The sequence below is a fragment of the Candidatus Pelagibacter sp. PS_31 genome, assembly GCF_059417865.1.
The window spans coordinates 693,515-748,738 of sequence record NZ_CM182069.1 but is presented as its reverse complement, the minus strand read 5'-3'; the positions used below and the strand labels follow the sequence as shown (position 1 = coordinate 748,738).

General features: G+C 30.0%; 67 protein-coding genes (2 of these 67 only partly in view). 39 read left to right on the top strand and 28 right to left on the bottom strand.

Features of this window, described 5'->3' with window-relative positions; genetic code table 11:
* Positions 1-137, bottom strand: the beginning of a protein-coding gene (locus tag AC5SLN_RS04010; protein WP_494592841.1) for an ADP-ribosylglycohydrolase family protein. Its footprint begins 817 nt before the window's first position; only the first 137 of its 954 coding nucleotides appear in the window; it begins with the start codon at positions 135-137; its stop codon lies beyond the left edge, outside the window.
* Positions 138-188: 51 nt separating this feature from the next.
* Between AC5SLN_RS04010 and AC5SLN_RS04005 the strand changes: the two genes are divergently transcribed.
* Both AC5SLN_RS04005 and AC5SLN_RS04000 read left to right on the top strand, forming a co-directional pair.
* Positions 189-902: a class I SAM-dependent methyltransferase gene (locus AC5SLN_RS04005; RefSeq protein ID WP_271626214.1), complete on the top strand. Its 714-nt coding sequence runs from the start codon at positions 189-191 to the stop codon at positions 900-902.
* A complete protein-coding gene (locus AC5SLN_RS04000) occupies positions 878-1,582 on the top strand; it encodes a formylglycine-generating enzyme family protein (RefSeq protein ID WP_494592839.1) in 705 nt (234 codons plus the stop codon). The genes AC5SLN_RS04005 and AC5SLN_RS04000 overlap by 25 nt, the downstream gene beginning before the upstream one ends.
* Before the next feature lie 3 nt (positions 1,583-1,585).
* On the opposite strand, the gene AC5SLN_RS03995 is transcribed toward AC5SLN_RS04000, so the two are convergent.
* On the bottom strand, positions 1,586-2,113 hold the full coding sequence (locus AC5SLN_RS03995) for a cytochrome b (protein WP_494592837.1): 528 nt from the start codon (positions 2,111-2,113) through the stop codon (positions 1,586-1,588).
* Positions 2,114-2,131: 18 nt separating this feature from the next.
* Between AC5SLN_RS03995 and AC5SLN_RS03990 the strand changes: the two genes are divergently transcribed.
* On the top strand, positions 2,132-2,575 hold the full coding sequence (locus tag AC5SLN_RS03990) for a c-type cytochrome (protein WP_494577580.1): 444 nt from the start codon (positions 2,132-2,134) through the stop codon (positions 2,573-2,575).
* 50 nt (positions 2,576-2,625) lie between these two features.
* The gene (locus AC5SLN_RS03985) at positions 2,626-5,055 is read left to right on the top strand and encodes an FAD-dependent oxidoreductase (protein ID WP_494577578.1); all 2,430 of its coding nucleotides are present in this window, start codon (positions 2,626-2,628) and stop codon (positions 5,053-5,055) included.
* Here AC5SLN_RS03985 and AC5SLN_RS03980 read toward each other — a convergent pair.
* Positions 5,052-5,276: a DUF2798 domain-containing protein gene (locus AC5SLN_RS03980; protein WP_271499606.1), complete on the bottom strand. Its 225-nt coding sequence runs from the start codon at positions 5,274-5,276 to the stop codon at positions 5,052-5,054. The genes AC5SLN_RS03985 and AC5SLN_RS03980 overlap by 4 nt on opposite strands.
* Positions 5,277-5,339: 63 nt before the next feature.
* Here AC5SLN_RS03980 and AC5SLN_RS03975 point away from each other — a divergent pair, with 63 nt between their 5' ends.
* From AC5SLN_RS03975 to AC5SLN_RS03960, 4 genes are all read left to right on the top strand, one after another.
* Entirely contained in the window at positions 5,340-5,855 is a 516-nt protein-coding gene (locus AC5SLN_RS03975; protein ID WP_494592835.1) for a hypothetical protein, read from the top strand.
* Positions 5,856-5,963: 108 nt separating this feature from the next.
* Positions 5,964-7,412: a sodium:solute symporter family transporter gene (locus AC5SLN_RS03970; RefSeq protein WP_494577575.1), complete on the top strand. Its 1,449-nt coding sequence runs from the start codon at positions 5,964-5,966 to the stop codon at positions 7,410-7,412.
* Positions 7,413-7,461: 49 nt separating this feature from the next.
* Positions 7,462-8,397, top strand: a complete 936-nt coding sequence (locus AC5SLN_RS03965) for an ABC transporter ATP-binding protein (RefSeq protein ID WP_494592834.1) — start codon at positions 7,462-7,464, stop codon at positions 8,395-8,397.
* The gene (locus AC5SLN_RS03960; protein WP_020169293.1) at positions 8,387-9,154 is read left to right on the top strand and encodes an ABC transporter permease; all 768 of its coding nucleotides are present in this window, start codon (positions 8,387-8,389) and stop codon (positions 9,152-9,154) included. The genes AC5SLN_RS03965 and AC5SLN_RS03960 overlap by 11 nt, the downstream gene beginning before the upstream one ends.
* Positions 9,155-9,182: 28 nt before the next feature.
* Here AC5SLN_RS03960 and AC5SLN_RS03955 read toward each other — a convergent pair whose 3' ends face one another.
* Entirely contained in the window at positions 9,183-9,587 is a 405-nt protein-coding gene (locus AC5SLN_RS03955) for a carbonic anhydrase (protein ID WP_494592833.1), read from the bottom strand.
* 119 nt (positions 9,588-9,706) lie between these two features.
* Between AC5SLN_RS03955 and rseP the strand changes: the two genes are divergently transcribed.
* The 3 genes from rseP (at position 9,707) to AC5SLN_RS03940 (ending at position 12,704) form a co-directional block, all read left to right on the top strand.
* The gene (rseP, locus tag AC5SLN_RS03950; RefSeq protein WP_011281967.1) at positions 9,707-10,840 is read left to right on the top strand and encodes an RIP metalloprotease RseP; all 1,134 of its coding nucleotides are present in this window, start codon (positions 9,707-9,709) and stop codon (positions 10,838-10,840) included.
* Positions 10,841-10,980: 140 nt separating this feature from the next.
* The gene (locus AC5SLN_RS03945; protein WP_006997102.1) at positions 10,981-11,256 is read left to right on the top strand and encodes an HU family DNA-binding protein; all 276 of its coding nucleotides are present in this window, start codon (positions 10,981-10,983) and stop codon (positions 11,254-11,256) included.
* A 146-nt stretch (positions 11,257-11,402) separates the two neighbouring features.
* Positions 11,403-12,704, top strand: a complete 1,302-nt coding sequence (locus AC5SLN_RS03940; protein ID WP_494577571.1) for an ammonium transporter family protein — start codon at positions 11,403-11,405, stop codon at positions 12,702-12,704.
* Positions 12,705-12,757: 53 nt separating this feature from the next.
* Here AC5SLN_RS03940 and bcp read toward each other — a convergent pair whose 3' ends face one another.
* Positions 12,758-13,225, bottom strand: a complete 468-nt coding sequence (gene bcp, locus AC5SLN_RS03935; RefSeq protein ID WP_494592831.1) for a thioredoxin-dependent thiol peroxidase — start codon at positions 13,223-13,225, stop codon at positions 12,758-12,760.
* A complete protein-coding gene (locus AC5SLN_RS03930) occupies positions 13,218-14,219 on the bottom strand; it encodes a glycosyltransferase family 2 protein (protein ID WP_494577568.1) in 1,002 nt (333 codons plus the stop codon). Before AC5SLN_RS03930 ends, bcp begins: the two co-directional genes overlap by 8 nt.
* Before the next feature lie 32 nt (positions 14,220-14,251).
* Here AC5SLN_RS03930 and AC5SLN_RS03925 point away from each other — a divergent pair, with 32 nt between their 5' ends.
* A complete protein-coding gene (locus AC5SLN_RS03925) occupies positions 14,252-14,635 on the top strand; it encodes a rhodanese-like domain-containing protein (RefSeq protein WP_271499457.1) in 384 nt (127 codons plus the stop codon).
* Between the two features lies 1 nt (position 14,636).
* Here the strand turns inward: AC5SLN_RS03925 and AC5SLN_RS03920 are convergent, their stop codons facing one another.
* Positions 14,637-15,215: a 2-hydroxychromene-2-carboxylate isomerase gene (locus AC5SLN_RS03920; RefSeq protein WP_494577566.1), complete on the bottom strand. Its 579-nt coding sequence runs from the start codon at positions 15,213-15,215 to the stop codon at positions 14,637-14,639.
* Positions 15,208-15,681, bottom strand: a complete 474-nt coding sequence (locus AC5SLN_RS03915) for an ABA4-like family protein (protein WP_271499464.1) — start codon at positions 15,679-15,681, stop codon at positions 15,208-15,210. Before AC5SLN_RS03915 ends, AC5SLN_RS03920 begins: the two co-directional genes overlap by 8 nt.
* 37 nt (positions 15,682-15,718) lie before the next feature.
* Between AC5SLN_RS03915 and AC5SLN_RS03910 the strand changes: the two genes are divergently transcribed.
* Positions 15,719-16,273, top strand: a complete 555-nt coding sequence (locus AC5SLN_RS03910; protein ID WP_494592829.1) for a regulatory protein RecX — start codon at positions 15,719-15,721, stop codon at positions 16,271-16,273.
* On the opposite strand, the gene AC5SLN_RS03905 is transcribed toward AC5SLN_RS03910, so the two are convergent.
* Genes AC5SLN_RS03905 through AC5SLN_RS03895 form a run of 3 tightly spaced genes read right to left on the bottom strand, consistent with a single transcriptional unit; the run spans position 16,265 to position 17,348 of the window.
* The gene (locus AC5SLN_RS03905; RefSeq protein ID WP_494577562.1) at positions 16,265-16,411 is read right to left on the bottom strand and encodes a hypothetical protein; all 147 of its coding nucleotides are present in this window, start codon (positions 16,409-16,411) and stop codon (positions 16,265-16,267) included. The genes AC5SLN_RS03910 and AC5SLN_RS03905 overlap by 9 nt on opposite strands.
* Positions 16,411-17,181, bottom strand: a complete 771-nt coding sequence (locus AC5SLN_RS03900; RefSeq protein ID WP_494592828.1) for a 3'(2'),5'-bisphosphate nucleotidase CysQ family protein — start codon at positions 17,179-17,181, stop codon at positions 16,411-16,413. Before AC5SLN_RS03900 ends, AC5SLN_RS03905 begins: the two co-directional genes overlap by 1 nt.
* Entirely contained in the window at positions 17,178-17,348 is a 171-nt protein-coding gene (locus tag AC5SLN_RS03895) for a DUF3553 domain-containing protein (protein WP_271499474.1), read from the bottom strand. The genes AC5SLN_RS03900 and AC5SLN_RS03895 overlap by 4 nt, the downstream gene beginning before the upstream one ends.
* Positions 17,349-17,390: 42 nt before the next feature.
* Here AC5SLN_RS03895 and mnmA point away from each other — a divergent pair, with 42 nt between their 5' ends.
* On the top strand, positions 17,391-18,506 hold the full coding sequence (mnmA, locus tag AC5SLN_RS03890) for a tRNA 2-thiouridine(34) synthase MnmA (protein WP_494577558.1): 1,116 nt from the start codon (positions 17,391-17,393) through the stop codon (positions 18,504-18,506).
* Here the strand turns inward: mnmA and AC5SLN_RS03885 are convergent.
* Positions 18,503-19,201, bottom strand: a complete 699-nt coding sequence (locus AC5SLN_RS03885; protein WP_494592827.1) for a hypothetical protein — start codon at positions 19,199-19,201, stop codon at positions 18,503-18,505. The genes mnmA and AC5SLN_RS03885 overlap by 4 nt on opposite strands.
* 166 nt (positions 19,202-19,367) lie before the next feature.
* On the opposite strand from AC5SLN_RS03885, the gene AC5SLN_RS03880 reads away from it, so the two are divergent.
* The 12 genes from AC5SLN_RS03880 to AC5SLN_RS03825 all read left to right on the top strand — a co-directional run bounded on the left by AC5SLN_RS03880 (position 19,368) and on the right by AC5SLN_RS03825 (position 29,548).
* Positions 19,368-20,543: a trans-sulfuration enzyme family protein gene (locus AC5SLN_RS03880; RefSeq protein ID WP_494577555.1), complete on the top strand. Its 1,176-nt coding sequence runs from the start codon at positions 19,368-19,370 to the stop codon at positions 20,541-20,543.
* The gene (locus AC5SLN_RS03875) at positions 20,540-21,760 is read left to right on the top strand and encodes an MFS transporter (protein WP_494592826.1); all 1,221 of its coding nucleotides are present in this window, start codon (positions 20,540-20,542) and stop codon (positions 21,758-21,760) included. The genes AC5SLN_RS03880 and AC5SLN_RS03875 overlap by 4 nt, the downstream gene beginning before the upstream one ends.
* Positions 21,761-21,763: 3 nt before the next feature.
* Positions 21,764-22,927, top strand: coding sequence for a chorismate-binding protein (locus tag AC5SLN_RS03870; protein ID WP_494592824.1), 1,164 nt, complete (start codon positions 21,764-21,766; stop codon positions 22,925-22,927).
* Positions 22,924-23,481, top strand: coding sequence for an aminodeoxychorismate/anthranilate synthase component II (locus tag AC5SLN_RS03865; RefSeq protein WP_494592822.1), 558 nt, complete (start codon positions 22,924-22,926; stop codon positions 23,479-23,481). The genes AC5SLN_RS03870 and AC5SLN_RS03865 overlap by 4 nt, the downstream gene beginning before the upstream one ends.
* Positions 23,444-24,214: an aminotransferase class IV gene (locus AC5SLN_RS03860; protein WP_494592820.1), complete on the top strand. Its 771-nt coding sequence runs from the start codon at positions 23,444-23,446 to the stop codon at positions 24,212-24,214. Before AC5SLN_RS03865 ends, AC5SLN_RS03860 begins: the two co-directional genes overlap by 38 nt.
* Positions 24,183-24,617 carry an HIT family protein gene (locus tag AC5SLN_RS03855; protein WP_494592818.1) on the top strand — a complete coding sequence of 145 codons (435 nt, stop codon included), beginning with the start codon at positions 24,183-24,185 and terminating at the stop codon, positions 24,615-24,617. The genes AC5SLN_RS03860 and AC5SLN_RS03855 overlap by 32 nt, the downstream gene beginning before the upstream one ends.
* 104 nt (positions 24,618-24,721) lie before the next feature.
* A complete protein-coding gene (locus tag AC5SLN_RS03850) occupies positions 24,722-25,516 on the top strand; it encodes an adenylyl-sulfate reductase (RefSeq protein WP_494592816.1) in 795 nt (264 codons plus the stop codon).
* Between the two features lie 20 nt (positions 25,517-25,536).
* The gene (gene aprB / locus AC5SLN_RS03845; RefSeq protein ID WP_011281984.1) at positions 25,537-26,007 is read left to right on the top strand and encodes an adenylyl-sulfate reductase subunit beta; all 471 of its coding nucleotides are present in this window, start codon (positions 25,537-25,539) and stop codon (positions 26,005-26,007) included.
* Complete coding sequence (aprA, locus tag AC5SLN_RS03840) at positions 26,007-27,866, top strand: adenylyl-sulfate reductase subunit alpha (RefSeq protein WP_006997080.1); 1,860 nt, start codon at positions 26,007-26,009, stop codon at positions 27,864-27,866. The genes aprB and aprA overlap by 1 nt, the downstream gene beginning before the upstream one ends.
* An 18-nt stretch (positions 27,867-27,884) precedes the next feature.
* Positions 27,885-28,235 (top strand): hypothetical protein, encoded by a 351-nt coding sequence (locus tag AC5SLN_RS03835; protein ID WP_494592814.1) that lies wholly within the window; start codon positions 27,885-27,887, stop codon positions 28,233-28,235.
* 67 nt (positions 28,236-28,302) lie between these two features.
* Positions 28,303-28,437, top strand: a complete 135-nt coding sequence (locus tag AC5SLN_RS03830) for a hypothetical protein (protein ID WP_271499496.1) — start codon at positions 28,303-28,305, stop codon at positions 28,435-28,437.
* Between the two features lie 28 nt (positions 28,438-28,465).
* Positions 28,466-29,548 (top strand): sulfite exporter TauE/SafE family protein, encoded by a 1,083-nt coding sequence (locus AC5SLN_RS03825; protein WP_271481284.1) that lies wholly within the window; start codon positions 28,466-28,468, stop codon positions 29,546-29,548.
* Here the strand turns inward: AC5SLN_RS03825 and AC5SLN_RS03820 are convergent.
* From AC5SLN_RS03820 to AC5SLN_RS03810, 3 genes are read right to left on the bottom strand one after another with little or no spacing between them, the layout of a single operon-like run.
* Complete coding sequence (locus AC5SLN_RS03820) at positions 29,545-30,618, bottom strand: YeiH family protein (RefSeq protein WP_494592811.1); 1,074 nt, start codon at positions 30,616-30,618, stop codon at positions 29,545-29,547. The two genes, AC5SLN_RS03825 and AC5SLN_RS03820, sit on opposite strands and share 4 nt — an antisense overlap.
* Positions 30,619-30,636: 18 nt before the next feature.
* Positions 30,637-31,803 carry a UxaA family hydrolase gene (locus AC5SLN_RS03815; RefSeq protein ID WP_006997075.1) on the bottom strand — a complete coding sequence of 389 codons (1,167 nt, stop codon included), beginning with the start codon at positions 31,801-31,803 and terminating at the stop codon, positions 30,637-30,639.
* 5 nt (positions 31,804-31,808) lie between these two features.
* Positions 31,809-32,093, bottom strand: a complete 285-nt coding sequence (locus AC5SLN_RS03810) for a UxaA family hydrolase (protein ID WP_006997074.1) — start codon at positions 32,091-32,093, stop codon at positions 31,809-31,811.
* A gap of 112 nt (positions 32,094-32,205) precedes the next feature.
* Here AC5SLN_RS03810 and xsc point away from each other — a divergent pair, with 112 nt between their 5' ends.
* Positions 32,206-33,990 (top strand): sulfoacetaldehyde acetyltransferase, encoded by a 1,785-nt coding sequence (gene xsc, locus AC5SLN_RS03805; RefSeq protein WP_494592810.1) that lies wholly within the window; start codon positions 32,206-32,208, stop codon positions 33,988-33,990.
* A 39-nt stretch (positions 33,991-34,029) separates the two neighbouring features.
* Positions 34,030-35,334: an NAD(P)/FAD-dependent oxidoreductase gene (locus tag AC5SLN_RS03800; protein ID WP_494592808.1), complete on the top strand. Its 1,305-nt coding sequence runs from the start codon at positions 34,030-34,032 to the stop codon at positions 35,332-35,334.
* On the opposite strand, the gene AC5SLN_RS03795 is transcribed toward AC5SLN_RS03800, so the two are convergent.
* Complete coding sequence (locus AC5SLN_RS03795) at positions 35,335-37,920, bottom strand: ABC transporter permease (RefSeq protein WP_494592805.1); 2,586 nt, start codon at positions 37,918-37,920, stop codon at positions 35,335-35,337.
* Complete coding sequence (locus AC5SLN_RS03790) at positions 37,856-38,521, bottom strand: ABC transporter ATP-binding protein (RefSeq protein ID WP_494592803.1); 666 nt, start codon at positions 38,519-38,521, stop codon at positions 37,856-37,858. Before AC5SLN_RS03790 ends, AC5SLN_RS03795 begins: the two co-directional genes overlap by 65 nt.
* Here AC5SLN_RS03790 and AC5SLN_RS03785 point away from each other — a divergent pair.
* Both AC5SLN_RS03785 and AC5SLN_RS03780 read left to right on the top strand, forming a co-directional pair.
* On the top strand, positions 38,520-39,134 hold the full coding sequence (locus AC5SLN_RS03785; RefSeq protein WP_494592801.1) for an arylesterase: 615 nt from the start codon (positions 38,520-38,522) through the stop codon (positions 39,132-39,134). The genes AC5SLN_RS03790 and AC5SLN_RS03785 overlap by 2 nt on opposite strands.
* 14 nt (positions 39,135-39,148) lie before the next feature.
* The gene (locus AC5SLN_RS03780; RefSeq protein WP_494592799.1) at positions 39,149-40,441 is read left to right on the top strand and encodes an SAF domain-containing protein; all 1,293 of its coding nucleotides are present in this window, start codon (positions 39,149-39,151) and stop codon (positions 40,439-40,441) included.
* Here AC5SLN_RS03780 and AC5SLN_RS03775 read toward each other — a convergent pair.
* The 6 genes from AC5SLN_RS03775 to AC5SLN_RS03750 all read right to left on the bottom strand — a co-directional run bounded on the left by AC5SLN_RS03775 (position 40,438) and on the right by AC5SLN_RS03750 (position 46,214).
* Positions 40,438-41,589, bottom strand: coding sequence for a M24 family metallopeptidase (locus tag AC5SLN_RS03775; protein ID WP_494592797.1), 1,152 nt, complete (start codon positions 41,587-41,589; stop codon positions 40,438-40,440). The two genes, AC5SLN_RS03780 and AC5SLN_RS03775, sit on opposite strands and share 4 nt — an antisense overlap.
* 119 nt (positions 41,590-41,708) lie before the next feature.
* Positions 41,709-42,485 carry a fumarylacetoacetate hydrolase gene (locus AC5SLN_RS03770; protein WP_494592795.1) on the bottom strand — a complete coding sequence of 259 codons (777 nt, stop codon included), beginning with the start codon at positions 42,483-42,485 and terminating at the stop codon, positions 41,709-41,711.
* Positions 42,485-43,285 carry a M23 family metallopeptidase gene (locus tag AC5SLN_RS03765; RefSeq protein WP_494592794.1) on the bottom strand — a complete coding sequence of 267 codons (801 nt, stop codon included), beginning with the start codon at positions 43,283-43,285 and terminating at the stop codon, positions 42,485-42,487. Before AC5SLN_RS03765 ends, AC5SLN_RS03770 begins: the two co-directional genes overlap by 1 nt.
* The gene (locus AC5SLN_RS03760) at positions 43,270-44,028 is read right to left on the bottom strand and encodes an SDR family NAD(P)-dependent oxidoreductase (protein ID WP_018414038.1); all 759 of its coding nucleotides are present in this window, start codon (positions 44,026-44,028) and stop codon (positions 43,270-43,272) included. Before AC5SLN_RS03760 ends, AC5SLN_RS03765 begins: the two co-directional genes overlap by 16 nt.
* On the bottom strand, positions 44,029-44,619 hold the full coding sequence (locus AC5SLN_RS03755; protein WP_494592793.1) for a TerC family protein: 591 nt from the start codon (positions 44,617-44,619) through the stop codon (positions 44,029-44,031).
* Positions 44,619-46,214, bottom strand: coding sequence for a GMC family oxidoreductase (locus tag AC5SLN_RS03750; RefSeq protein ID WP_494592791.1), 1,596 nt, complete (start codon positions 46,212-46,214; stop codon positions 44,619-44,621). Before AC5SLN_RS03750 ends, AC5SLN_RS03755 begins: the two co-directional genes overlap by 1 nt.
* Positions 46,215-46,365: 151 nt before the next feature.
* Between AC5SLN_RS03750 and AC5SLN_RS03745 the strand changes: the two genes are divergently transcribed.
* From AC5SLN_RS03745 to AC5SLN_RS03720, 6 genes are all read left to right on the top strand, one after another.
* Positions 46,366-47,460, top strand: coding sequence for a TRAP transporter substrate-binding protein (locus AC5SLN_RS03745; protein WP_018414041.1), 1,095 nt, complete (start codon positions 46,366-46,368; stop codon positions 47,458-47,460).
* Between the two features lie 69 nt (positions 47,461-47,529).
* Positions 47,530-48,177 carry a TRAP transporter small permease subunit gene (locus tag AC5SLN_RS03740; RefSeq protein ID WP_034391601.1) on the top strand — a complete coding sequence of 216 codons (648 nt, stop codon included), beginning with the start codon at positions 47,530-47,532 and terminating at the stop codon, positions 48,175-48,177.
* The gene (locus AC5SLN_RS03735) at positions 48,177-49,511 is read left to right on the top strand and encodes a TRAP transporter large permease (RefSeq protein ID WP_018414043.1); all 1,335 of its coding nucleotides are present in this window, start codon (positions 48,177-48,179) and stop codon (positions 49,509-49,511) included. The genes AC5SLN_RS03740 and AC5SLN_RS03735 overlap by 1 nt, the downstream gene beginning before the upstream one ends.
* 25 nt (positions 49,512-49,536) lie before the next feature.
* Positions 49,537-50,994, top strand: coding sequence for a cytosine permease (locus AC5SLN_RS03730; RefSeq protein WP_494592789.1), 1,458 nt, complete (start codon positions 49,537-49,539; stop codon positions 50,992-50,994).
* Between the two features lie 4 nt (positions 50,995-50,998).
* Entirely contained in the window at positions 50,999-51,745 is a 747-nt protein-coding gene (locus AC5SLN_RS03725) for an SDR family NAD(P)-dependent oxidoreductase (RefSeq protein ID WP_020169333.1), read from the top strand.
* A gap of 201 nt (positions 51,746-51,946) precedes the next feature.
* Entirely contained in the window at positions 51,947-52,588 is a 642-nt protein-coding gene (locus AC5SLN_RS03720; protein WP_006997048.1) for a DUF3047 domain-containing protein, read from the top strand.
* Positions 52,589-52,590: 2 nt separating this feature from the next.
* On the opposite strand, the gene AC5SLN_RS03715 is transcribed toward AC5SLN_RS03720, so the two are convergent.
* Positions 52,591-52,728, bottom strand: coding sequence for a hypothetical protein (locus AC5SLN_RS03715; protein ID WP_494592788.1), 138 nt, complete (start codon positions 52,726-52,728; stop codon positions 52,591-52,593).
* A gap of 57 nt (positions 52,729-52,785) precedes the next feature.
* Between AC5SLN_RS03715 and AC5SLN_RS03710 the strand changes: the two genes are divergently transcribed.
* A complete protein-coding gene (locus AC5SLN_RS03710; protein WP_018414049.1) occupies positions 52,786-53,211 on the top strand; it encodes a YbgC/FadM family acyl-CoA thioesterase in 426 nt (141 codons plus the stop codon).
* Here AC5SLN_RS03710 and AC5SLN_RS03705 read toward each other — a convergent pair.
* The gene (locus AC5SLN_RS03705; RefSeq protein ID WP_494592787.1) at positions 53,204-53,878 is read right to left on the bottom strand and encodes a uracil-DNA glycosylase; all 675 of its coding nucleotides are present in this window, start codon (positions 53,876-53,878) and stop codon (positions 53,204-53,206) included. The genes AC5SLN_RS03710 and AC5SLN_RS03705 overlap by 8 nt on opposite strands.
* 2 nt (positions 53,879-53,880) lie before the next feature.
* On the opposite strand from AC5SLN_RS03705, the gene AC5SLN_RS03700 reads away from it, so the two are divergent.
* Together AC5SLN_RS03700 and AC5SLN_RS03695 are read left to right on the top strand one after the other, a co-directional pair.
* Positions 53,881-54,432, top strand: coding sequence for a histidine phosphatase family protein (locus AC5SLN_RS03700; RefSeq protein ID WP_494592785.1), 552 nt, complete (start codon positions 53,881-53,883; stop codon positions 54,430-54,432).
* Positions 54,433-54,450: 18 nt separating this feature from the next.
* Positions 54,451-54,588, top strand: a complete 138-nt coding sequence (locus AC5SLN_RS03695; RefSeq protein ID WP_020169337.1) for a hypothetical protein — start codon at positions 54,451-54,453, stop codon at positions 54,586-54,588.
* Here the strand turns inward: AC5SLN_RS03695 and AC5SLN_RS03690 are convergent.
* The 3 genes in view from AC5SLN_RS03690 to AC5SLN_RS03680 are tightly spaced (each overlapping or abutting the next) and all read right to left on the bottom strand, a layout consistent with a single transcriptional unit that may run on beyond the window.
* Positions 54,585-55,019, bottom strand: coding sequence for a hypothetical protein (locus AC5SLN_RS03690; protein WP_494592783.1), 435 nt, complete (start codon positions 55,017-55,019; stop codon positions 54,585-54,587). The two genes, AC5SLN_RS03695 and AC5SLN_RS03690, sit on opposite strands and share 4 nt — an antisense overlap.
* On the bottom strand, positions 55,006-55,176 hold the full coding sequence (locus AC5SLN_RS03685; RefSeq protein WP_006997042.1) for a hypothetical protein: 171 nt from the start codon (positions 55,174-55,176) through the stop codon (positions 55,006-55,008). Before AC5SLN_RS03685 ends, AC5SLN_RS03690 begins: the two co-directional genes overlap by 14 nt.
* Positions 55,169-55,224, bottom strand: the final stretch of a protein-coding gene (locus AC5SLN_RS03680) for a DUF1289 domain-containing protein (protein ID WP_020169339.1). Its footprint extends 196 nt past the window's final position; the window shows 56 of its 252 coding nt (coding positions 197-252); the start codon falls outside the window, past its right edge; the stop codon is at positions 55,169-55,171. The genes AC5SLN_RS03685 and AC5SLN_RS03680 overlap by 8 nt, the downstream gene beginning before the upstream one ends.

Genomic DNA, 55,224 nt, shown 5'->3' with positions numbered 1-55,224 from the left:
TTTTGTTTAAAGAATGCAATATTTTTTTTTCTTTTAATATAAGATTTTAGTTTTTTTTCATCATAGACCCAATGCAAAGGTCGGGCTGCTGCATCTGCAACAGTTGCGCCAAGAAATATATGCAACTTTTTAAACATGAGTTACTAATACTTTATTTAAATATAAGTTAAAATGTTTTAAATTAGGTAATGTTAAGTATAAAAAATTGGGATAACAAAACTTGGATTTCATCAGCTAAATATATCCAATCATTCAATAATTTTTTATTAAAACAAAAAAAACTAACTAAACACTCAAAAATTCTAGATATTGGTTGTGGCCGAGGTAAGATAATGGGTTCGTTATCCTCTAAACTCAAATTAATTAATAAGCCTGTTGGACTTGATATTGAAAATCACAAAGATTTTGACAAAAGAATCATTTTTAAAAAAACAAATGCAATCAAATATCTCAAAAATAATAAAAAAAAATTTGATTTAATACTGATCAAGCAAACTATTCATTTGTTTAATTTAAAGGATATTAAGAAGATTTTAGCCTACTCATATTCTAGTTTGAACATTGGAGGAATTATTTTAATCTTAACCTTAGATACAAAAGATAATGAAATACCCACATTTTCTTTGATGAAACAAAAACTTACTCAATCATTTAAAAGAGACAATCTTATTTGGAAAAAACTACTTCAACTTAATATTAAAAAAACTATCATCAAATTTAATTTTAAAGTTAATATCAAAAAAAATATTTACTTAAAGATGATAAGACAACGCTATATATCAACTTTATTAAAGTTTAGTTCACTTCAAATTTTAAATGGTATTAATGAAATTAACCTAAAATATAAAAAAAATATTTTATTCAACGATAAGCTTAAATGCATAATATTTACAAAAGTATAAAGTATTTCTCGATATTTGTATTAATCTTGCCAATTAAAGTATTTAGTTTTGAAAATGAGAAAATTAACTTTGGAAAATTTTCACTAAATAAATATGAAGTAACAATTATGGAGTTTAATAATTATACAATTAAAAACGAAGTCATTACAGAAGCTGAAAAAAATGGTGGAGGTTACGAATGGGGTGCTGGTTGGGTTAAACGTGATAATTGGAATTTTAAAACACCTTATGGAAAAAAACCTGATAGTGAATTAGAGCCCGCTGTTCATCTAAGTAGATTTGAAGTTGAAAATTATTGTAAATTTATGAATGGCCGATTACCTACATTTGAGGAATGGTCCTATGCTGCCTACACTCAAATATTTGAGTCTGATAAATTTATTAAAGAAAAAACTTATAGATACCCTAGTGGAGATATAGCTAAAGAAATGAACTCCCAAGGTTTATTAAATTATGACAAGCATGTAGATGTCACAATATTGCCAGAAGGCGTAAATGGATTAGTTGCTATGGGTGGTAATGTTTGGGAGTGGGTGGATGATCAAGAAAAAAATAATTCTTTAACAGCGGGGGCCTCCTGGTGGTATGGAGGTTCAAAGACCAGTATTAATGGAGTTCAATATAAACCCTCGAACTTTTATGCAATCTATGTTGGTTTTAGATGTGCATTTGATAATTAAAAATTACAAAATTCTCTTTAAAATATTCTCTTTTAATAAAAATTTATGAAACAGTACCGCTAGAATATGAAGACTTATTAAACCACTTAGAATGTAGTTTGCTAATATGTGAATTGAATAAAACTGTTCTGAGAGTTCAAAATTATAAATTAGATTAACTTTTTTGAAAAAAATAACTAAACTTTCACCATTAAATAATTTCTTAAAAATACCCGATATAGTTATTGTTAATAAAGCTAAATATAAAAAAAAGTGGTTTAACTTTGCTAGAAGTTTTTGACCAGGAAAAGCATTGTCATTAAAATTTGGTGTAGGAGATAATAGTTTAAAAGTTAGCCTTATTAGAGTTGTGTAAAATAGGATTAATCCAAATAATATATGATAATTTTCTATATCAACCCTAGTTTGATCAAAGTCTAAATCTACCAAGTAAAAGCCTAGCGGTATTTGAATTAGTAATCCTGCGGCAGTTAGCCAATGGATTAATTTGGCAAGTAATCCATATTTTGATATGTTATTAAATATAGACATGTTTAAATTAAACATATTATGACATTAATTAAAAACACTTTATTTTTTATCTTTATATTATTTTATACTTTCAGTGCTTTTTCTGAGCAAACAGTAGAAGAGATCATTAAAGAAAGACAATCTATTTTTAGTAAAAATTACAAAACGGCAAAAAGAATTAATAGTCTTGCATCTAATGGAAGTTTAGATGAAGCAAAAATATTAATGATTGAAATGAGTGATAATTATAAAAGATTATTAGATCTCTTTCCTGAAAATTCAAAAACTGGATTTGAAACAGAAGCTTTGCCTTCTATTTGGGAGAATAAAGATGAATTTAATTTATTAATGACAAAAGCTTCAAGTAATATGATTGAGTTAACATCTGCTATTGATGGAGCAGATGATGTTAAAGCAACTCTTGGAAAATATATGTGGAGTAGCTGTAAATCTTGTCACTCAAAATTTAGAGCTGAGCACTAAATAAAATTTAAATAGTAAATCCATTTCTTGAATGATATCTTTTATTGATCATGGATAAAATTCAGTCTCATGCAAAATTAGCCATTATAGGTGGTGGTATAATGGGTGTTAGTCTTTTATATCATTTAACTAATGAAGGTTGGACAGACATTGTTTTAATTGAGAAGAGTGAACTTACTTCAGGATCAACTTGGCATGCAGCTGGGCAATGTCCTCATATGTTAAGCAGTTTAAGCCTTGCAAAAATCCATTTACATTCAACAAATTTATATAAATCTTTAGAAAAAGAAACTGGTCAAGCAACAGGTTTTCATGAAACGGGTAGTTTAAGGCTTGCTTACAAGAAAGAAGACCTTGAATGGTTCCATCACACAAAAGGTATATTAGACGTAGTAGGCTCTCCTTGTGAAATTATTACCACAAATGAAATTAAAAAATATCATCCATTTATTAAATTAGATGGAATCGTTGGTGCATTTTACACACCAGAAGATGGATATACAGACCCCACAAGCACAACGAACGCAATGGCAAAAGGTGCAAGAGATGCTGGTGCTAAAATTTATCGTAACAATAGAGTAACAAACATTAAACAATTACCATCAAAGGAATGGAAGTTAATTACTGAAAAAGGTGAAATTACTTGTGAGCACGTTGTAAATGCTGCGGGAAGTTTTTGTCCTGAAGTGGGTGAAATGGCTGGACTAAAAAACATTCCAAGTATTAATATGGTTCACCAATATTTAGTAACTGAGTCTCATCCAGCAATTGAAAAATTAGAAAAAGAACTTCCTGTTGTAAGAGATCCAGATTCCTCATCTTATTTAAGACAAGAAGGAAAAGGATTATTAATTGGTCCTTACGAACAAGATGTAGAAGCTTGGGCCTTAGATGGAATGGATTGGAAATTTGACATGGAATTACTTGAGCCTGATCTAGATAGAATTGAAAAACATCTCGAAAAGGGGATGGATAGAATTCCTGAATTTAAAGATGTGGGTATTAAAAAGATAATTTGTGGACCAATCACACACACACCAGATGACAATTTTTTAGCAGGACCTGCACCAGGTCTTAAAAATTTTTGGATGTTTTGTGCAGCTAGTATTGGAATAGCTCATGGTGGAGGAGCTGGAAAATATATGGCACAACAAATTGTTCATGGAGACTCTGAAATTAATATGCTTGAATTTGAACCTCGTAGATACATGAGTTGGGTTAATAAAAATTATTCAATTGAGAAATCAAAAGAGCAATACAGAAGAATGTATGTAACACCTATGCCTCACGAGACAGTTGCAGCTGGAAGACCAATGAAAACATCAGGTATTTATAAAAAATTAAAAGATCAAGGAGCTGAATATTACGATTTATATGGCTGGGAAAAACCTGCTTGGTTTAATAAAGAAAATATAACAGAAGAGTTAAGCTATAGTAGAAACAACATACATTCTATAATTCAAAAAGAATGTGAGCATGTTTCAGAACATGTTGGAATTATAGATTTAAGCACTTTTTCTAAATATGAAATAACAGGGGAGGATAGCTCCACTTTTCTAGATAGACTTTGCTCAAATATTATTCCAAAAAAAAATGGCAGTATAGCCTTAACACATATAAATAATAAAATTGGTAGAATTCAAAGTGAGCTAACTATCACTAAAGTAAAAGAAAATCATTACTATGGCTTATCTGCAGCATTATCTGAAATAAGAGATTTAGATTGGTTTAATCAAAATAAATTAAAAAATGAAAAAGTTGATATTAAAAATATTACCAATGAATATGGTGTTCTTGGATTAATTGGTCCAAAATCAAGAGAAGTACTAGCAAAAACCACAAAGGAAAGTATTGAAAATGAAAATTTCCCTTGGTTAAAAGCAAAAGAAATTGAAATTAATAATATAAAAGTTTTAGCTTTAAGAGTGAATTACATGGGAGAATTAGGTTGGGAACTTCACGTTTCAATGAATAAATTAGAAGAACTTTATGATTTGTTAATGGACGCAGGTCAAAATTTAAAAATAATAAATTTTGGATCTCATGCTATGAATTCAATGAGAATGGAAAAAGGATATCGTGGTTGGGGAACTGAATTAACTCCTGAAATTAGTATAGTTGAAGCAGGTTTAGATCGGTTTTTTAACTTAGATAAAAAAAGTGAATTTATTGGATCAAAAGTAATTGATAAAAAATTAAAAGAAGGAATTAAAATAAAACTAGTTTATTTAGAGGTAGAGACAAATACAGCAGATGTTTTGGGTAATGAGCCAGTGTACCATAACAATGAAAGAGTTGGCTTAACTACTTCTGGTGCTTATGGATTTAGGGTGAACAAAAGTTTAGCCTTTGCATATGTGAATTCTAATTTAGTAAAAGTTGGAACTGAATTTCTAATAGATATTCAGGGACAAAAAATAAAATCAAAAATTATTGAAGAGCCAGCATTCGATCCTAAAAATTTAAGATTGAAAAGTTAAGATTTAGTTAGTTTATCGGTAAGCTTTCTCGAGATTGGTGAAAAAAAATTTCCAGCTAAGAAAGCAAGTGGAAAAGCAAATAGCCAAGCAGTACCCCAACGATGAAGAAAATCTCCTTCAAGACCAGTGTTAACAATGGTAATTACACAAGACATAAATACTGACATTCCCAAACTAATAAAAAATACAAAAATAATTGAATAATATTTTTTTGAAATCATTAATGCTTGTCTATATTATTTGATGAATTATACAATTAAGCTTATTAAGTAAAAATTTATAAAATGCTATCTGATAAAATTAAAGAGTATCTAAATGAGTATATTAGTCAGGAAGTTTACGTTCAAGTAGCAGTTGCTAAGGGGAAGAATAAAATTTCAACCAATGCTGCAATCAACAAATACTTTGAAAGTAATCACTTTCAAGGTTTAGCTGAAGGCAAACCTTACAATACCTTTTTAGATGATCTTAAGGATAAGTGTTTAGGAAAATTAGTTAACTCTCCAATGAAAGATAGTAAAACAAACGATGAGATTATTATTGAACTCCAGAATAAACTTAATACTTTAGATATTGGTGAATTAAATGATACCTACTGGGAAGTTGAAACTGGTGAATATTTAAGAGGAGCAGATATTAAAGAAATTGAACTCGAGAGAGATACTTTAATTAAATTTTTAACTTCAAAAGATGAAGCACATGAAACAGTAAGTACTCTTTGCAAAAATTATGAAAAATTGTGTAAGGAAAAGTACCCTGAAGCACCATTACCTTTAGAAATATTAGATACTAAACACTAAGTTTCTCTTTAATATTCTAAATTATAGTCTATAAAAATTGTCAGGGGTGTCGTAACTGACTGAGAATAAACCCTAATAACCTGTCCGGTAATTCAGAAAGGGAGAACAATGGATAAAGCATACTTTATAAGTCAATCAACATCATTAACACTCGTCATAACTATAAGCTTAATCTTTACAATAGTTGGATTAATTTACTCTAAAAAATATCAAGGAATTAACAATTATCTAACTGCGAATAGAAACATTGGTTTCTTTTCACTAACAACAAGCCTAATTGCATCTGCGCTTGGGGCTTGGATTTTATTTGGTCCAGCATCTGCTGCAACATGGGGTGGAATTGGAGCTGTGATTGGTTATGCATTAGGCACCGCTTTTCCAATGATCTTTTTAATTTCACTTGGAAAAAAAATAAGGACAGAATTTCCGAAAGGTTCAACGTTAATTGAATTTTTAAGAAAAAGATTTGGTAAGAGTTTATTTAAACTTATTTTGCTTATGACAGTATTTTATATGTTCGTCTTTTTATGCGCTGAAGTTACTGCAGTTGCAATATTGATAAATTATATTTCAGGAACTGAACTTTGGGTCACCTCTTTAATTATTCTGATCGCAACGCTTGCTTACACTTTATACGGTGGATTAAGAGCTTCAATTTTTACAGATAATATTCAAATGATAGTAATTGTAACTTTATTATTAATTTCAGTATTTTATCTAACATCATTTACAGGAGATCAGTTTTCTTTCTCATTTATTAAAGAAAAAAGTCCTCACTTATTAAGTGCGAGTTATATTCCAAACTATACTGCAGGATTAACGTTCTTTATCGCGGTTGCTGCAACTAATCTTTTTCATCAAGGAAATTGGCAAAGAGTTTATGCAGCAAAAAATAACGAAGTTTTAAAGAAAAGTTTGATTGTTGCATTTATTGTAATTATTCCAATTGTTTTTTTTATGGGCTTTAGTGGTTTAGTTGCAGTATCAGCTAATCCAAAAGTTATTCCCGATCTTGGTTTCTTTTCTTTATTATTAAGTGAACAGACAGAATTTTTATCATTAATAATTGTGATCCTTGGTTTATCATTGACAATTAGTACTGTTGATACATTAGTCAATGCAATATCAAGCTTAATAGTGGTTGATGGTAAAGCAACTTTTAATTTAAATAAGAAAACTAATTACTTAACTCTTTCAAAATATTTTATAGTAGTACTTTCAATTATAGCTTTTGCAATTGCTTCAAAAGGGTTCAGTGTTTTATACTTATTCTTATTAGCTGATTTATTTTGTTGTGCGTTTGTACTTACTGTTTTTTATAGTTTCTATAATAAAAAGTTGAATGAAAAAACGGCATATATTTCAATTATTATTGGATTAATTGGAGGGTTTCTTTTATTTCCAGCTCCTGATTTTTCAAAGAGTTTGTTAGTTGGTATAATTTTACCAGCAGATACTTTTCCAGCTTTTGTCTCTCAATCATTGTTGTTTTTATCTTTTATAATTGCAACTTTTTTGCCCGTAATATTTTGGAAAATAAAAGGATCTAAAAAATAGACCTAATAATTTGTAAAAGGTGTATAAGTAACTATATACACCTTAACAAATGTCTGAGATTCAAATATCCATTAACAACTTATCAAAAGTTTATGATAATGGCTTTAAAGCCCTTAATAATGTTAGCCTTAAAGTAAAACAAGGTGAAATTCTTGCAATGCTTGGACCAAATGGTGCGGGCAAAACTAGTTTAATCAGTATTATTTGTGGAATTGTTACACCTACTTCAGGAACTGTCACAATTGATAATTATGATATTATAAAAGATTATAGAGAGACAAGATCAAGAATAGGGCTTGTTCCTCAAGAATTAAATTTAGAATCTTTTGAAACTGTTTTTGATACCGTATCTTATTCAAGAGGACTGTATGGAAAAGCAACTAAACCAGAACACATTGAAAAAATTTTAAAAGATTTAAGTTTGTGGGATAAAAAAGATCAAAGATTAAGACAATTATCAGGCGGAATGAAAAGAAGAGTTTTAATTGCAAAAGCTTTATCTCATGAACCTAAAATATTATTTCTTGATGAACCAACAGCCGGAGTTGATGTTGAGCTTAGAAGAGATATGTGGATGGTTGTTGATGACCTTAGAAAAAAAGGGGTCACAATTATTTTAACTACTCATTACATTGAGGAAGCTGAGGCCATAGCGGACCGTGTAGCTGTAATTAATCAAGGTGAAATTATTGTAGTTGAGGATAAAAAAGAATTAATTAAGAAAATGGGACACAAAAAACTAACCATTGAATTGCAGAAAAAAATTACAGAAATTCCAGAAGATTTATCTAAGTATAATCTTGAAATAAGTGAAGAGCAGATGTCATTAATTTATACTTATAATGTTCAGGCTGAAAAAACGGGTATTACTGATTTATTGCAAGATATAAAAGATACTGGCTTAAAGTTAAAAGATTTAAAAACAGAACAAAGTACATTAGAGAAAATATTTGTTGATTTAGTAAAGGAGAATAATGAAATTTAACTATTACGGCTTTAAAGCTATTTATGTTCATGAGATGAATAGATTTATAAGAACTATAGGTCAATCTCTTCTCTCACCTGTAATATCTACATCATTATACTTTGTTGTTTTTGGTTCAGTTATTGGAAATTATATTCAAAAAATTGATGGGGTTAGTTATGGGTCTTACATTGTACCAGGTTTATTAATGTTAACACTCCTTACTCAATCAATAAGTAACACTTCGTTTGGAATCTTTTTTCCAAAATTTAATGGAACTATTAATGAAATTTTAGCAGCACCCATTTCAACACTTGAAACCGTTCTAGCTTTTGTGGGGGCAGGAGCCACTAAAACTTTAGTCGTTGGTGCTGTAATTTATGCAACCGCCTCTTTTTTTGCTGATGTGAGTGTTATGCATCCAATGTTAATGATATTTTTATTAGTATTAGTTTCTTTTACTTTTGCTTTATTTGGATTTTTAATTGGCGTAGTTAGTAAAAACTTTGAGCAGATGTCGATTATTCCATCATTAGTCATTACTCCAATGGTATTTTTAGGAGGAAGCTTGTACTCTCTTGATATGCTGCCACCATTTTGGCAAACAATTTCATATTTTAATCCAGTAGTTTATCTAATTGATGGCTTAAGATTTTCTTTCTACGGCGTCTCTGATTTTGATATTTGGATTAGTATTAGTTCGATGGTTTTCTTTTTAATGGTTTGTATTACCCTTGTGTCTATCTTGCTTAAAAAAGGCTACAATATTAAAAGTTAACTCGCTTTCATTTTAAGATTAATAACTACTAAAGTTTTATAATCGTTTGATTTAATTTCATGATATGAAATTCTAATCGAAGCTTAGGAAATTTTTTATTTAATAGTTTTTTTAGTTTTTGATAAGAAGTTTTGTGAATTTCATCCTCATCTAAATCTTTTTTACCTTCGGCAATTTTAATCGCCCCACAGTCTTCATGATTTATAACAATGAGTTTGCTTATTTTGTGAAGCTCAATTGAAGCTGATAAATTATCAATAAAAGTTTGATGCCATTTTTTAAATTTATAATGAGTAACACCGATGGCTCCACCTGCAATAGTAAATGAGCTATATTTTCCAGTTAAGTTCTTTTTTTTTGTAAATTTATAGACTAGGGATTGGAACCTTGGATCCATACAAGAAAGAACCATTGCTTTATATTTTTTTTGCATAAAAATTAATTGATAAAATTAAAATACAAAAATTTTTTTTATTTGTCATTAGTTTGTTTATTTTATGAAATGAATTGACTATTGAGAATGACCTTAAAGTCAGTTAGAATATGATTATTATGCTATCTTATATATTGCCTTTCATTGCTTTAATTGTTGTGGTGGTATTTATCCATGAATATGGACATTATTATTTTGCTAAACGATACGGTGTAGGAGTTACTGATTTTTCAATTGGTTTTGGCAAAGAAATGTTTGGTTGGAATGATAAATCAGGAACTCGTTGGAAGGTTTGTGTCATACCTCTTGGGGGATATGTTAAGTTTTTTGGTGATAGAAATGTTTATAGCCAAGCTGATAATGACAAAATTATAAAAGAATATAGTAAAGAAGATCAGGATAAACTGTTTGTACTAAAGCCTTTATATCAACGAGCTTTAATTGTATTTGGTGGTCCTTTAGCTAACTTTTTATTAGCAATTCTGATATTTTTTTCAGTTTATACCTTTTTTGGAAAAGATTTTACACCAGCTGTAATTAACGAAGTTCAAAAGGATAGTCCTGCAATGGTAGCTGGTCTTAAAGACAATGATATTGTGGTCTCTATTGATGGCAACGAGGTTACAAGCATTATGGATGTTTCAAAATATATTATGATGTCTACTGATGAATTTATCAATTTTACAGTAAATAGATTTGATCAAGATTTAACCTTTAGAGTAAAACCGAATATTGTTGAAGGCGAAGATAATCTTGGAAACAAAATCAGCAAACGTATGGTTGGTATTAAACTTGGTGCTTATAACAATGAGGTAAATCACGTTAAACTCGGTCCTACCAAAGCGCTGTTTTATGCAGTTAATGAAGTTTATTATGTAAGCACTTCTTCTCTTAAATATATTGGAAGCATGCTCACTGGAAATGGTGACACTTCACAGTTAGGTGGTCCAATTCGAATAGCAAAAATTAGCGGACAAGTTGCAGAATTTGGAATTTTACCTTTTATAAGCCTTATGGCGTATATTTCTATTAGTTTAGGTTTAATAAACTTGTTCCCAATTCCAATGTTAGATGGTGGGCACTTAATGTTTTACGGAATTGAAAAGGTATTAGGGCGTCCATTATCACAAAAAACTCAAGAAGGTTTTTTTCGAATCGGAATGTTTTTATTGCTATCATTGATGTTTTTTACAACGTTTAATGACCTAAAAGACGTTGGTTTATTTAAGTTTTTTAATAATTATATTTCTTAAATAATCCTTTGAAATCAACGTTTATTTAATAAATCACTATATATTGGGGTTTTATTTTTAAGAGACACTAACAAAAAGCTTGATTTATGAGGTTTAATGTCAATTATGTGGAAATAACCAATAAAACCGGAGCTAAATAAATGAACAAAAAACAATTAATAGCACAACTTTCAGGTTCTTTAAACCTAAGTAAAGCTGATGCTGAGCGTACTTTTGATACTATTACAAACACTATTCTAGATGCTTTAAAAGGTGACGATACAGTGAAAATTGCTGGATTTGGAACTTACAAAGTAGCAAAAAGAAAAGCTAGAGTTGGAAGAAATCCTAGAACTGGAGAGCAAATCCAAATCGGAGCTTCTCAAAAAGTTAAGTTCTTACCAGCTAAAGCACTTAAAGAAATATTTAATAAGTAATTAAATAGTAAATTCATTAACAGCCTTTTACAGAAATGTAATAAGGCTGTTACCATATGCAATCACTGCATAGCTAAATTTCCTAATCAACATTAGTTTTTAAGTTCATCCAAAATATAAGTGAAAACTTAAACATGGAGGTTTTAATGATAAAAATAATAAAAAAAATATCAGTACCACTTATTAGTTTATTTTTTTTAATAAACATGAGTAGTGCTGGAATAGCAGAAACAACTATTTCTGCTGAAGTAGGGTTTGTATTTAATACACTCCTATTTTTAATTTGTGGTTTTTTAGTAATGTTCATGGCGGCAGGTTTTGCAATGCTTGAGTCGGGAATGGTTACTTCTAAAAGTGTTTCTGTAATTTGTGCAAAAAATATTGGTTTGTATGCAATTTCAGGAATTATGTTTTGGTTAGTTGGTTACAATTTAGCATACGGTATACCAGAAGGTGGATATATAGGCACTTTTACACCTTGGTCAGACTCTAGTTCACTTGAGGCAGGTTACTCTGCTGGATCAGACTGGTTTTTCCAAATGGTATTTTGTGCAACAACAGTTTCAATTTGTTCAGGAGCAATGGCTGAAAGAATTAAGTTATGGCCATTCTTTTTATTTGCAGCAATTTTATCTGGTGTTATTTATCCTATAGTAATGGGATGGCAATGGGGTGGAGGCTGGTTAGCAACTATCGGATTTTCTGATTTTGCTGGATCAACCCTAGTTCACTCAACTGGGGGTGCTGCTGCACTTGCTGGTATTATAATACTTGGTCCAAGATTTGGAAGATTTGATAGCAAAGGTAATCCAAAAGCAATTCAACCATTTGCAGCATCATCAATACCACTAGTAACTATTGGTGTGTTTGTATTATGGTTAGGTTGGTTTGGATTTAATGGTGGTTCTCAACTAGCATTAGGTTCATTTGCTGATGCAGTGGCTATTTCAACAATCTTTATTAATACTAATTTAGCAGCTTGTGGAGGTGTGTTAGCTGCAGCCGTAGTTACAAGATTATTGTTTGGTAAAACTGATGTAATACAAATGTTAAATGGTGCAATTGGTGGGTTAGTTGCAATAACAGCTGAACCATTAGCACCATCTCCATTAGCAGCAATATTAATTGGTGCTGTAGGTGGTGTGATAGTTGTATTTGGAACTAAACTACTATTTTCATTTAAACTTGATGATGTAGTAGGTGCAATTCCAGCTCACATGTTTGCGGGTATTTTTGGAACTTTAATAGTGCCAATGACAAACGCAGACGCAACATTCGGAGCACAGTTAATTGGTGTTTTATCAATTAATATTTTTGTTTTTGTAGTGGCTTACATAATCTGGTCGATTATGAATAGTCTCTTTGGAATTAGATTGAGTAAAGAAGCTCAAGCCAAAGGTACAGATGTTACTGAAACAGGAGTAATTGCTTACGCAATCAGAGACTAATAAAAAACTATCTCTCTTATAGTTAGAAAATAGGCCCCTTAATTGGGGCCTTTTTAATTTATAGAGTTTTTTAGGGTATCAAACACTTCTTTAGCGTGATCCTTAACTTTTACATTGTCCCAAATTTTAACTATTTTACCATTTGGATCAATTAAGAAAGTTGTTCTCACTATTCCCATAAACTCTCTACCCATAAATTTCTTTTTAGCCCAAACTTTGTATTTTTTTAAAATATTAAGCTCCACATCAGATAAAAGATCAAATTTGATTTTAAATTTTTCTTTAAATTTATGGTGGCTTTTTAGATCATCCTTAGAAATCCCAAATATTTCACAATTCAGTTTTTTAAATTTAGGTAATAATTTATTAAAATCATTAGTCTCAATTGTGCATCCTGGAGTGTCATCTTTAGGGTAAAAATAAAGAACTACATATTTGCCAAGTGAATCTTTTAAAGAATAAATTTCACCATCTGTTGAGTTTAATTTAAATAAAGGTGCTTTAGAATTAATTTTAAGCATTAGTTATATCGTTTTCATCCCATAATTTTTTATAATCAATAAATGGTGATAATCCATAACTAGAATTAACATTAGTTAAATGTAAAGATAAACTTTTTATAGGTGAAATACAAAATTCTTTTTTATAAATATTATTTAAATATTTTTCAAAGGGCTCATGTCTATCTAAACAAGTGTTATAAAAATTTTCCCAATATTTATTGAGCAAACTTTTTGTTGTCATGAATGTACATAAAGTTTGATTAACTGTTCGCCAGTGACGTTTATTACCAATTAAAATATTAGTTTTTTCATTATTCATGTAAAGGTATGGATAATCCGCAGGACACATAAAAATATCCCTATTTAATTGTGAAGCAATTCTTTCATAAGATGCAATCATTTCTTCCATCATAGGTTCAAAATGTAAGTAATCATCTTCAACAAAGAAAACTAAATCCTCACTATATTCTTTTGCTAACTCAAAAGACTGAAGTAGGCTCGCTAAATTAGAAAAAGTTTGATCATTTTTTTGTTGTTTGATTGTATCTTTGTATTTTTCATGGTTTAAAGGAGTAATACTTATATCTAAACTACTTTGATCTATAAGCTTCTTTAATTTATTTAGATTTTCTTCTTTAGAGTTATCATCAACAATTATTGTCTTAAATTTAATGTTTGGGTATTTTTTTATAGAAAAGTTAACTGACTTTATTAATGAATTTAAAGCTTTTAAAGCATATTCAATTTTTGGTTGTTCAAATAATCTTCTTTTATTCTGATCCCATATTTCCACATCAGTATTAGTTCTAAATATAATTAATACAGAGCTAACTTTTTTAGTAATTTTTACCTCACCAAGCGGTAAAATAATTGAGTTTTCATTAATAATTGAAAGATTTTCATTTAATTGTTTCTCGAGTGTGGGTGAGCTAAAGTCACTTTGATCAATTATCTCGTAACCAAGAATTTTTGAAAGTTTAATAAATAATTTTTTAAGGATGTTTTTTTTCATGTAATTGTTTATAATTATTTCTTTATAATATTATGACTATTAAATCATCACAAACTCTAGTCTCTGAAGCTTTAAGTAAGGTTAAAACTATTACTGCCGACGAAGCATTAAAGTTATCGAATGAGGATAAATGCACTTTAATTGATATTAGAGAAAAGGGTGAACTGGATAAAACAGGTAGAATTGAAAATTCAAATCATATACCTCGTGGAATGTTAGAGTTTTGGTTAGATCCAGAAGGTCCTTATTTTAAAAGTGGAAAAATTGACATGAATAAAGAAATGGTTTTGTTTTGTGCTGGTGGCCTAAGATCTGCTCTTGCAGCCAAATCTTTAAAAGAAATGGGTTTTGAAAATGTATCCCACATTGATGGGGGCTTTGCAGCAATAAGCCAAAGTGATTTTAAAATAGTTTAAACTATTTATTATATTCGTCTAAAGCAAATTCTAGACGATCTTGTCCCCAAAATATTTTATTATTAACAATAAAAGTGGGTGCTCCAAAAACTTCTTTTTCATGAGCATTTTTAGTGGCATCTTTTAATTTTTCTTTAAAAATAGGATCTTTAATTGTTTTAAAAAAAATATCTTTATCAATTTTACACTGTTCAAGTATTTGTATTAAAATTTCTTCATTAGAGATATCTAAATCATCCTTCCAATAAGCATCAAACATTATTTTAATATATTGATCTTTCTTTGATGAATTAATATTAAAATATCCACGCATGATATTTAATGAGTTTATAGGAAATTTAGAATTCCACTTAAAATCAAAATTATATTTTTTTGCAATTAATAGGCAGTCATTAATCATATGTTTTAACTTATGCTTGTTAAATGCTGGAGCTGTTATTCCTTCTAAATTATGAAGACCACCTAATAAAATTGGTTTATAATTTATTCTAATATCTTTTGGTAACGACTGGATCTTTTTGTAAGCTAAATATGCATAAGGACTTATGAAATCAAAATAGAAATCTATTTCTTTAGTCATATAGATTAATTCTTTTTGCGTAAAAAATTCTTATAATCCAATAAAGAGTAAGTCCAATAGGACCAATAAAATATGTTATTAATAATGGAAAAGACATTATTATTTTATTGATACCAAATTTTTGTGAGTCCTTAACAATCCATCCACCACAAAATAAATTGATAGATAAAAAATGAGTCCAAAATAAAATTAAGAAGGATTTATCATTGAATAAATAACCAATTGAATCTAAGCCCAAATATAATTCAAAGTTTTTAATAAAGTCATAGCCCTCGTTAAACAGCACATAAGTTAAATAACCGTAGGCAAAACTTAAAATAATAAAAGGAAAAATTGACGTAATAAAAACTCTACATATCTGTGACTGTGGAAAGAAGACTAATATCAACCAAAAAGGCAAGACACCTAGATTTAACCAAAGAAAAATCATTTCAATTGTAAAGTATGTATAGATTTGATCGATCATTTTTTAGTGTATTATATAATAAGCTATTAAGATTCATATGAGAAATAGAAAAAAAACATTAAAAGTTACAGTAGAGGAGATGAGAAATTTCTCGTTTGCATATATTGAAAGATATGCCCCGTCAAAACAACAGCTTAGAACCTATCTATTAAAGAAGTATCTAAAAGCTAATTTAGAAAATATTAAAAAACAAGATATTACAGATTTAATTGATGTTGTTTTACAAGATCTTGAAAAAAGTAAGTTTATTAATGACAAATTCTATTCTGAAAGCAAGTCTAGAAGTTTAATTCAAAAAGGTAGTTCGGTTAATAAAATCAGAAACTATCTAATGACAAAGGGAATTAATGATCGTTACATTAAAGAAACAATAGATAAGATTAAAGAGGATAACTCTGACCAAGATTTTTTTTCTGGAATAAAAATATGTAAAAAAAAGAGAATTGGACCAGCGAGAGTAGAGGATAATCGAGTATTATTTTACAAAAAGGATATTGCTTTACTAGCAAGAAATGGTTTTGATTTTGAAACCTCTAAAAGGATCATGGATATTGATCAAGCTGACTATATTAAAATAATTAGATTACTTTAATTTTTTTTCTTTTTCTTCTTCTTCAACAAGAGACTGAATTCTATTTTTAATAACATTTTTAACAAATATAAAAACTAATAAACCAAAGATCGAAACTGATACTATAATTATTAAAATTATTCTTAATTGCTCATCCATTATAATACGTTTTTACTTTTTAAAATTAAACTTGGGTTTTTAAATTCAGTTTTTCCATAGAGTATTTCATTATAATTAAAATCAGTCACTTCCCCCCCTGAGTGATCAAGGATCGCATGACCAGCTGCAATATCCCACTCACAAGCTCTTGGTTCAGCTACATACATATCAAATTCACCAGCAGCAATTACACAAAATTTTAATGAACTCTTCATTTTTTGAAAAGATTGTATCTTATATTTTTTATGAATTTCTAAAATTTCAGGTTTAAGTTCACTTGAATAGCTTACTGCCGTATACCCCTCAAAGTCTTTTTTTTTATTCATTAAAGAAATTTCTTGATTGTCAATTAGTTCATAACTATGAGATAGGCCATAAGAATAAAATACTCTTTTCTTTGCTGGAGCTGTTATAATTCCAATTGCAGGTTTTTTGTCTAAAATTAATGCTGCATTTAAAGTAAACTCATCACGATTATTAATGTAATCCCTAGTGCCATCTATCGGATCGATTAACCAAAAATTATTTAGATTAATATCCATTTTGTGGTTTGCACTTTCTTCTGAAACAATTGAAATGTTAGGAGTTATTTCTTTTATTTTATTTGTTAATATTTTATTAACCTCAATATCACCATTACTCACTGGGGTATTATCTGACTTAATTTCTTTTTTTAAGCCAGCCTTTCTTAAATCTAAAGCTACCTGACTTGCTTTATTAAAAGTATCTATAAGTGAAAGGGTAATTTTCTTTTTTTCTTCAAGGTTCATTTATATAATTTTTCTAATTGAATTACTTTTGAGTTGATCACTTTTTTTCCAGCATTTTCAAAATTTACAGTAACTTTACCATTTATTATTGATTGTACCTGACCTATGCCCCAATCTTTGTTATTTTTGTTGGTAACCTTGTCACCTGGCTCATAATCTAAAATCATTTAATTTACTTATAGTGAATATACTAATAAATATCACTAAATATGACAAAATTGAATTCAATTGGAATAGCAAAAGAACCCAAAGATACTTTAATTGTTGTTGCAATGTCAGGAGGAGTAGATTCTTCGACAGTAGCAGCAATGATGAAAAATGAAGGGTATAATGTCATAGGCATAACTTTAAAACTTTATAACGATAGTAAAGAAACGGCATCTTCAAAACAATGTTGTGCAGGACAAGACATCATGGATGCCAAAAGAGTGGCTGACAAATTAAAGATAGAACATAAAATTTTATATTATCAAAACAAATTTAAAGAGGGTGTAATTGATAATTTTATAGATAGTTATTTAAATGGAGAAACACCAATACCTTGTGTACAATGTAATAAAACAGTTAAATTTACTGATTTGTTTGAAGAAGCTAAGAGATTAAAAGCTGATGCTTTAGTTACTGGTCATTATGTAAAAAGTATCACAGATGAAAATAACACAGATATGTACAGAGGAATTGATTTAAATAGAGATCAAAGTTATTTCTTATTTAACACAACAAAAGATCAATTAAATTTTTTAAGATTTCCACTTGGCAACCTTCTTAAAGATGAAACAAGAAATATAGCAAGAGATCTAGATCTTAATGTTGCAGACAAACCTGATAGCCAAGATATTTGTTTTGTACCAAATGGAGATTACGCCTCAGTTATAGAAAAATTTAGACCAAATTCTTTTAGTAAAGGTAATATTAAAAACATGAATGGTGAAGTAATAGGAGTTCATGATGGTATTATTAACTATACAATTGGTCAAAGAAAAGGAATTCGTGTCTCTGACAAAAACCCATTGTATGTAGTAAAAATCATTGCAGATAAAAATGAAATTATTGTTGGAACTAAAGAATATCTTGTTAAAACAAAAATAAATTTAAAAGATTTAAATATTATTACGAACGACCGAAAAGATTTTGAAAAAGAATTATTTGTGAAAGTTAGATCTACTGGAAGATTAATCAAGGCTAAGATAAATATAGATAATACTTCAGCTAATGTTAATTTATTGGAAGAAGAACATGGCATTGCACCAGGTCAAGCATGTGTTTTTTATTCAAAAAATAATAAAGGTTATAAAGTTCTTGGTGGTGGATGGATTACAAACTAATTTTTCTTTTTCCACATGAAATAAGTTAATAAATAAAAAGTTATAACACCTAAAAAATAATCCCACTCCAGTGCATGTTTGACAAACTTAAATGTATTTCCTGGCCAACTAATTATTGGAATAGCAATTACAGCAACAACAATTAATGTTGAAACTAAAATTAATTTTAATTTTAGAATTTTAATATTTATAAACTTAGATAGTTTTTCTTTAACTGAATATAGTGCGACCACTAGATAAGCTTGCGCTGTAATTTCGAATATAATGAATACTAGCATTATTATTCTTCTGAATAATTTATATAAATTATTATCAAATTCAATTCCAAGAAATATTGAATGAATAGTCAGAGCCACAGCTGAGCCCACACCAAAAAAAATTATTTTCTTAAGATGTTTAAAGTCTTTGTTAAAGTTTAATATTATGTCTCGGTTAAAATACCAGTATTTGATAAGTAAAAATGATGTCAAAAACATTGCTGGTTTAAATATCAACCAGCTTGGGTAAGGCCTAGCCGCTCGACTAATAGAAAGACCACCATCTATATAAGGCCATAACGAATTATGGACTATGTGTTCTTGGTTAGGGAATATCGCGTGAAACTGCGTAATTAATACTAGACAGGTATTTATTGCAACGAATGGAACAATGAACACCCAAATGCTTATGGATTTAACTTTTTTAATCTCGTCCATTACAAAGAGCTATTTTTTCTTATTTTTTCTCTTAGCTCTTCTTTTTTTAGAACCCTGTTTTCTTCGGCCTCTATGTTTTTTTGGGTAACCCATATTATCCTATTATTAATTTTATTGACGTAATTCGAGGGATATAGCATTGTCCCCTTAACTTATCAAATTTTTTATGACTAAATCATTCAAGACTTTCCTTAAACATACGGCAAAAGATTACCACAATCAGTCAGTTAACCCTCCTGTAGTGAGAGCCTCAACTATTATCTTCAAATCCATGCAAGATATTAGAAAAATGCAGGATAAGAGCAAAAAAGATCCAACAGGCGGACATTTTGATTATGGAAGACAAGGAACATCAACAACCCATGTTTTGTCACAAATACTTAAAGAAATGGAAGAATGTTACCATGTATTTTTAACACCAACTGGATTCGGATCAGTTTTTTTATCTATTTTTAGCGTTGTTCGTCCTGGTGATGAAATTATTGTGGCAGATCCAACATATTCACCTACGAGAATTTTAACTCAAGATTTTCTAAAAGAATTTAATATAAAATCTGTTTTTTATGACCCACATGATTTGAAAACTTTAGAAAAAGCAATTACAAAAAAAACAAAATTAATTTTTGTTGAAAACCCTGGAAGCAATACGTTTGATTTTCAAGATTTAGGTAAAATAGTATCAATTGCAAAAAAGAATAAAATTTTTTCAGTAATTGATAATACATGGGGAACCCCTTATTTTCTAAAACCAATTAAACTTGGTTTTGATATGTCAATTGTATCGGCTACCAAATATTATTCAGGTCATTCAGATGTTATGGGTGGAAGTTTAGCTGTTAATAAAAAAGTTTTTAAACAAGTTGATAAAGCGAATAAGATTACTGGTTTAAGGCTTGGTCCTGATGATGCGTATTTAATAACAAGAGGACTTAGAACTTTAGATGTTAGATTAGACAAACATGAAAAAAGTGCAAAACAAGTAGCTGAGTTTTTATCTAATTACAAAAACATAAAACTTTTATATCCTCATAAAAAAGATTCCTTTAATTTTAGAATGTGGAAGAAATATTATTCTGGTGCCTCAGGATTGATGGGTCTAAAAATTAAATCAAAAAACAAAAACTCTGTAATTAAGTTTGTTAATTCTTTAAAATTATTTGGTTATGGATATAGTTGGGGTGGATTTGAAAGCCTTGCGTTATATCAAGATAAACGTGAACAAGGTAATAGAGAATATCTAAAATTAGCAAAAGATGAACATTTAGTTAGATTACATATTGGTTTAGAGGATCCAAAAGACCTCATAGATGATTTAAAAAAATCTCTTAAATACGTTAAATGAATTCAGAAAAATTTATTCAAAATAAAACAGCTTTAATAACGCTGATTGCAGCCTGTGTTGTTGTTTTAATCTCTCTTGGAGTTAGACAAACTTTTGGTCTGTTTTTCATGGATTTTAAAAATGACCTAGATATCTCAATAACTCAATCTGGATTAGCAATTGGTATTCAAATGTTAATGTGGGGTTTAACAGGTCCTATATTTGGAGCCATTGCAGATAAATATGGTGGACATAAAGCAATTTGCTTAGCTTTTGTTTTTTATATTTTAGGGATTTACTTTTTATACGCTGGTCCAAATACTGGAATTTTTTTTCAAATCGATTTAGGACTTTTAGTTGGAATTGGTTTAGGTGGAACTGCAATTAGTATTCCAATGTCAATTGTTGGAAAGCATTTTCCATTATCAAACAGAACAATAGCAATGAGTATTGTGACTGCTGTTGGTTCTTTGGGGTATTTTATCTCTCCTCTTTATACGAGTTATTCTTTAATTAAAAATGGATGGGTCGATACACTTTTTGTATTCACAATATTCCTCATTATTGGACTTATAATAGCTTTTTTTGTGAGATCTCCATCTGCTGCTCAGTCTATTGAAAAACCTAACGACCAAAGTACTTTTGACGCTTTAAAAGAAGCTTTTAAAAACAAAAGCTACATATTGCTTATATCTGGCTTTTTTGTGTGTGGTTTTCACATAACTTTAGTTGGAACCCATGTCCCAAAATATGTAATCGATAGAGGTTTAGAAAGTTGGACTGCTGCTGCAATTTTATCATTAATTGGTCTCTTTAATATATTTGGTTCTTTATTAAGTGGATATTTATCTACGAAAATTAGTAAAAAAATTATCTTAAGCTCTATTTATGCGTTGAGAGGAGTTTCAATTATATTATTCATATTTCTACCAGCAAGTAACATTAATGCATTTATCTTTGGTGCAAGTTTTGGTTTTCTGTGGCTATCAACAGTGCCTGCAACAAGTGGTATAGTTGCTCATATTTTTGGAACAAAATATTTAGGTGTATTATATGGAATAGTTTTTTTAAGCCATCAAGTAGGCTCATTCTTTGGAGCTTTCCTTGGAGGATTATTTCATGATTTATATGGCTCTTATGATTATGCTTGGTATTTAGCAATTGTTTTATCTGTTTTTGCAGCAATAATACATCTACCAATTAAAGAACAAGCAGTTCTAAGACTAAAAACAGAATAGAAATTGAATAAGAAAAACTACTTACTGGATTTAAATAAATCAAAGAAACCCTTTATAATCTATAAATCAGATAAAGGGTTTGATCTTTATACAGACTTTTCGAAAAAGATCATATTAAACAATAATAACATTAAAAAATTTATTAACAAAAATAATAGATTGAGATTTCCTGATAAAGAAACAGATCTGTTTATTGGTTTTTTTGGCTATGAAATATTAAATAATTTAATTGACGTAAAAATAAAAAAACAAAAAACAATAAATTTCCCTAAAGGAATATTTTACAAACCTGAAACAAAAATAAAACTTCCAAACAACCTTGAGCATAAAAAAACAAGATCATTAAAGTCTAATGATTTATTCAAAATAAATATTAATAAAAAATCCTACAAGGTAATATTTGATAAATTTAAAAAGAAAATAAAATCTGGAGAAACATATCAGATTAAAATTTGTACTAAATATAGTAATAAATCAGAAATAGATGCTTTAGATTTTTTTAGTAGACTTGTAAAAAGTAATATGGCGCCTGAAGCCTTTATGATTAAGGATAAAAATTATTCAATAATAAGTTGTTCACCTGAAAATTTGATAACAAAAAAAAATAATTTTATAACAACAAAACCAATTGCAGGCACTTTAAAGAAAACTAAAAAATTAAATAAAAATAAAGCCCTTACTTTTTTTAGAAAAAACTTAAAAGAATCTAAAGAACACAACATGATTGTTGATATGGAAAGAAATGACTTATCTAAAATTTGTAAACCAGGTTCAGTAAAAATTTTAAAAAAGAAGATAGTTGAAGAATATAAAGATCTTTATCATTATGTGAGTTTAATTGGTGGACAACTCAAGAATAAAACTACCTCATTAGAGATTATAAAAGCAATGATGCCGGGAGGATCTGTAATAGGATGTCCTAAAATTAGTACATTAAATTTGTTAAACAAACAGGAAAAACAAAGTAGAAATATTTATACAGGTAGTTTTGGTTACTTAAAGTTCAATGGAGATATGAGGTTTAATGTCATTATTAGATCAATATTAAATTTTAAAGGTAAATCAGAAATTTCTGTGGCCTCTGGTGTTGTAATTGACAGTAATGCAGCTCATGAATTTAATGAAAATTATATTAAAGCAAAGTCATTAATGGATCTTTATAAATGATATACATTATCGATCATCATGACTCTTTTACTCAAAACATAGTACATCAATTTCAAAATTTTGATGAAGTCGTTTGCACTAATTTTAATGAAATAAATCAAAATAAATTAAAAAAAGCAGATATTATTGTTTTTTCACCAGGTCCAGGTGCTCCAAAAGATTATCCAATTAGTTCTGAGATTTATAAAAAATTTAAAGGTAAAAAAAAAATTATTGGAATTTGTCTTGGGTTTCAACAAATTCTTCATTGTGAAAATGGAAAAATAGTTGAACAAAAAAAGATTTACCATGGTTTTCAATCTAAAATAAAAGTAACTAGCAAAAATTCATTGTTTAAAAAAAATAGTCAATTTACTGTAGGTAGATATCACTCTCTAAAATTAAAAGAGCCGTTTGCTGCAAAAAATTTTGAAATTACAATGAGGTGTGGTATTTCAAATACAGCAATGACAATAGAAAATAATAAAGAGAAAATATATGGCTTTCAATTTCACCCTGAATCTTTTTTAACTGAAAATGGTAACTTACTTATTAAAAAAATCTTATCAGCATAAAACTTACAAAGAGATTAATTTTAAAGATCTTTGGGGTGATAATGGTGTATTCACTACGATGTGGATTTTTGGTAAACCTGCTAAAATACTTTTTTTTAAAAAACATATTAAAAATTTAATTAAGTCTTTAAAAATTTATAAATTAAATAACTCAAATCTTGAACAAAATATTCTTAAATTAATCAAACTGAATATTGATAAAAAAAGATCTTTTAATCATCTTCTTAGAGTTGCAGTAAATAAAAAGATGATATCAATTTCTTTGAGAGACAGAAAAACTCCTAAATTAAATTTTAATTTAAAGCTTATCCGTCACAAACGATTTGACCCTAAATTCAAAAATCTTAAATATAACTTTATATTAAAACATTTATCTAAAATGGATAATACCACTTCAGATGTTGGTCTTTGTTACAAGAATACGATTTTAGAAAGTGGAACTTCAAATATGCTGTTTATAAAAGATGATAAAGTATACTCTCCAATAAATAATATTTATAAGGGCATTACCTATAAATTTTTTAATAAAAAATTAGGTAAGATTATTAACAAAGATATATTGATAAAAACTTTATCAGAATTTAGTGAAATTCTTCTCATTGGTTCTGGAAAAGGTGTTGCATCAATAAAAAATATTAATGAAATTAAGTGGAAGAGAAAAAGTTTTAAATTTTATAAAAAACTATCTAATTTTTATAAAAATGAAGTTAATAAATGTTCTATCTATAGATAAAATTATGTTTGACCCAAATAATCCTTGTTTATTCTGTAACTCCAAACAAAGTGGGCTAGCTGCTGAAAATGATTTGGCTTATGCTAGTTATGACACATATCCCGTGTCCGAATTCCATTGTTTAATTATTCCAAAACGGCATGTTATGGATTATTTTGATTTAAATGACGATGAAGTGATTGCGTGCAATAACTTAATCAAACAAATTAAAGAGGAAATATTGATAAAAGATCCTTCAGTTAAAGGATTTAATATTGGAACAAATGCTGGAGTTATTGCTGGACAATCAATCTTGCATTGTCATATTCATTTAATTCCTCGTAGAGAAGGCGATGTTGATAACCCACAAGGAGGAGTTCGGTCGGTTATACCAAAGAAACAGCATTACAAGCGTAAGGTGTAAAACCTCATATGGTAAAATAACCCATATAAAACGGTTGATCTATTATTTCATCTGTACTAAATAATCACAATCAACATAGATTCTAAATAAAGGTATTACTAATTATGATGTCAATTAACCCTTTTTCAGTTTTAGCTGAAACTATATCTCCTGCAGCCATACAATTTTTTGTTTTAGCTATGATTGCTTTAATTATTATTGGAACAATAGTTCAGATGATCCATCATAAAAATGTAACTTACTTTTTTAATAATGCAAAAAAAGCAAAATTAGCAGCTGAAAGAGAATTAGGAGCTGGAGAAAAAACGTCAATTATTTTAAAAACTGTAGCTCATGATATCGCAACTACTGCAGAGCTTGGAGCTGGTAAAAGAAGAGTTGCACACGTTATGGGAATGTATGGAACTATTTTATTTTGGGTTGCATCTGTTGTATTAATTTTTGGTTACACTGGAACAGGAACTGCTGCACCAACAATTTGGCCTATGATTTGGCATGTCGGAGCAATTATGACTTGTGTGGGTGGATATTGGTTTTGGTTATTTTTAAGAGTAGATGTGTTAGCAGAAGCTCATCCTTGGTATAGAATTATTAAAGCTGATTTATTTGTTTTAGCACTTCTTGCATGTGCTACTACTGGACTAGCTTGGTCATACTTTCAATCATCAGGATCAGCTGGATTAGGATATTTATTTTTAATTTTATTTATTACCTCAAACATTGTTTTATTTGGGGGAGTTTATTGGTCAAAATTTGCACATATGATTTATAAACCTGGTGCAGCAATCCAAAAAAACTTAGCAGAAGCAGATGGATCAAGAGACAATCTTCCTCCACTTGCAGATGCACCAAAACAATTTGGACTAGGAATTAAAAGAGAACAACCAAAACATTATTAAAAAGAGAGAGGTAATATAATATGTCAACTTTTGTATACATGACAAGATGTGATGGATGTGGTCACTGTGTGGATATTTGTCCATCAGATATAATGCACATCGATGAAAATATTAGAAGAGCAGTAAATATTGAACCAAATTTTTGTTGGGAATGTTATTCTTGTGTAAAAGCTTGTCCTAATCACGCAATTGATGTTCGTGGTTATGCTGACTTTGCTCCTATGGGTCACAGTGTAAGAGTTAGACGAGAAGAAGAAAAAGGAACTATTTCTTGGAAAATTAAATTTAGAAATGGAACTACAAAAGATTTTGTATCTCCAATTACAACAAAACCCTGGGGAAAATTTATTCCTAAATTAGCAGAAGGTGAAAAACCTAATCAAGGTGAGATCAATTCTCAAATGCTTTACACAGAGCCTAATGGTTTAAATATTGATGGTAAATTACCGGTAGTGCCAAAAGATTCATTTAAAAAAGGGGTTTACTACTAATGGCTAAGCATAAAACACATTTTGAAGATTGCGATGTTCTAGTTGTTGGTGGTGGAATGGCTGGAACTGGTGCTACTTTTGAAGCTAGGCACTGGGGAAGAGACATGAAAATTATTTGTGTTGAAAAAGCTAACATCGATAGAAGTGGAGCAGTTGCTCAAGGTTTATACGCTATTAACTGTTATATGGGTATGCAGTGGGGTGAAAACCAACCTGAAGATCACGTAAGATATGCACGTAATGATTTGATGGGTATGGTTAGAGAAGATTTAGGTTATGACATGGCTCGTCACGTTGATTCAACTGTTCATATGTTTGATGAGTGGGGTCTACCAATGATGAAGAATGAAAAAACAGGTCGTTACCTTAGAGAAGGTAAATGGCAGATCATGATTCATGGTGAAAGTTATAAGCCAATCGTTGCAGAGGCTGCAAAAAAATCAGCTGATAAAATTTATAACAGAATAATGATTACTCATCTTTTAATGGATGAGGCTCAAGAAAATAGAGTAGGTGGAGCTGTTGGTTTTAATATGAGAACTGGTGATTTCCATGTATTTAGAGCAAAAACTGTAATCGTTGCAGCAGGTGGAGCATCTCACATTTTCAAACCAAGAGCAGTCGGAGAAGGAATGGGAAGAACTTGGTACGCACCATGGAGTAATGGTTCAGCTTATGCATTACCTATCGCTGTTGGAGCTAAAATGACACAAATGGAAAACAGAATTGTGTTATGTAGATTTAAAGATGGTTATGGTCCAGTTGGAGCATATTTCTTGCACCTTAAAACATATACTCAAAATGCAAATGGAGAGAATTATGAAAAGAAATGGTATGATCAAACTAAAGAATTAGTTGGTGAGTATATTGATCACCATCCAACACCAACATGTTTAAGAAACCACGCATTTATACAAGAAACTATTGCAGGTGGTGGACCTATTCATATGGTAACTACTGAAGCATTCCAAGATCCACATTTAGAAACAGTTGGTTGGGAAAACTTTTTAGGTATGACTGTTGGTCAAGCGGTTGTTTGGGCATCTCAAAACATAGATCCCAAATACACAAATCCAGAATTAACTACATCTGAGCCATATGTTATGGGTTCTCATGCAACATGCTCTGGAGCTTGGGTTAGTGGACCTGAAGATTTATCTCCACCAGAATATTTCTGGGGTTATAACAGAATGTTAACAATTGATGGTCTTTTTGGTGCAGGTGATACTGTAGGTGGAAGTGCCCATAAGTTTTCTTCTGGATCGTTTACTGAAGGTCGTTTAGCTGCAAAAGCTGCTGTTAAATATATTCAAGATAAAAAAGCAGAAGGTATTAAAGTTACTGATAAACAATGCGAGGACTTTAAAACTGCTGTATTCAAACCTTTAGAGACTTACCAAGTAGCTCAAAATGAGATCACAGGTGGAACAGTTTCACCAAGTTATATTTCTCCTATTCAAGGTCTTCAGCGTTTACAAAGAATTATGGACGAATATGTTGGTGGTATTGCAACTAACTACATGACAAATGGTAATATGCTTAAAAGAGGCCTAGAATTACTTGCTTGGTTAGAGGAAGATTTAGAAAAAGTAGGAGCTGAAGATTTGCACCAACTTATGAGAGCTTGGGAATTAAAACACAGAGCTTTAACTTCTCAATGTGTAACTGAACACACAATGTTTAGAGAAGAAACACGTTGGCCTGGCTATTATTATAGAGGTGATCATATGAAACTTGATGATGACAATTGGCATTGTTTAACAGTTTCTAGACGTGATCCTAAAACTGGTAAATTCTCTCTTGAGAAAGTGCCGGTTTACCACATAGTTGACGAGAACGAGAAGAAAAAAGCTTCTTAAAACAGTTAAACTTAAATTATGAATCTTTTAGAGAAATCTGATGATGAGATTATAGCAATTGCTAATCCTATTTGGGATAATCTTGTTAAAACTTCCAATATGAAAGATTATGGTGGTTTTACTAAGGACTTTGGAACTCAAATGTTATTTGGAGCAAATGAAGTAGAGCTTGGAAAACAGTGGGCTAATAATAAGCTTTTAACAAGCCTAAAAGAAGACTACCAAGCATTTGGTTGTTTAAGACGAGGTCAAAATATCACCGTTCTATTTAAACAAAGAAGTAAAGAGATTGAAGGTGAGTTCCTAGGAAGATTGGTGCTTGGTGTTGAGGGTGATGATGTTAAGGTTTTTGGAGCAACAATCTACTAATAAAAAAAATCACTTTACATTAAATATTTATTTGACAAATAATTAACTGGGTGTATTGACGGTTGTAATGTCAATTTCCAACATAAAAATATTAAAAAAAATTTCAGATTTTAAGGCAACTATTATCAAAACAGGTATCTTTGTTAGCTTAGCTGCTTATTGGGGTGTTATTTTAGTTGGAACTTTTATCACATTTAATTAGTTTGTTTTTTAACAACTATTAATTTTTTATGGATGTATTTTTACCTATAGCTCAAGTATTTGTTAACCCGATTGAAATACTTTTATTGAGTGCAATTGTTGGGGTGCTTTCAGGTTTATTTGGTGTTGGTGGAGGTTTTTTAATGACGCCATTCTTAATTTTTTTAGGTGTACCTCCCGCGTACGCAGTTGCAAATGAAGCTAACAATATTCTTGCAACATCAGTATCAGGATCAACAACTCATTATTTAAAAAATACTTTAGATTATAAAATGGGTCTTATGATTGTTATTGGTGGAACAATTGGAACTGCTTTAGGTATTTACACTTTTACATATTTTAAAGGTATTGGAAAAATTGATACGGTTATTTCTTTAGCCTACATGTATATACTTGCAATTATTGGTACATTAATGTTGGTTGAAAGTCTTAGAGAAATAGACAGAGCAAAAAGAAATCTTGTAGTTAAAAAAAAATTACACGTTCATTATTGGATACATGGTCTTCCATTAAGAATGAGGTTTCCAAAATCAAAATTATACGAAAGTATTTTTACTCCAATTATAATTGGTTTAGTTGTAGGATTTATTGCCGCTATAATGGGTATAGGTGGTGCTTTTATATTAGTACCCGCAATGATTTATATAATTAAAATGCCAACAAAATTAGTTCCAGGAACTTCTTTGTTTGTTACAATTTTTGTCAGTGTCATAGTTACTTTTTTGCATTCAATTAATTTTGGTTCTATAGATTTAATGTTGGTATTTATGTTAGTTATTGGATCAATTGTAGGGGTTCAAGCGGGACAGAAACTTGGTGAAAAAATTGATAGTTCTGGTTTAAAAGCATTACTGGCAATTTTATTATTGATAGTTGGAATAGCTATTGCCTATGAAACTTTTTTTGCAGAACAAACTGAAAAAGAAATAATACAAGTTTTAAATGCAGATTTGAATTTTTTCTCATTATTTATTTTAGAATTTTCAGAAGACATGCCATTCTTTTACGGATTATTTTCAATTATGTTTGCAATTCTATTGGGTGTAGGTGCTGCTCTTATTAGACGTATTTTCTCTAATTTCAAAAAAAAGATGTTACTGAAGAAGTCTTAGTTTAAAAAGTTAATATATAATTCTATACTCAAAATACTTACCAAACCTACTGTCGCCATCCCTACAAATCCGACTAAAAAAGGTTTGTAACCCATGCTTTTAAGATCTCTCAGATTTGTAGATAAACCAATAGCAGCCATTGCCATTGTTAAAAATACTTTTGAAGATGATTTGATAATATCAACTGTCTCTAGCCATAAATTATTATATGAGTTTAAAAAAAATTGATCCCCAATATTTCTTAAAATTATCATAGCTACAAAACCTATTACAAAATAAGGGAAAATAGCCAATATTGAGTAATTTTTTTTAACAACATTGTTTCTATTATAAAGAAATGCAAATAATGGAATCATTATTACTAAAAAAGTATTTCTTATTAATTTTGTGACTGTTGCAATATTCAATGTTTCTGGGCTGTTAAACTGTTGATCATAAATAAGTCCAGCTGCAGCAACTTGCGATGTTTCATGAATTGATGTACCTAAAAATAAACCAACAAACATTGGTTCAGCATCAAAGTAATAATTAGCAAAATAAGGATATATAAGCATCGATAAAATCCCAAACAAAGTGATGTTAGCAATTGCATATGATACTTCATTTTTTTTTGCACCAATTACTGGAGCAGTTGCCATAATTGCTGTTGTCCCACAAACTGTGCTACCAATAGATATTAAGTAAGCCATTCTTGTTGGGATTTTAAGTTTTTTAATTAAGAGTTTTATAACTATTAGTACTGTTACAATACAAATTATAATTAAAGGTATAGCCACTGCTCCAAATTCTAAAAACTCAAAAGGTTTTAATTGAATTCCTAAACAAATTATTCCAAGTTTGAGAATATATGATTGAGTAAAGTCCAAACCCTTTACAAAGTTATCTCTCATTTTGAATATATTTCCAAAAAGCATTCCAAGTAAAATAGCAATCATGGCTGTCGATATTGGACTTTTATCGTAACCTAATAATTCAATACCAATAATATTATTAAATCCTTGAGATAAACTGTAGAGAACAAACGCTAAAACAATACCTGGCAAAATGACCAGATATTTTTTAAATAACATTACTTTATAGATAAATTTTTAAGCACTTCTGTAAAGTTTAGTCATAACAAACTCTTTATGACCTAAAGCTTCAGCACAAGTTAATCTACCGTTAGCAACTCTAATCATTGATTTGATTAATTCGTCACCAGCTTGTGATAAATTCATTTCACGAGATAGAATTTTCGATACATCACAATCAATATGCTCACCCATACCTTTTACAGTTAATGGGTTGGCAGTTAACTTAACAACAGGTTCAATTGGATTACCTACGATATTACCTTGACCTGTTGGGAATAAATGAATGTTAAATCCAGCAGCTGCTTGAAGTGTAATACACTCTGCTGCAGCAGATGAAGTATCCATAAAGTATAATCCTTTTCCTTTAGTAGGCTCTTCAGCTGGCTCTAAAACATCAATAAACTTACAATTTCCAATTTTTTGGAAATTTCCAAATGCTTTTTCTTCAATTGTAGTTAATCCACCTGCTATATTTCCTGCAGTTGGTTGACTTTCAGAAAGATCATCTGTTGCTTCTTTTAAAATAAAGTCGTTGTAATCGCTCCAAGTTTTCATGAATTTTTCCGAAGCTTCTGGAGTGGCACCACGTGTAGCACAAACTTTTTCAGCCCCAGTTAATTCTGAGGTTTCACCAAAACATAAATGAACTCCTAATGGCTCTAATTTATCCATTAAGTTTCCAACTGTTGGGTTAGCAGCAAGACCTGATGTTGTATCAGATTCACCACATTTAACTGAAATCCATAAATCACTTAAAGGACACTCTTCTCTTTGTTTTTCAGAAGCCCACATTGCAAATTCTTGAGCTTTTTTAGAAGCTTTCATGATTGTTCCAATATCACCAGTTCTTTCAATGTGAAATCCTTCAACTGGTTTTCCAGTTTTAGCAATTTCATCAACAATTCTTTTTGTCCATTTGGGTTCAATTCCAATAACAATTACAGCAGCAACGTTAGGGTTTTTCCCAGTCCCAATCATTGTTCTAAAGTGTAAATCTAAATCAGCACCAAATTGAAGTCTTCCATAAGAGTGGGGAAGGGCTATTGTGCCTTTAATATTATTTGCTACAGCTTCAGCACAAGCATTAGAGATATCATCTACAGGTAAGATGATTACGTGATTTCTAGTACCAACTCTGCCATTTTCTCTTTTATAACCTAAAAAACTTTTTGGAATTTCCATATTTTTTACCACTTCTTCGTTTTTACATTGTGAACATGAACATGCTCACCTTTTTTGATTGATTTAACTACTTTTCCAATATCATGACCATATTTCAAAATAGTATCACCTTCATTAAGGTCAACCATTGCAATTTTATGTCCTAATTGAATTTCATCTACTGATTGAATTTGAACTGTTTTATCATTCTCCATAATCCAACATGCGCAATCTTGTTTTGGAGTAATTTTATCAATAACAACTACTCCTACGTTGTCTTTCTCGTCGTGTATAATAATATCTGTAGCCATAATTGTGTCGATTTGTTTGTTTGAAATTTTTTAATTCTTATATATTAATCTTTAAAATTAACAAATTATTTATAGATTTTTTTAACAACTTAAGCAGGAAGGCCTAATTATTATGACTAAAATGACAACAGAAGAAGCTTTTGTAAAAGTTTTACAAATGCATGGAATTGAACACGCATTCGGAATTATCGGTTCAGCTTTTATGCCTATTTCAGATATCTTTCCTGATGCTGGAATTACCTTTTGGGATGTTGCTCATGAAACAAACGGTGGATTAATTGCTGATGGTTACACAAGATCTACTGGCAAAATGTCAATGGTTATTGCTCAAAACGGTCCTGGAATTACCGGTCTTGTAACACCAATTAAAACTGCATACTGGAATCACACACCATTATTACTAGTAACACCTCAAGCTGCCAATAAAACTATGGGTCAAGGTGGTTTTCAAGAAGTAGAACAAATGAATTTATTTAAAGATATGGTTTGCTATCAAGAAGAAGTTAGAGACCCTTCAAGAATGGCAGAAGTATTAAATAGAGTAATTGAAAAAGCGATTAGAGGATCAGCTCCAGCACAAATAAATGTTCCAAGAGATTATTGGACACAAGTAATTGATATAGATCTTCCTCCAATTGTTAGACTTGAAAGACAAGCAGGTGGAGTTGATGCAATTAAAAAAGCAGCTGACTTATTATCAAACGCTAAGTTTCCAGTAATACTATCTGGCGCAGGTGTTGTAATTGGTGGGGCAATTGAAGATTGTAAAAAATTAGCTGAGAAATTAGATGCTCCAGTTTGTTCAGGGTATCAACATAATGATAGTTTTCCAGGAAGTCACCCATTAGCAGCTGGACCTTTAGGGTATAATGGATCAAAAGCTGGAATGGAATTAATTAAGAAAGCTGATGTTGTTCTTGCACTTGGTACAAGATTAAATCCTTTCTCAACATTACCAGGTTATGGAATGGATTACTGGCCTAAAGATGCAAGTATTATTCAAGTTGATATGAATTCAGATAGAATTGGTTTAACTAAAAAAGTCACAGTTGGTATTTGTGGGGATGCAAAATTAGTATCACAACAAATTTTAGCTCAACTTTCTCCAACAGCAGGAGATACAAATAGAGAAGAGAGAAAAAATACAATTCACCAAACTAAATCTGCTTGGTTACAAGAGTTATCAAGTTTAGATCACGAAGATGATGATGAAGGTACAGTTTGGAATGCAGAAGCTAGAAAAAGAGATGCAGACAGAATGTCTCCTAGAGAAGCATGGAGAGCAATTCAAGCAGGTATGCCTGATGATGTAATTATCTCAAGTGATATTGGTAATAACTGTGCAATTGGAAATGCTTATCCAACATTTGAAAAAGGTAGAAAATATTTAGCACCAGGATTATTTGGTCCTTGTGGTTATGGTTTTCCAGCAATTCTTGGAGCAAAAATTGGATGTCCTGATACACCAGTAATTGGTTTTGCAGGTGACGGTGCATTTGGTATTAGCATGAATGAGATGAGTTCATGTGCTAGACCAGAATGGCCAGCAATTTCAATGGTAATCTTTAGAAATTACCAATGGGGTGCTGAAAAAAGAAATACTACTTTATGGTTTGATGATAATTTCGTTGGAACAGAGCTTGATCCAGAATTAAGTTATGCAAAAGTTGCTGATGCTTGTGGATTAAAAGGTGTCACTGTTCGAACCATGCAAGAGACCACTGCTGCTATCAAGCAATCATGTGAAGATCAAAAGAAAGGGATTACAACATTTATTGAAGTAATTCTTAACCAAGAACTGGGAGAGCCTTTCAGAAGAGATGCTATGAAAAGACCAGTTAAAGTTGCAGGGATTAAAAAAGAAGACATGATCAAGCAACCTTCTTTAGTATCTTAAGATCTTTTAAAAACATCTTATCTGTCATAATCTCACTACATGAAAGTGGTTAATGATACTAGCTGTAGTTGGATTAATGACCTTGATAGAAGGTCTAATATAAAATTTTTAGATAAAGAAAAATCCTGTGAATGGCTAATTATAGGTGCAGGTTATACAGGCTTGTCTGCTGCTAGAAAATTATCAGAACTACACCCAAATCAAAAAATTATTATTGTTGATGCCCAATTAGCAGGTGAGGGTGCAAGTGGAAGGAACTCAGGATATTTAGTTGATACGACCCTTAATGATGGTTTCACCTCAAATAAAGAACTTTCTAATTATAAAAAGAAAACAGACATTTATAAATTAGGAATTGATGTTGTAAAAAAGTTTATTAAAGAGCATCAGGTAGATTGTGATTGGAATGAATGTGGAAAATATTTTGCCTCATCAAATGAAAAAGATAGAAAGATACTAGAAAATTTTAGCAAAACATTATTAAAATTAAATTTTGAACATAATATTTTTGATAAAGATGATTTAGGTAAAAGATTAGGTACGAATTTTTATAACTTAGCACTTTATACTAAGGGCGGAATTTTAATACATCCTGGAAAACTTGTTAAAGCTATGATCGACACTTTGCCAGATAATGTTGAGCTATTAGAAAATACTCAATTAAATGAATGGTCAAAAAATAAAGATACAATTATTTCTAAATTTAATAATCATAAAATAATTACTAAAAAGATTATTTTTTGCACAAATGGATTTTTAAAATCACTTGGTATTAAAAATAATTATAATTTCCCCTTAACCTTAACTGCAAGCATGACAAGACCATTAACTGATACAGAGTATAAGTCTATTGGTGAGCCTAGAGAGTGGGGTGTGCTGCCTGTTAGACCAATGGGAGCAACTATTAGAATGACAAAAGATAAAAGAATTTTAATTAGAAATACCGCAGAAGTTCATAGCCCTTTTAAAATGTCTAAACCAGAGTTGGATAAAAGATCTTTAAATCAAAAACTCGGTATCAAAAAAAGGTTTCCAAGTTTAGCAGATGATATTATTCAATCTAGTTGGTCTGGAGTTGTATCTAGAACTAGAAATAGTTCACAAATTTTTGAAAAAGTACAAGATAATGTTTTTGTGGCAGGTTGCTATAATGGTTCTGGTATTGGAGTTGGAACTTTATTTGGTGAACAGATAGCAATTAAAGCAAGTAATGAAAATAGTGATGAAATTAAAATAATAGAATCTAGAACCAAACCTACTTGGCTTCCACCCCAACCTTTTTTAAATATTGGGGTTAAAACAAGATTGATGTTTGAGAGGTTTAGATCTCGATCTGATGTGTAGTTATTGATTTCTTATAAGTGGATAAACCTTAGGGCTTAAATACTTAAAATTAGTAATCATAATTAAGATTAAAGTAGCTAGTCCAATTCCAATAGTTACCTGCAAAAATATTGTTAAATCAAACTTCCAAGTAATTTGAAAAATATTTTCAATGATAAATTGTGAACCTATGACCGCAAAAAAGAGAGCTATTAGAATTATGGATGTAAATATTATAAAAAACTCAATAATTGAAGAAAGTATAACCTCAACTTTAGAAAAACCTAAAATTTTGAATATTAAATTTTGAAATTCTTTAATTTTACCCTGAACTATAATTGCACTTGATATAACAATTAAACCAATGACTATAGTTATTGCAGAGATAACGGTTACAGCAATAAACACTTTGTTTAAAAGATCTGTTACTTTCTCCAAGTAATCAGTAATTTTTATAATAGAAAGACTAGGCATTTTATCTAGTAAAGCAGTTTCGTTAAAATTCTTTAAACTTTTAAATTTTGAAGTAGCCAAATATTCGTGAGGTATATTTTTTGCAAATTGAGGATTTAATAACATTGCAAAGTTAATAGTAAAATCTCTGTAGTCTACTAATCTAAAATTTACTATTTCACCTTCAATTTCACGTCCATAAATATTAAGAGTAAAAATATCACCAATTTTAATATCAAAATCTTTAGCAATTTTACTATCAAGTGAAATTTGAAGTTTATCAGGTCTATCTAGATCCCACCATTTGCCTTCTACAATTGGGTTATCTTTTAAAATTTTATCAGCCCAAGAAGACCTTCTGTCATTTCTGATCACCCAGTGGCTATCATTACTTGAATCGATATAAGTATTTGGATCTATTCCATTTATTTTTACAATACCTGTTGAAACCATTGGAACAATTTCAAGGTTAGCTTCTTTATCCATTTTAAAAATTAAATCTTCAAATATTTGTCTTTCATCACTTTGAATACCAATGAAAAAATAATCAGGCGCAAGTTCTGGTATAGATTTAGCAATTTCTCTTTTAAAATTTGAACCTACAAAAGCTAAAGTTAATAGTAAAGTGACCCCTAAACCTAAAGACATAATAGTTATAGGGGTAATACTTTTAGTTTGAGTAATATTTTTAACTGATACTTTAATTGAAATATTTGGATGTTCTTTAAGTCCTTTAAATAATTTAATGATCAAGTTTGATAATAAGTAGAAGACTAATAAACAAACAAAGAAAGCTCCAAAATAACCCAAACTATAAACAGGTCGAGCAGAACTGATGGTAAATAAAGAAATTAAAATTGATAATAATAACAGACTTAAAAGAATTGATTTTTTTGAATAATAAAATTGAAGGTTTTGAAATACATTTCTAAATAAGTTTGATGCCTTAACTTGATCAATTGCATTAATGGTTGGTATAGAAAATATGATTAATACTAATAACCCTACCAAAAAAACTTTGAAATAATTAAGAATAGAAAAACTACCTTCAATATTTAATCCAAGACCAGCTGACAGATAAACATCAACAATAGGGACAAGAAAGAAGCTAAAAGAGTAGGCGGCAGTTGATATTATGAATAGTAGAATAAGCAATTGTAAATAGTAGACTATTTTAATATCTTTTGAGAAAAAGCCTAAAGACTTCTTAACTGCTATAGACATATTGTTCTGATTAATGAACGAAAGTAACGTGTTAGCAATTCCAATTCCTGCAATTAGCATTGCACTAATTGATACAAGGGACAAGAACTGAGAGAAATTATCAATTATTCTCTTTAAAGGGCCGTCAGATTTTTCGTGATATCTAAGTCTAACCTTTTTTTCATCTTTGAATAACTGTTCAATTTTTTTAGATAAAGCTTTTGGATTATCTCCCTCATTAAATTGTACTTTATACTCATAGTTTAAAAAGCTCCCCAGATTATTAAGTTTTAATAATTCTAATGTTTGTTTGCCAGCTAAAGCAAAATCACCAAATACAAAAGCACCCCCAATATCAGGTACTGATTTTACGATACCAATTACAGTAAACAACTGATCTTGAACTTTGATTTTATCATTAATTTTTAAATTGAGATTTTTGAAAATGTTTTCATTAACAAGGATTGTATTCTCTATAGTTTGTAATTTTTCAAATGCACCATTTGGCTCATAGCCTACCTTGCCAAATAATGGGTAATTTTGATCTACTGTTTTAATTCTAGAAAATATTGATTTATTTTTAGATTGGTTGGTAGTCGAGATCATGGTGCTAAACTCAACCATTTGTGAAACAGTAGCAAATTCTTTAACTTGGTTAATTAATTCTAAGTTGCCAACATTACGATTATAGTCAATTTCAATATCTCCACCTAAAAGTGCTCTTGAATTGTTATTTAATTCTTTATTCAAACTATCTTCAATGGTGAAAATTGAACTTAGGATAAATAAGCTGATAAAGAGTGTTAGAATAATACTAGAAATTTTTTTATAATTTCTACTCAAATCTCTTAAGGCATATATCAAAGTTAACTTGTACTCTGAAAGCTTAGACAATTTTTCCATCTTTAATTTTAATTTTTCTTTTTGCTTTATTTGCAAGTTTTGGGTCATGGGTGACCATAATTAAAGATGATTTTTCTTCTTTAATATATTTGAATAAAATATCTGCAATCATTTGTGAATTTTCACTATCTAAATTTCCCGTAGGTTCATCTGCCAAAATTAGTTTAGGTTTCATGGCTATAGCTCTAGCAATCGCTACACGTTGCTGTTCACCACCTGAAAGTTGACTAGGTAAATTATTAAATCTATTTTTTAGTCCAAATCGATCCAACAACTCTTTAGCTCGTTTAGTAGGGTTTTTTAAATTATTTAACTCTAAGGTTAGAGCAACATTTTCAACAGCTGTATAATTTGGAATAAGATAGAAAGATTGAAAAACAATACCAATATTTTTTCTTCTAATTTTAGAAACTTCATCTTCACTCATTTTAGATATTTCTTGATCTTCAAAAAATATCTTACCAGAGGTTGCTTTCTCTAGTCCACCAGCAAGCATGATTAAGCTAGTTTTTCCAGATCCACTTTCACCCACTATTGAAATAGACTCATTTTTTTTAGTTTCTAAATTAACACTCTTTAAAACCTTAATAGTATCATTAACAGTTTGGTATTTAAGATTAACGTTTTTTAGCTTAAGAAGACTGTCCATGATTAAAAGATTTATTATTAAAATTATTGCCGTCTGTCTAGTGAGCATAAACGTCAATGCACTAGAAAACGTTATCTTATTTGGTGATAGCTTAATGGCAGGCTATGGTCTTCCACAGGAAAAACATTTAGCCATTGTCCTTCAAAATAATCTTAATGATAGTGGTTATGATCTTGGAATTATTGATGGAAGTGTATCTGGAAGCACATCTGCTGGAGGATTAAATCGAGTTGAATGGTCTTTATCTCAACCGAATATTGACTTAATGATCTTAGGATTGGGTGCTAACGACATGTTAAGAGGAATAAGCCCAATCGAGACTGAAAAAAATTTAGAAAAAATTATTCAAACAGCAAAATTAAAAAATATAGAAATAATTTTAGCAGGAATGATTGCTCCAACAACTCATGGAATTAGTTATAAAAAAAAATTTGATAATATTTATCCAAGTTTAGCTGAAAAATATAAACTAAATTTAATCCCTTTCCTATTAGAGGGTGTTGCTTTAAAACCTGAACTTAATCAAGATGACGGTATGCACCCAAATGAAAAAGGAACTATAATTATAAGTGATACACTTACAAAAAGTATCATCAATTTTATAAAAAAATAGTATATCGTGATCAAATGTTTTTAAATACTAAACTACAATCCAGAAAAAAACCGATAAAAGTTGCATTCATTGGCTGTGGAAAATTTGTAAGTATGTTTCTTGCTCAATACAATCAATTACAAAAAATTACTATTGATACTATCGTTGATATTAATATTGATAACGCCAAAAAAAACTGTCTTAAGAGCGGTTTAACTACAGAGACAGTTAATAAAATAAATTTTGTAACTACTTTAGATGAGGCAATTGATAGAGATGTTGAAGTTTTTATAGAAGCTACTGGAAATCCAATTATAGGAACAGTTCATGCTGTAAAAATTATTAAAAATAAAAAACACATCATATTGGTAAATGTTGAAGCTGATGTTACTTGTGGGAAATACCTTGCTGATCTTGCAAAAGAAAACAGTATTATTTGTTCAATGGCATATGGTGATCAACCTTCATTAATTATGGAGCAGATTGAATGGGCTAAGTTAAACGGTTTTTCTGTAGTTTGTGCAGGAAAAGGAACGAAGTACCACCCAGATTTTGAATACTCAACACCAGATACAGTTTGGGGTCACTACGGTTTAAGTAAAGAACGTGCTGAAATTGAATCTGGAATGAATCCTAAAATGTTTAATAGTTTTTTATGTGGAGATAAATCTGCAATTGAAATGTGTGCAGTCAGTAATGCATCAAATTTAAAATGCCCAAGCAATGGATTAACTTTTCCACCTGTTGGAGTTTATGATATTGCTAAAAAATTAATTCCAAAAGTGGAAGGAGGATTAATTGATTATGAAGGTCAAGTGGAGGTGATATCTAGCATTGATTTAAATCAAAAAGATATTCCAAATGATCTTAGATGGGGTGTTTACATAGTAATTAAAGCTCAAAATCAATATGTCAAAAATTGCTTTAAAGATTATGGAATGGTGACCGATTTGTCTGGCAGTTATTCAGCTATATGGAGGCCATATCATTATATTGGTTTAGAACTTGCTCAATCAATATATGCAATTGCACTTGATCAAAAAGCAACAGGTCAAACTATAAATTATAATGCAGATGTTGCAGCTTATGCTAAAAAAGATTTAAAAATTGGAGATCGATTAGACGGCGAGGGCGGTTTTTGTGCTAGAGGGAAATTAATTACTTCTAAAAAATCAAAAGATGAAAAAATTTTACCTCTTGGTTTAACTGATGGAGCAATTGTTAAGAAAAATATTAATAAAGATCAATCTATAAGATTAGATGATGTGGAGTTAAGTCTTCCAGAAGATGTTGTTAAAGCTAGACAGTATCAATATGATTTAATTTAAAGAACAACCAAATCCAACTTTTGCTTACCTAATCTCTCATTACCATTCTCTGTCACTAAATAGGTTTCACCTAAATTCATCGCTAGTTTACTATCTGAATCCATTAAGATCATATGCATAAAGAAGACATTACCAGGAGTTATTACATAAGGATTACCAGTGTATAGCATTGGCCAGTCCATCCAATTGGGTGAGAAGGTTGTCCCTAATGAATAGCCACAAGCATTCATTCTTGATTTATTGTACCCACGATCATCAAAAGTTTTAGCATGTATATCAAATACATCTCCCGCAGTTTTTCCCGGTATTAGAGTTTTTGCACAATTAGTCAAAGCCTCAAGACATGCCTCATGCATCTTAATATGCTTTGGATCAGCTTTACCAATAGGAATAGTTCTAAACATTGCAGAGTGATAATGTTTATAAGTCCCAGCCCATTCAATAGTTAATTGATCAGTATCTGATAAAATTCTTTTCTCAGATTGATATCTGCATAATAATGCATTGTGCCCAGAGCCTATAATATATTCATTTGCTGGATAATCACCGCCACCTTCTAAAACAACTCTTTGCATTTCAGCTAAAATTTTTGCTTCACTAGCACCAGCTTTTGCATATTTCCAAGCTTCATCTAGCGCTTGATCAGCAAGTTCTGCAGCTTTTTTTACATAAACAATTTCTTCAATAGATTTAACCACTCTATGTTTGGTAATTAATTCTGATTGATCCTCTACTTCACAATAACCTTCTAGAGATTTATTAAGTCTTAAAGCATTACGACCTGTCATACCGTAAGCTTCGTATTCAACTCCAATTTTTTTATCTTTTAGATTTAATTCATTTAAAATTATTTTAAGATCATCTGCAGGGTTAGACTGGTCTTTATCTACCCAAATTCTTATGTCTTCAATGTTTGATGTATTTTGTGCTTGTCTTAAATCTGGAGCCCTTGTTAAAAGAATAATATCTCCTTTATTGTTCAGTATTAATGTTTGAAAGAAAACATAACCAAAGGTATCGTAGCCTGTAAGCCAAAACATAGATTCTTGGCGAAACATTAAAAGAGCATCAAGATTATGCTCTTTCATTGATTTTAATGTAGCCAGTTTTCTTTTCTCAAATTCTTGTTTGCTAAAATGAAGTGCCATAATAAAAACTATAACTTTTAAAAATATTAATCACAAGTAGCCTTAAATTAAGATTTTTTTTGGTAAAACGAACCCAAATTATTGTTAAAAACTAAGGTTTTTTAAATGAAAATCTAAAATTAATGAATAATAGCTTTAGCTGAACCTAGTTGATCTACTTTTCCAGTATAAAGACCTTTACCTAGGATTGGAACAACACCAACAGTCGATCCTGTAAATACATAAAAATCTTTATCAAGAGTGACTTTATCTTTTTTTAATTCATTCAAAACAAATCTAAGTGAGTTTAATGGGTTTATATAAACAGTATTTGTATTTCCATTAATACTTTGTCCAATTTTTTTATTAGCAATATTTGTCTTTAAATTTCCAATATTAATTTTTTTATATTTTTTCTTTTGCCCAATTAAAAACTTAACATTAGCACCAAAGTCACTACATAAATCTCCAAAACTAGTAATGCCTTTTTTCTTTTGCCTGTAACCAATAACCTCAATACAAGCTGCCATGTGAGAAATATGTTTTGTTATATTTTTCGTTGTAATTAATCCTTTTGATGAGAAAAAGTTTTTCTTAATTAGGTAACAAACCTCAAGCTCTATACCTAAAGTTGATTTATTAATTTTTACTTTTTTTCCACTTTTTATAAAATTCTTTTTAAAGATTGCAGCATAGAAAGGTTTTTTTTCTTTAAGTTTTTTCATGACAGGTATACCTGTCCCTGCAGCTTTAAATCCTATTATTGGATCTTTAACTTTACTCTCACATAATTTTCTTAGCTTTTGAGCTTCACTTAATGTTTTTGTAAATTTTATTGGGAGTGGTGCAATAATTTTATTGTTAACAAATGCATTAACTAATTTATCTGCTGTTTTTTCTAATATGGTTTTTTTCATTATTGAATGTTTAATATAGTTGCAGGATCTAGTCTAGTACCAAACCAATTAAGTCTTACATCAAGATGAGGTCCTGTTGATCTACCAGAGGAACCAACTGTAGCAATGATATCTCCTTTTTTAACATGATCACCTACATTTACAAAAATTTCATCCATATGCATGTAAAGAGTTGAAACACCATGACCATGGTCAAATATTAAAGTTGCTCCAGTATAAAATAAGTCCTTTTCAGCTAGAGTAACTACACTGTTATTCATTGCTTTAACTGGAGTACCTTTTTTTTGAGCAAAATCTAAACCATAATGAGGCCATTTGGGTATGCCATTTAAAATTCTTTGACTACCATAAACACCAGTAATTATTGCATCATCAACTGGGATAATAAACTTTTCTTTAAAAAACTGTAAGTCACTTTCAATTTCTCTTGCGTCAGCTATTAATTTGTTTTCCTTTTTTATTCTTGCATAAAATTCTTCAGGTGGTGTAACTTTTTTTTTAGGTAAGCCTTCAATTTTTTGAATATTATATTTTCTTTTTTTAATTTTTTTTATAATTTTGTTATTATTTTCAGTAATTGTAATGTCAAATTTTCTATCTTTTTCAATTCCAAATGCAAAATAACCATCTTTTGTGACTTTAACTTTTTTTTTATCTACAAAAATTGATGACCCAGGCTCAGTTTTTCCAATAATGTAATGTCCTTGAATGAATTTTCCCTGAAACTCTACTGCAAAAGATTGAGTTGAAAAAAATAACGCTACTAATGAAAGTAATCTATATATTACTTTGCTGTCCATCCACCGTCTACTAGGATTGATGTGGCTGTAATCATCGATGAAGCGGATGAAGCTAAAAAACAAACGCTTGTTGCAACATCACTTTCTGTTGCTAATTTTCCCATAGGAATATTCCCTAAAGCTAGTTTTTTAAATTCTTTATTTTTAAAAAATCTTTTAACCATCGGTGTTGCTACAAAAGTAGGGGCCACTGTATTTACTCTAATATTGTTTTTTGCAAGCTCAACACCCATACCCTTAGTCAAACCCTCAATACCAAATTTTGTCATATTGTAAACATTTCTACCAGACATTCCAACATGACCAAGTTGAGATGACATATTAATAATAGATCCACCTCTTTTTTTATTTTTTAACATTTTTTTAACAACTAATTGAGCAACATTAAAAGCAGCTTTAAGGTTTAAATCTACTAAGTAGTTCATACTTTCTTGTTTAATCTTTTCAAAAGGTTCTGGAATATTTGTCCCAGCATTATTAACCAAAATATCTATAATCTTAATCTTATCTAGTTTTTCTTTAAGATCTTCGTAATTCATTACATCACAATTAACTTTGATAACTTTACCTTTTATCTTTTTTATTTCTTTTTCAAGTTTATCAAGATCTGATTGAGTTCTACTTAAAGCAATGATTGTAGCTCCAGCTTCAGCTAGAGCAATTGAGCAGGCTCTTCCCAATCCTTTGCCAGCACCTGTAACTAATGCATATTTGTTTTTAAGATTTATTTTTTGTAAGTACATTTAAATAAATAACTTTAAATCAGTATAAATTAATTCGATAGCAACAACCAGTATAGCAATTAAACCAATCCAGGCTATCCATTTATATTCATTAATCCATCTTGAAATTACAGTAGCAGCTGTTGCCATAAGAATTATTGATAAAGCTAAACCAAATATTAATAATGCATAGTGATCACCAGCAGCACCAGCTACACCTAAAACATTATCCAAACTCATCGTAAAATCAGCAAGTAAAACTGTCCATATAGCCTTCATAAAGCTTGAATTATCTACTTTAATATCTTCATCACCTGACTGACCTTTGATTACATCTGTGTAGAGTTTGTAGACTATATAAAGAAGAAGCAATCCTCCTATTAATCTTAATCCTGTTATTTGTAATAAATAAGCAGTTAACATGGTTAAGATAATTCTTAAAATTACTGCACCACCTATCCCCCAAAAAATTACTTTTTTTCTTTGTTCGGGTGGAAATTTAGAGGCAACCATTCCAATAATAATGGCATTATCACCAGCTAATACTAAATCGATAAATATAATTTGGCCTAAAATTATAAGTTGTTCAGGCCCGAATAATTCTGCAAACATCAGCTGCTTAATATCATATCAGCACCTTTTTCTGCAATCATTATTGTAGGTGCGTTAGTGTTTCCAGAGGTGATATTGGGCATGATTGATGCATCTATTACTCTTAAATTTTTAATTCCATGAACTTTTAGCTGATCATCAACAACGGCCATATCATCTTGACCCATTTTACATGTTCCAACAGGATGAAAAATGGTTTGAGCATAATCTGCTGCTGCTTTTAAAATATCTTCATCTTCTGTTAAATGAATTCCAGGTCGATATTCTTCTGGGCTAAATTTTTTAAATGTCTCAGATTCTAAAACAATTTTTCTTGTTAATTTAAGACCAGCTGCTGCAATTCTTCTATCTTCATCTGTCGACAAATAATTCATTTTTATTTTTGCGTAAGTTCGTGAATCTTTATCCGTTATACTAATATGACCTCTACTAGTTGGTCTAATTTGTGAAACTGTTGGAGTAAAACCATGAAAATCATGGTTTTTGGTAGCTCCCAATGTATCCATACTCATTGGCTGAACATGCCATTGTAAATCAGGCAGCTCTAATGAAGGATCACTTTTTGCAAACATACACATCTGACTTGCACCCATAGTCATGGGCCCACTTCTATTAAAGATATATTCTAATCCAATTAACAAGTTACCAAATAAACTATTAATTTTTTTATTAAGAGATTTTATATTTTGTATTTTATATATTGGTCTAAACATTAAATGGTCTTGTAAATTTTCACCTACACCCTTTAATTCATGTACCATTTCAATTCCTAGTTCCTTTAATTTATTTGAATTTCCAACTCCAGATACTTGTAGTAATTGTGGAGAACCAATTGCTCCTGAAGATAAGATAATTTCTTTATTTGCACTTATAGTGAATATTTCATTTTCAATCCAATACTCAACTTCTTTAGCAACTTTGTTTTCAAAATTAATCTTTTTAACGTGAGCTTTTGTAACTATTTTTAAATTAGGTCTTTTCTTAGCTGGGTTTAAATAACCAACAGCAGTACTACATCTAAAGCCATCCTTTTCTGTTACTTGAAAATAACCACAGCCATGATTGTCTCCTGTATTAAAATCTTTAGTTTTTGGAATTCCAAATTCCTCAGCCGCTTTTTGAAACTGATTTAATAAAGGCAATTGTATTCGTTGATCAGAAACAGACAAAGGACCTCCTACACCATGAAATTCACTTTCTCCTCGTTCTTGATTTTCAGCTTTGATGAAATAAGGTAATACATCTTCCCAACTCCAGCCTTTATTTCCTAGCTGCCTCCAAACATCGTAGTCTCTGTGTTGACCCCTAACATAAAGTAATCCATTTATTGATGAACTACCTCCAAGAGTTTTTCCTCTAGGATACCTTATGGACCTATTGTTCATAGTTTCATCCGGTTCTGTATTATAACACCAATCAACATTGGGGTTATGCATAGTTTTGAAATATCCTACTGGTATATGAATCCATGGGTAATTATCTTTGCCACCAGCCTCAATTAAAAGAACTTTGTTTTTTGGACTTTCAGACAGTCTATTTGCAAGAACACAACCTGCTGATCCAGCTCCTAAAATAATATAATCAAAACTTTCCATCAATTTAGAATGTTTATAATAGTAAAAATTAAAATTCTAGTATTACCAATGCTTATAATTAGTATTTTATTAATATTAAGACTTGTTTTAATTTTTTATTTTTGAAAAGGTAGTTTTTTTATAAAAAAACACAACAAGAGGAAATATAAATATGAAAAAAATCATATCTTTGTTTGTTGGATCGCTTCTACTTACTGTAATGACAGTAACGGGTGCATCTGCACAAACTCTTAAGTGTCAAACAGTAATTAGTTCAAAAGCTGATGAAGTGGTAATGTTGAAAGACTTCACTGATACAGTAACAGAATTGACTGGTGGATCGCTTAAGTTCGAAATTATGCCAGCTGGATCTGTAGTGGGTGTAAAAGAAACTTTAGATGCAGTTGATAAAGGATTAATCGATTGTGGTTTTGCTTGGACTCACTATTGGTCAGGCGATCACCCAGCAGCTATGTTATTTGGTTCGCCAGTAGCAGGTGCAGGTGTTGGTATCGATAACATCGCTTTTTTATCTTGGTTCCAATATGGTGGTGGTAAAGAACTTTACGACCAACTATGGTCTGAGATGGGAAGAGACATCAAAGGATTTATGTTACAACCAGTAGGACCTGAAGCTTTAGGTTGGTTCAAAGAGCCAATTAATAGCATGGCCGACTTTAGAAAGTACAAGTTCAGAACTCCTCCGGGAATTCCTGGCCAAACTTATAAAGACATTGGTGTAGCTTCTGTTGCAATGGGTGGTGGAGATATTTTACCAGCACTTGAAGCAGGAACAATTGATGCTGCTGAATGGTGTTGTCCTAAGCCAGACATGACATTCGGTTTCCAGAAAGTTCTAAAACATTACTATCTACAAGGTCTTCACCAAGTAGTAGTAAATGCTGATTTCTACATTACAGGATCTAAGTATAAAAAGATGTCTGCTTTAGAGAAAAAAGCTTTAGAAGTTGCTGCGAATGCATCTCTATCAAAATCTATGAGTTACAGAATATATGAAAACGGAAAAGCTCTTGCTGAGTTGACTGGAAAACACGGTGTGATTTTACATGATACTCCAGCAGATTATTTCCCAGCATATATGGCTGCTGCAAAAGCAAGTCTAGAAAAAAATGCTAATGAGAACAAATTCTTTAAAGAAGTTTGGGACTCTCAAAAAGCGTTTGCTGATATTGCAGTTCCTTTCTGGTCTGGATCTCAAATGTCTAATGCTAAGCTAGGAATGGCTCACGCAGCTACTTTAAAGTAGTATTTAGATAAAAAATAAATATAACTAGAGCGGATTTTACGATCCGCTTTAGTTTTTTTTTAAATATTTATGCCAAGAAACCACAAATCTAAAAAACCTCTTAAATCTATAAAGCCTATGAAACTAGACATTTCAGATGAAATGATTGCTGAAAGAAGAGGTGGTTCAGGTAAAATGCCAAGAAATATGCCTAAGTGGATGGCATTAGCAATTACAAAAATTGATTTATTTAATAAATGGGTTGGCAACACAGTTTGCTGGATTACTATACCGTTAATATTTGCAATGGTTTATGAAGTTTTAGCCAGAAAACTTTTCAATGCACCGACTATGTGGGCTTATGACATGAGTAGATTTATGTATGGAGCCTTATTTATGTTGGGAGCTGGTTATGCGCTTTCAAAAGGTGTTCATATAAGAGCAGACTTTTTATACAGAAATTTTAAAACCAAAAACCAAGGAAGGATAGATTTTTGGCTTTACCTAATATTTTATTTTCCAGGACTAAGTGTATTTCTTTACATGTCAACTGGCTTTCTTCAAGAGTCTATCATGAGAGGTGAAAAGGGTATGGACACAGCATGGATGCCTTATATGTGGCCAATTAAAGCTTGTTTGTTTGTCGGAATTATTCTTTTGATTGTTCAAGGGATATCGGAATTATTTAAAAGTTATTGGGCAGCTACTAAAGGTAAGTGGCCTGGAGAGGAGAAATAATGTTAGCTGAATTTATGGATCCTGCTTTATTAGGATTTATTCTTATAGGAGTAATGCTTTTTTCAATTTTTGTAGGTTTTCCAATTTCATTTACCTTAATTTTCTTAGGTTTTGTATTTGGTTATTTGGGATTTGGTAAATTAGTATTCTATTTAATGACCTTGCAGTTTTCTATGGTCATGACAGAGCAAACACTTGCTGCAGTTCCCCTCTTTGTCTTTATGGGAATTATGATGGAACAAGCTGGATTAATGGAAAGATTATTCTCAGCTTTCCAACTCATGTTAGCTAAAGTAAGAGGCTCACTTTATTATGCTGTGCTTTTCGTTTCTGTAGTTTTTGCTGCAGCAACCGGAATTGTTGGTGCATCAGTTACCATTCTTGGGATCATGGCTGCAAAATCAATGAATAAGTCAGGATATAATGTAAGATTAGCAGCTGGAACTATTACTGCTGGTGGTACACTTGGAATTTTAATCCCACCTAGCATTATGCTTGTTGTGATGGGTCCAATAATGGAAATTCCTGTAACAGATTTGTTCGCTGCAGCAATAATACCAGGTGTATTGCTTGCAACTCTTTATGCGGCATACACAACAATTAGATGTTGGATAGATCCAAGTTTAGGACCCGTATTACCAAAAGAATTAAGAGCAACAAGTATGAAAGAAGTTTGGGTTGAATTTTTCTTAGGATTAGTTCCACCTGCAGCATTAGTGTTTGCTGCTCTTGGAAGTATCTTGTTTGGATTTGCAACACCAACAGAGGCTGCAGGGTGTGGAGCTATGGGATCTTTACTTTTAGCTTTAGCTTATAGAAAATTAACTTTCAAAAAATTACAAGACTCTCTTGTTAAAACATTAGAAATAGCAGCATTAATTATGGTTTTAGTTGCTGCATCTAACTTCTTTGGAGCTGTATTTTCAAGACTTGGAACACCCATGCTTCTTACAGAATTTTTACTTGGTCTAGAGATGAACAGATACTTAATTCTTGCAATGATTATGGTTATAATTTTTCTTTTAGGTTGGCCTCTAGAATGGGTACCAATCGTAATGATAATAGTTCCAATCATATTGCCTTTAGTAGAAGCGCTTGGTTTTAATTTAACTTGGTTTGCAATACTTGTTGCAGTTAATCTCCAGACAGCCTGGCTCTCACCACCAGTCGCCTTATCAGCATATTTTCTTAAAGGTGTTGTTCCAGAGTGGGATCTTAAAGATATTTACTACGGCATGATGCAATTTATGGTAATTCAAATTATAGGATTGATTTTAATAATAATCTTCCCACAAATAGCTTTATGGTTACCAACCTATCTATATGGACAGTAGAACTTATTAGTTTATTATAGTTTTAGTGAATCAGATCAAATCAAAAAATACTCTAATTAACTGGGAATTAGTTGCAGTTAATCCAAATGATAAAAATTGGAATTGGAAAGATCTGTTTTATTTTTGGGCAAATAATATCCAAAGTTTGATTGCCTTTTCTTTAATTGCCTCACTTTATTTAGTTTATGAATTAAATGTTTTTGTAGTTTTAACTGGAAGTTTAATTGCTTCAATATTTGTTTATTTCTTTGCAAATTTAATTGGTAAACCATCTCAAAAACATGGACTTCCTTTTCCAGTAATTTTAAGAACCTCGATTGGAATAAAAGGAGCTAAATATTTTGCTCTATTAAGAGGATTGGTTGGAATTTTCATGTTTGGAATTCAAACATATTTTTTATCAAAACTTTTTAGCTACTTAATTAGAATAACCTTATATTCTATTGATAATTCACTTTTAGATCAGGATATTTTTTTAGTATTTGTTTTTGGTTTAAATTTAATTGATTGGATAGCATTTGTTTTTGCAATTTTATTACAAGCTTTTTTATTTAGTAAAAGCCATCAGTTTAATAGACTTATAATAAAAGTTTCTGCGATTACCGTTTATTCAGGAATGCTTATATTTTTTTTAACAGTTTTTCTTTATGATGTTAAGGTTACTTCTGCTGCATTTCTTGATATTTTTTCGATACAAAACATTTTAAATAGTAGCAATGTTGCTCCATTGATTACTGTGGCAGCAACTTTATTTGCTTATTTTTCAGTAGTTATAGTCAACTACGGTGACTTTAGTAGATATGTAAAAAATGAGAGTGAATTAAAAAAAGGAAACTTAAGCTTAATATTAAATTTGATAATTTTTTCTTTCTTTGCAGTTTTTATAGTCATTGGATCAGATATTTTTCTAAACAAAAATTTAGAACTCATGGAAAGAATTTTAACAAATCCTACAGATATCATTGGTAAAATTGACAATTCTCAGTTAACTGTGATTGTCTTATTTTTTATTATTTTTGCTTCTGCATCAACAAATTTAATAGCAAATTATGTTCCAGCTCAAAATTCATTACTGAATTTTTTTCCTCAAACTCTTGATTTAAAAAAATCTGCTATTGTTATTACTGTTATTGGTTTTATTGTTGGTATGCTTTGGTTACCATTATTAAGTCAGATTGGAATATTAGCATTTGTAGATACCCTTGGTTCTTTTTTTGGCCCATTATTTGGTGTTATGGTTGTTGATTATTATCTATTAAAAAAAACTAACTTAAATAACAATGAGATTTTTTCTTTAGACGACAAGGGCATGTATTTTTATTCTAATGGCTGGCATTTGAAAGCTATCTACTCTTTAGTTTTAGGTTTTATTTTTGCAGCCTCAACTATCTGGAATGAAAGTTTAATGAGTTTTCACTCTTATTCTTGGATCATTGGAGCATTTGTATCATCTTTGACTTATTATCTTTTAGCTAGTAAATAAACTAATGCATCAGTTTGATTTAAATAATAGAACAGCAATTATCACAGGTGGAGCTCAAGGTTTTGGTCTTGATATAGCAAAAAGATTTTTAAGCTCAGGTGTTAAAACTATTATTTGGGATATAGATGAAAATGAACTTAAAAAAGCTACTCAAGAACTAAACAACCCAAATCTGTCTTATAAAGTTGTTGATGTTTCTAATTATAAAAATGTTAAAGAAACTGTAGATGAAATAACAAAATCTACGAACATTGATATTTTAATTAATAATGCTGGTATTACAGGTTCGACATCCTCTCTATGGGATTATGATGTTGATGAGTGGAATAAAATAGTACAAATTAATTTAATGGGGACTTTTAATTGTTGTAAGTGTGTTGTGCCCAATATGATTAAAAATAATTATGGTAGAATCATCAATGTTGCATCTGTAGCTGGCAAGGATGGTAACGCTAATGCTAGTGCCTACAGTTCAGCTAAAGCAGGAGCTATTGGTTTAACTAAATCATTAGGTAAAGAACTGGCTGATAAAAATATAGCTGTAAACGCTGTTACCCCAGCTGGTGCAAAAACAAGAATTCTTGATCAAATGTCAAAAGAACATGTTGCCAGAATGCTTTCTAAGGTTCCTAGAGGTAGATTTTTAGAGATAGAAGAGTTTACTTCATTAATTTGTTGGCTAGCTTCAGAAGAAAACTCATTTTCAACAGCAGCTGTTTTTGATATTAGTGGTGGTCGTTCTACTTACTAACTAGCACTTTAGAATCAACATTAAGAGACTTACTTTCTTTAGAAATAACTGGTGCCAGTAGAATTATGGACCAATATATTAATAAAACAAATATAGAAATTAATTTCATTCTATTTATATAGTATCCAATATTGATAATTTAATGCTTAAAGTGTGTTCAAATATTGTTTTAAAATTAAATTTAGATATACCCTCAGACTGATGAAATTTTTTTTAATATTATTAGGATATTTATTTTTAATAACAAAACCTTTGTTAGCTGAAAATGTTTACGTTTTCGATTTTACTAACGATGAGCTAAATACATTAAAAGTTAAAAAAGTTAAAGGAGAGACCAGCTGGGCTGTTGGGTCTAACGAAAATGGTAACTTTATAAGAGCAGAGGCTGAAGGTGTTGGGTCAGGCTTGGGAAAAGAAATTAGAATTGATCTTAATAAAACTCCTATTATTAATATTACATGGAAAGTTGAGAAAGATTTATCTGGAATTATTGAAAATAGTAAAAAAGGGCACGATTATGCTGCTAGAGTTTTTGTAATAAAAAAAACAGGTTCTACACCATTATCTAACAGGGCAATTAATTATGTTTTTTCAAGTAATAATGATGTTGGAAAATATTGGCCAAGTCCATATACAAAAAAATCTATTGATTATGTTCTCTCAACTACAAAAAATAACAAAAATACATGGGTTACTGTTAAAGCAAATGTGCAAAAAGATTTTAAGAAACTTCATGAAATTGATGTTACAGAAATTTCAGGTATTGCTATAATGACTGACACTGATAATTCGAAATTAAAAGCTATCTCTTATTATCAAGATATTTATTTTTCAGCTGAATAAGATTATTTAAATACTTTTTTAAGACCAATACTTAAAAAAGATAAAAGTACTGCAACAATTACATCTTCAATGGGTGCAGCATCAGGGACCAAATAATTCCAAGCAATTACACCTAAAAGCCAAATAATATAAACTTTCATTGTTATATTATATCTTAGTTTGATGCTAAAAATATTTATTTTTGATAGTATAAATTCATGCACGAAAATTTTTTTCACAATATAAAGGTTTATTATGAAGACACCGATGCAGGTGGTGTTGTTTATTATGCAAACTATTTGAAGTTTCTTGAAAGAGCAAGAACAGAAGCATTGTTTACAATCGGATTTAATAATAAAAAAATTAAAGAAGATTATGGAGCCTTAATTGTTGTTAAATCTTGTAACATCGAGTACAAAAAACCCTCCTATCTTGAAGACGAGTTAAAAATTAGATCCTTTGTTAAATCTATTACAAAAACTTCTTTTTTTATGTCACAATTTATTTCTAGAGATGACGAATTAATTGTTGAGGCAAAAGTACATTTAGTTTTTGTAGATAAAAATGGAAAACCTATAAAAGTTCCAGAGGACATTTTTAAAGTTTTTAAACCTTATTTTTGCGATAGTATAAAAATTAAATAATTTTCTTAGCCTTCTTTAACAAGCTTACCATTTTTTGTGTATTAATTATTTTTCTATTAACATTTCTTGGACTAGGGTGATAACTAGGAATTAGAATTTTATTATCAGGTAATAAATATTTTACACCGTGTATGAAGATTAGTTTTTTATCAAAATGATAATTTTTTTTATAAAATTCTATACAATTATCAAACGAAACTTTACCTAACGCTATAATAACTTTTAAATTTTTTAATAAGATCAATTCATTTTTAAAAAATGTTGAACAGTTGGATAATTCATTTTTTATAGGTTTATCTTCTGGAGGGACACATTTAAGAATATTTGTAATATAGGTTTTATTTAATTTTAAACCATCATCAATATGCGTAGAAGTTGATATATTCGATATGTTAGCTTTAAATAAACATTTAAAAAGAAAATCTCCAGATTTATCTCCAGTGAACGCTCTGCCTGTTCTAGTACCCCCGTGAGCTGCAGGCGCCAGACCTACTATTAATAGTTTAGCGTTAATATCACCAAATCCTGTAACTGGTTTAGCCCAATAAGTATCTTTCATATTTTGTTTTCTTTTTTCTATAGAAATTTTTTTACTAAACGCAATTAACCTAGGACAACTTTTACATTTAACTATTGAATTATTTAATTTTTTGAATTTTATATCCATATATGAATCTTATAAAATTTTTTTTATTAATACTTTTATCTTTCAATATTTCAGTAAAAGCAAATTCAAATGATGAAATACAAAGTTTGTTAAAAGAAGGTAAAAAATTAATATTTATAAGACATGCAATTGCACCAGGTGGAGGTGATCCATTAGATTTTGATATATTAAAATGTGAAACCCAACGAAATTTAAGCATAGAGGGTATTGAACAATCTAAAAATATTGGGAAGTTTTTTTCAGAAAATCATATTAAAATTGATAAAGTGTTATCTAGTGAGTGGTGTAGATGTAAACATACAGCTCAACATGCTTTTGATAAATATGAAACAAAAAGTTTTTTAAATTCATTTTTTAGTGCAAAATTTGCAAGTAATAAAAATAAACAAATTTATGATTTAAAAAAATATATTAATGAATGGAACGCTGATAACAATTTAGTATTAGTAACACATTATGTAACAATTCAAGAAGTGCTAAATATTACAACTTCTTCTGGAGAGATAATCATTTCAGACAAAAATTTTAATGTTCTTGCTCGACAAAATTTTTAAAAAATATAAACTAATAAAATGTCATCTAAAAAAGCTATGAAGTTAGCTCAAAAACAAGCTTATGCTAAACATAGAAGCAATATAACCAATACTAGGTTTGGTTCAAAAAAAATAAACTTTACAAGTAAAGTAAATAAGAAAAGTAAAAAATCTTAACTTTCTTTTACGAAAACTTCCACTTTATCACATGTTGAAATTTTTGAGATACCTTGTTCTCCATTTATGACTGTTTTGATTTTAATTAATGGTTTTTTTTTTTCAAAAACTAGTTGGGTATAAAATTGTGGGTAACCAATTTTGTCTGTTAGTATTAAGTTCTCATCTTCATAGATAAATCTTTCAATTAAATTTTCTTGTTTAACACTAAGATCAGTAGATTTATATTTTTTAAAAGTTTTACTGTCATAAATATAATTTCTCTTCATTAAAGACTTTTCTAAATCTAAAATATATTCATTTTTAATAAAACCATCTTTTAAATTCTTACAGCCTGTTAAATGCATAATTTCAGATAAAGCAAATGTCTGGAAGCTTACTAATAAGATTGAAAATATACCAAAAAAAATTATTTTTTTACTTTTTTTCATGTTTGTCAGCATAAAAAAGTGCAATTAATAAAATTGCTGTCCAAATTATCCCTATAAAAGCTTTGGGTCCAGTTTCTGCACTCCATATATTTAAAACCAACGCTCCAAAGATTAACCCCGCAACATAAATTAATATAGCTAAAGTAGATTTACTCATTATTTAAATTCTTTTTATAAAGTGAAATTCCATTTTCAATCTTATGAC

Excerpts from the sequence above, each read along its gene's own strand:
- AC5SLN_RS04005 (WP_271626214.1), top strand. The coding sequence starts at position 189 with ATGTTAAGTATAAAAAATTGGGATAACAAAACTTGGATTTCATCAGCT.
- AC5SLN_RS04000 (WP_494592839.1), top strand. The coding sequence starts at position 878 with ATGCATAATATTTACAAAAGTATAAAGTATTTCTCGATATTTGTATTA.
- AC5SLN_RS03995 (WP_494592837.1), bottom strand. The coding sequence starts at position 2,113 with ATGTCTATATTTAATAACATATCAAAATATGGATTACTTGCCAAATTA.
- AC5SLN_RS03990 (WP_494577580.1), top strand. The coding sequence starts at position 2,132 with ATGACATTAATTAAAAACACTTTATTTTTTATCTTTATATTATTTTAT.
- AC5SLN_RS03985 (WP_494577578.1), top strand. The coding sequence starts at position 2,626 with ATGGATAAAATTCAGTCTCATGCAAAATTAGCCATTATAGGTGGTGGT.
- AC5SLN_RS03980 (WP_271499606.1), bottom strand. The coding sequence starts at position 5,276 with ATGATTTCAAAAAAATATTATTCAATTATTTTTGTATTTTTTATTAGT.
- AC5SLN_RS03975 (WP_494592835.1), top strand. The coding sequence starts at position 5,340 with ATGCTATCTGATAAAATTAAAGAGTATCTAAATGAGTATATTAGTCAG.
- AC5SLN_RS03970 (WP_494577575.1), top strand. The coding sequence starts at position 5,964 with ATGGATAAAGCATACTTTATAAGTCAATCAACATCATTAACACTCGTC.
- AC5SLN_RS03965 (WP_494592834.1), top strand. The coding sequence starts at position 7,462 with ATGTCTGAGATTCAAATATCCATTAACAACTTATCAAAAGTTTATGAT.
- AC5SLN_RS03960 (WP_020169293.1), top strand. The coding sequence starts at position 8,387 with ATGAAATTTAACTATTACGGCTTTAAAGCTATTTATGTTCATGAGATG.
- AC5SLN_RS03955 (WP_494592833.1), bottom strand. The coding sequence starts at position 9,587 with ATGCAAAAAAAATATAAAGCAATGGTTCTTTCTTGTATGGATCCAAGG.
- rseP (WP_011281967.1), top strand. The coding sequence starts at position 9,707 with ATGCTATCTTATATATTGCCTTTCATTGCTTTAATTGTTGTGGTGGTA.
- AC5SLN_RS03945 (WP_006997102.1), top strand. The coding sequence starts at position 10,981 with ATGAACAAAAAACAATTAATAGCACAACTTTCAGGTTCTTTAAACCTA.
- AC5SLN_RS03940 (WP_494577571.1), top strand. The coding sequence starts at position 11,403 with ATGATAAAAATAATAAAAAAAATATCAGTACCACTTATTAGTTTATTT.
- bcp (WP_494592831.1), bottom strand. The coding sequence starts at position 13,225 with ATGCTTAAAATTAATTCTAAAGCACCTTTATTTAAATTAAACTCAACA.
- AC5SLN_RS03930 (WP_494577568.1), bottom strand. The coding sequence starts at position 14,219 with ATGAAAAAAAACATCCTTAAAAAATTATTTATTAAACTTTCAAAAATT.
- AC5SLN_RS03925 (WP_271499457.1), top strand. The coding sequence starts at position 14,252 with ATGACTATTAAATCATCACAAACTCTAGTCTCTGAAGCTTTAAGTAAG.
- AC5SLN_RS03920 (WP_494577566.1), bottom strand. The coding sequence starts at position 15,215 with ATGACTAAAGAAATAGATTTCTATTTTGATTTCATAAGTCCTTATGCA.
- AC5SLN_RS03915 (WP_271499464.1), bottom strand. The coding sequence starts at position 15,681 with ATGATCGATCAAATCTATACATACTTTACAATTGAAATGATTTTTCTT.
- AC5SLN_RS03910 (WP_494592829.1), top strand. The coding sequence starts at position 15,719 with ATGAGAAATAGAAAAAAAACATTAAAAGTTACAGTAGAGGAGATGAGA.
- AC5SLN_RS03905 (WP_494577562.1), bottom strand. The coding sequence starts at position 16,411 with ATGGATGAGCAATTAAGAATAATTTTAATAATTATAGTATCAGTTTCG.
- AC5SLN_RS03900 (WP_494592828.1), bottom strand. The coding sequence starts at position 17,181 with ATGAACCTTGAAGAAAAAAAGAAAATTACCCTTTCACTTATAGATACT.
- AC5SLN_RS03895 (WP_271499474.1), bottom strand. The coding sequence starts at position 17,348 with ATGATTTTAGATTATGAGCCAGGTGACAAGGTTACCAACAAAAATAAC.
- mnmA (WP_494577558.1), top strand. The coding sequence starts at position 17,391 with ATGACAAAATTGAATTCAATTGGAATAGCAAAAGAACCCAAAGATACT.
- AC5SLN_RS03885 (WP_494592827.1), bottom strand. The coding sequence starts at position 19,201 with ATGGACGAGATTAAAAAAGTTAAATCCATAAGCATTTGGGTGTTCATT.
- AC5SLN_RS03880 (WP_494577555.1), top strand. The coding sequence starts at position 19,368 with ATGACTAAATCATTCAAGACTTTCCTTAAACATACGGCAAAAGATTAC.
- AC5SLN_RS03875 (WP_494592826.1), top strand. The coding sequence starts at position 20,540 with ATGAATTCAGAAAAATTTATTCAAAATAAAACAGCTTTAATAACGCTG.
- AC5SLN_RS03865 (WP_494592822.1), top strand. The coding sequence starts at position 22,924 with ATGATATACATTATCGATCATCATGACTCTTTTACTCAAAACATAGTA.
- AC5SLN_RS03860 (WP_494592820.1), top strand. The coding sequence starts at position 23,444 with ATGGTAACTTACTTATTAAAAAAATCTTATCAGCATAAAACTTACAAA.
- AC5SLN_RS03855 (WP_494592818.1), top strand. The coding sequence starts at position 24,183 with ATGAAGTTAATAAATGTTCTATCTATAGATAAAATTATGTTTGACCCA.
- AC5SLN_RS03850 (WP_494592816.1), top strand. The coding sequence starts at position 24,722 with ATGATGTCAATTAACCCTTTTTCAGTTTTAGCTGAAACTATATCTCCT.
- aprB (WP_011281984.1), top strand. The coding sequence starts at position 25,537 with ATGTCAACTTTTGTATACATGACAAGATGTGATGGATGTGGTCACTGT.
- aprA (WP_006997080.1), top strand. The coding sequence starts at position 26,007 with ATGGCTAAGCATAAAACACATTTTGAAGATTGCGATGTTCTAGTTGTT.
- AC5SLN_RS03835 (WP_494592814.1), top strand. The coding sequence starts at position 27,885 with ATGAATCTTTTAGAGAAATCTGATGATGAGATTATAGCAATTGCTAAT.
- AC5SLN_RS03830 (WP_271499496.1), top strand. The coding sequence starts at position 28,303 with ATGTCAATTTCCAACATAAAAATATTAAAAAAAATTTCAGATTTTAAG.
- AC5SLN_RS03825 (WP_271481284.1), top strand. The coding sequence starts at position 28,466 with ATGGATGTATTTTTACCTATAGCTCAAGTATTTGTTAACCCGATTGAA.
- AC5SLN_RS03820 (WP_494592811.1), bottom strand. The coding sequence starts at position 30,618 with ATGTTATTTAAAAAATATCTGGTCATTTTGCCAGGTATTGTTTTAGCG.
- AC5SLN_RS03815 (WP_006997075.1), bottom strand. The coding sequence starts at position 31,803 with ATGGAAATTCCAAAAAGTTTTTTAGGTTATAAAAGAGAAAATGGCAGA.
- AC5SLN_RS03810 (WP_006997074.1), bottom strand. The coding sequence starts at position 32,093 with ATGGCTACAGATATTATTATACACGACGAGAAAGACAACGTAGGAGTA.
- xsc (WP_494592810.1), top strand. The coding sequence starts at position 32,206 with ATGACTAAAATGACAACAGAAGAAGCTTTTGTAAAAGTTTTACAAATG.
- AC5SLN_RS03800 (WP_494592808.1), top strand. The coding sequence starts at position 34,030 with ATGAAAGTGGTTAATGATACTAGCTGTAGTTGGATTAATGACCTTGAT.
- AC5SLN_RS03795 (WP_494592805.1), bottom strand. The coding sequence starts at position 37,920 with ATGACCCAAAACTTGCAAATAAAGCAAAAAGAAAAATTAAAATTAAAG.
- AC5SLN_RS03785 (WP_494592801.1), top strand. The coding sequence starts at position 38,520 with ATGATTAAAAGATTTATTATTAAAATTATTGCCGTCTGTCTAGTGAGC.
- AC5SLN_RS03790 (WP_494592803.1), bottom strand. The coding sequence starts at position 38,521 with ATGGACAGTCTTCTTAAGCTAAAAAACGTTAATCTTAAATACCAAACT.
- AC5SLN_RS03780 (WP_494592799.1), top strand. The coding sequence starts at position 39,149 with ATGTTTTTAAATACTAAACTACAATCCAGAAAAAAACCGATAAAAGTT.
- AC5SLN_RS03775 (WP_494592797.1), bottom strand. The coding sequence starts at position 41,589 with ATGGCACTTCATTTTAGCAAACAAGAATTTGAGAAAAGAAAACTGGCT.
- AC5SLN_RS03770 (WP_494592795.1), bottom strand. The coding sequence starts at position 42,485 with ATGAAAAAAACCATATTAGAAAAAACAGCAGATAAATTAGTTAATGCA.
- AC5SLN_RS03765 (WP_494592794.1), bottom strand. The coding sequence starts at position 43,285 with ATGGACAGCAAAGTAATATATAGATTACTTTCATTAGTAGCGTTATTT.
- AC5SLN_RS03760 (WP_018414038.1), bottom strand. The coding sequence starts at position 44,028 with ATGTACTTACAAAAAATAAATCTTAAAAACAAATATGCATTAGTTACA.
- AC5SLN_RS03755 (WP_494592793.1), bottom strand. The coding sequence starts at position 44,619 with ATGTTTGCAGAATTATTCGGGCCTGAACAACTTATAATTTTAGGCCAA.
- AC5SLN_RS03750 (WP_494592791.1), bottom strand. The coding sequence starts at position 46,214 with ATGGAAAGTTTTGATTATATTATTTTAGGAGCTGGATCAGCAGGTTGT.
- AC5SLN_RS03745 (WP_018414041.1), top strand. The coding sequence starts at position 46,366 with ATGAAAAAAATCATATCTTTGTTTGTTGGATCGCTTCTACTTACTGTA.
- AC5SLN_RS03740 (WP_034391601.1), top strand. The coding sequence starts at position 47,530 with ATGCCAAGAAACCACAAATCTAAAAAACCTCTTAAATCTATAAAGCCT.
- AC5SLN_RS03735 (WP_018414043.1), top strand. The coding sequence starts at position 48,177 with ATGTTAGCTGAATTTATGGATCCTGCTTTATTAGGATTTATTCTTATA.
- AC5SLN_RS03725 (WP_020169333.1), top strand. The coding sequence starts at position 50,999 with ATGCATCAGTTTGATTTAAATAATAGAACAGCAATTATCACAGGTGGA.
- AC5SLN_RS03720 (WP_006997048.1), top strand. The coding sequence starts at position 51,947 with ATGAAATTTTTTTTAATATTATTAGGATATTTATTTTTAATAACAAAA.
- AC5SLN_RS03715 (WP_494592788.1), bottom strand. The coding sequence starts at position 52,728 with ATGAAAGTTTATATTATTTGGCTTTTAGGTGTAATTGCTTGGAATTAT.
- AC5SLN_RS03710 (WP_018414049.1), top strand. The coding sequence starts at position 52,786 with ATGCACGAAAATTTTTTTCACAATATAAAGGTTTATTATGAAGACACC.
- AC5SLN_RS03705 (WP_494592787.1), bottom strand. The coding sequence starts at position 53,878 with ATGGATATAAAATTCAAAAAATTAAATAATTCAATAGTTAAATGTAAA.
- AC5SLN_RS03700 (WP_494592785.1), top strand. The coding sequence starts at position 53,881 with ATGAATCTTATAAAATTTTTTTTATTAATACTTTTATCTTTCAATATT.
- AC5SLN_RS03695 (WP_020169337.1), top strand. The coding sequence starts at position 54,451 with ATGTCATCTAAAAAAGCTATGAAGTTAGCTCAAAAACAAGCTTATGCT.
- AC5SLN_RS03690 (WP_494592783.1), bottom strand. The coding sequence starts at position 55,019 with ATGAAAAAAAGTAAAAAAATAATTTTTTTTGGTATATTTTCAATCTTA.
- AC5SLN_RS03685 (WP_006997042.1), bottom strand. The coding sequence starts at position 55,176 with ATGAGTAAATCTACTTTAGCTATATTAATTTATGTTGCGGGGTTAATC.